Origin of the sequence: Methylovorus mays (assembly GCF_020531915.1) — a bacterium.
Lineage (GTDB): Bacteria > Pseudomonadota > Gammaproteobacteria > Burkholderiales > Methylophilaceae > Methylovorus > Methylovorus mays.
In genome coordinates this window covers 401393-459063 of sequence record NZ_JAJAVG010000004.1, presented here as the reverse complement: position 1 = coordinate 459063, position 57671 = coordinate 401393, and the positions used below count along the sequence as shown (strand labels likewise).

General features: G+C 54.0%; 41 protein-coding genes and 2 tRNA genes (1 of these 43 cut by a window edge). 21 read left to right on the top strand and 22 right to left on the bottom strand.

Annotation, left to right across the window (positions count from 1 at the left end; genetic code table 11):
* Positions 1-110: 110 nt before the first annotated feature.
* Positions 111-587 (top strand): DUF4124 domain-containing protein, encoded by a 477-nt coding sequence (locus tag LG203_RS04450; RefSeq protein WP_230344670.1) that lies wholly within the window; start codon positions 111-113, stop codon positions 585-587.
* A 56-nt stretch (positions 588-643) separates the two neighbouring features.
* Here the strand turns inward: LG203_RS04450 and LG203_RS04445 are convergent, their stop codons facing one another.
* Both LG203_RS04445 and LG203_RS04440 read right to left on the bottom strand, forming a co-directional pair.
* Entirely contained in the window at positions 644-949 is a 306-nt protein-coding gene (locus tag LG203_RS04445; protein ID WP_230344669.1) for an RnfH family protein, read from the bottom strand.
* 13 nt (positions 950-962) lie between these two features.
* Positions 963-1394, bottom strand: a complete 432-nt coding sequence (locus LG203_RS04440; protein WP_230344668.1) for a type II toxin-antitoxin system RatA family toxin — start codon at positions 1392-1394, stop codon at positions 963-965.
* Positions 1395-1510: 116 nt separating this feature from the next.
* On the opposite strand from LG203_RS04440, the gene smpB reads away from it, so the two are divergent.
* Positions 1511-1969, top strand: coding sequence for an SsrA-binding protein SmpB (gene smpB / locus LG203_RS04435; RefSeq protein ID WP_230344667.1), 459 nt, complete (start codon positions 1511-1513; stop codon positions 1967-1969).
* Between the two features lie 17 nt (positions 1970-1986).
* Here smpB and LG203_RS04430 read toward each other — a convergent pair whose 3' ends face one another.
* Positions 1987-3390 (bottom strand): phage tail sheath family protein, encoded by a 1404-nt coding sequence (locus tag LG203_RS04430; protein ID WP_230344666.1) that lies wholly within the window; start codon positions 3388-3390, stop codon positions 1987-1989.
* 78 nt (positions 3391-3468) lie between these two features.
* Positions 3469-6084, bottom strand: coding sequence for a chemotaxis protein CheW (locus LG203_RS04425; RefSeq protein WP_230344665.1), 2616 nt, complete (start codon positions 6082-6084; stop codon positions 3469-3471).
* 216 nt (positions 6085-6300) lie between these two features.
* On the opposite strand from LG203_RS04425, the gene LG203_RS04420 reads away from it, so the two are divergent.
* Together LG203_RS04420 and LG203_RS04415 are read left to right on the top strand one after the other, a co-directional pair.
* On the top strand, positions 6301-7536 hold the full coding sequence (locus LG203_RS04420; RefSeq protein ID WP_230344664.1) for a putative DNA modification/repair radical SAM protein: 1236 nt from the start codon (positions 6301-6303) through the stop codon (positions 7534-7536).
* Positions 7537-7541: 5 nt separating this feature from the next.
* Positions 7542-8402, top strand: coding sequence for a TIGR03915 family putative DNA repair protein (locus LG203_RS04415; RefSeq protein WP_268867330.1), 861 nt, complete (start codon positions 7542-7544; stop codon positions 8400-8402).
* A 92-nt stretch (positions 8403-8494) separates the two neighbouring features.
* On the opposite strand, the gene efp is transcribed toward LG203_RS04415, so the two are convergent.
* From efp to greB, 3 genes are read right to left on the bottom strand one after another with little or no spacing between them, the layout of a single operon-like run.
* Complete coding sequence (gene efp / locus LG203_RS04410) at positions 8495-9052, bottom strand: elongation factor P (protein ID WP_230344662.1); 558 nt, start codon at positions 9050-9052, stop codon at positions 8495-8497.
* A 59-nt stretch (positions 9053-9111) separates the two neighbouring features.
* On the bottom strand, positions 9112-10236 hold the full coding sequence (gene earP, locus LG203_RS04405; protein WP_230344661.1) for an elongation factor P maturation arginine rhamnosyltransferase EarP: 1125 nt from the start codon (positions 10234-10236) through the stop codon (positions 9112-9114).
* Positions 10237-10250: 14 nt separating this feature from the next.
* A complete protein-coding gene (greB, locus tag LG203_RS04400) occupies positions 10251-10745 on the bottom strand; it encodes a transcription elongation factor GreB (protein WP_407665365.1) in 495 nt (164 codons plus the stop codon).
* A 75-nt stretch (positions 10746-10820) separates the two neighbouring features.
* Between greB and LG203_RS04395 the strand changes: the two genes are divergently transcribed.
* A complete protein-coding gene (locus tag LG203_RS04395; RefSeq protein WP_230344659.1) occupies positions 10821-13550 on the top strand; it encodes a PD-(D/E)XK nuclease family protein in 2730 nt (909 codons plus the stop codon).
* A complete protein-coding gene (locus tag LG203_RS04390) occupies positions 13547-16972 on the top strand; it encodes a UvrD-helicase domain-containing protein (RefSeq protein WP_230344658.1) in 3426 nt (1141 codons plus the stop codon). The genes LG203_RS04395 and LG203_RS04390 overlap by 4 nt, the downstream gene beginning before the upstream one ends.
* An 86-nt stretch (positions 16973-17058) precedes the next feature.
* Here the strand turns inward: LG203_RS04390 and LG203_RS04385 are convergent, their stop codons facing one another.
* Complete coding sequence (locus tag LG203_RS04385) at positions 17059-17694, bottom strand: DedA family protein (protein ID WP_230344657.1); 636 nt, start codon at positions 17692-17694, stop codon at positions 17059-17061.
* Positions 17695-17858: 164 nt separating this feature from the next.
* On the opposite strand from LG203_RS04385, the gene LG203_RS04380 reads away from it, so the two are divergent.
* Together LG203_RS04380 and LG203_RS14410 are read left to right on the top strand one after the other, a co-directional pair.
* Positions 17859-18770, top strand: coding sequence for a choice-of-anchor A family protein (locus LG203_RS04380; protein WP_230344656.1), 912 nt, complete (start codon positions 17859-17861; stop codon positions 18768-18770).
* A 312-nt stretch (positions 18771-19082) separates the two neighbouring features.
* Positions 19083-21692: a beta strand repeat-containing protein gene (locus LG203_RS14410; protein ID WP_328486486.1), complete on the top strand. Its 2610-nt coding sequence runs from the start codon at positions 19083-19085 to the stop codon at positions 21690-21692.
* 143 nt (positions 21693-21835) lie between these two features.
* Here LG203_RS14410 and mfd read toward each other — a convergent pair whose 3' ends face one another.
* The 5 genes from mfd to LG203_RS04340 all read right to left on the bottom strand — a co-directional run bounded on the left by mfd (position 21836) and on the right by LG203_RS04340 (position 32413).
* Positions 21836-25261, bottom strand: a complete 3426-nt coding sequence (gene mfd, locus LG203_RS04360; RefSeq protein ID WP_230344655.1) for a transcription-repair coupling factor — start codon at positions 25259-25261, stop codon at positions 21836-21838.
* A gap of 256 nt (positions 25262-25517) precedes the next feature.
* Positions 25518-25892, bottom strand: a complete 375-nt coding sequence (locus tag LG203_RS04355) for a DUF2934 domain-containing protein (protein ID WP_230344654.1) — start codon at positions 25890-25892, stop codon at positions 25518-25520.
* A gap of 1 nt (position 25893) precedes the next feature.
* Positions 25894-27369: a metalloprotease TldD gene (gene tldD / locus LG203_RS04350; RefSeq protein ID WP_230344653.1), complete on the bottom strand. Its 1476-nt coding sequence runs from the start codon at positions 27367-27369 to the stop codon at positions 25894-25896.
* Positions 27370-27528: 159 nt separating this feature from the next.
* Positions 27529-28389 carry a carbon-nitrogen hydrolase family protein gene (locus LG203_RS04345; RefSeq protein ID WP_230344652.1) on the bottom strand — a complete coding sequence of 287 codons (861 nt, stop codon included), beginning with the start codon at positions 28387-28389 and terminating at the stop codon, positions 27529-27531.
* A 115-nt stretch (positions 28390-28504) separates the two neighbouring features.
* Positions 28505-32413, bottom strand: coding sequence for a YhdP family protein (locus LG203_RS04340; RefSeq protein ID WP_230344651.1), 3909 nt, complete (start codon positions 32411-32413; stop codon positions 28505-28507).
* 240 nt (positions 32414-32653) lie between these two features.
* On the opposite strand from LG203_RS04340, the gene LG203_RS04335 reads away from it, so the two are divergent.
* Both LG203_RS04335 and LG203_RS04330 read left to right on the top strand, forming a co-directional pair.
* Positions 32654-34555 carry an ATP-binding cassette domain-containing protein gene (locus LG203_RS04335; protein ID WP_230344650.1) on the top strand — a complete coding sequence of 634 codons (1902 nt, stop codon included), beginning with the start codon at positions 32654-32656 and terminating at the stop codon, positions 34553-34555.
* A gap of 45 nt (positions 34556-34600) precedes the next feature.
* Complete coding sequence (locus tag LG203_RS04330) at positions 34601-35152, top strand: hypothetical protein (RefSeq protein WP_230344649.1); 552 nt, start codon at positions 34601-34603, stop codon at positions 35150-35152.
* Between the two features lie 90 nt (positions 35153-35242).
* On the opposite strand, the gene LG203_RS04325 is transcribed toward LG203_RS04330, so the two are convergent.
* Both LG203_RS04325 and LG203_RS04320 read right to left on the bottom strand, forming a co-directional pair.
* The gene (locus LG203_RS04325) at positions 35243-35878 is read right to left on the bottom strand and encodes an EF-hand domain-containing protein (RefSeq protein ID WP_230344648.1); all 636 of its coding nucleotides are present in this window, start codon (positions 35876-35878) and stop codon (positions 35243-35245) included.
* A gap of 207 nt (positions 35879-36085) precedes the next feature.
* A complete protein-coding gene (locus LG203_RS04320; RefSeq protein ID WP_230344647.1) occupies positions 36086-36625 on the bottom strand; it encodes a Spy/CpxP family protein refolding chaperone in 540 nt (179 codons plus the stop codon).
* 224 nt (positions 36626-36849) lie between these two features.
* Between LG203_RS04320 and LG203_RS04315 the strand changes: the two genes are divergently transcribed.
* The 6 genes from LG203_RS04315 to LG203_RS04290 all read left to right on the top strand — a co-directional run bounded on the left by LG203_RS04315 (position 36850) and on the right by LG203_RS04290 (position 43346).
* Positions 36850-37533 (top strand): response regulator transcription factor, encoded by a 684-nt coding sequence (locus tag LG203_RS04315; protein WP_230344646.1) that lies wholly within the window; start codon positions 36850-36852, stop codon positions 37531-37533.
* Positions 37534-37535: 2 nt separating this feature from the next.
* The gene (locus LG203_RS04310; RefSeq protein WP_230344645.1) at positions 37536-38999 is read left to right on the top strand and encodes a HAMP domain-containing sensor histidine kinase; all 1464 of its coding nucleotides are present in this window, start codon (positions 37536-37538) and stop codon (positions 38997-38999) included.
* Positions 39000-39504: 505 nt separating this feature from the next.
* On the top strand, positions 39505-40188 hold the full coding sequence (locus LG203_RS04305; protein WP_230344644.1) for a Crp/Fnr family transcriptional regulator: 684 nt from the start codon (positions 39505-39507) through the stop codon (positions 40186-40188).
* A 287-nt stretch (positions 40189-40475) separates the two neighbouring features.
* The gene (locus LG203_RS04300; RefSeq protein ID WP_230344643.1) at positions 40476-40979 is read left to right on the top strand and encodes a DUF2059 domain-containing protein; all 504 of its coding nucleotides are present in this window, start codon (positions 40476-40478) and stop codon (positions 40977-40979) included.
* A 177-nt stretch (positions 40980-41156) separates the two neighbouring features.
* Complete coding sequence (locus LG203_RS04295) at positions 41157-41549, top strand: flagellar brake protein (protein ID WP_230344642.1); 393 nt, start codon at positions 41157-41159, stop codon at positions 41547-41549.
* Between the two features lie 156 nt (positions 41550-41705).
* On the top strand, positions 41706-43346 hold the full coding sequence (locus LG203_RS04290) for a phosphoethanolamine transferase (RefSeq protein ID WP_230344641.1): 1641 nt from the start codon (positions 41706-41708) through the stop codon (positions 43344-43346).
* A gap of 230 nt (positions 43347-43576) precedes the next feature.
* Here LG203_RS04290 and LG203_RS04285 read toward each other — a convergent pair.
* The 4 genes from LG203_RS04285 to LG203_RS04270 all read right to left on the bottom strand — a co-directional run bounded on the left by LG203_RS04285 (position 43577) and on the right by LG203_RS04270 (position 46269).
* Positions 43577-43652: transfer RNA gene (locus LG203_RS04285), tRNA-Asn, on the bottom strand.
* 57 nt (positions 43653-43709) lie between these two features.
* Positions 43710-43785, bottom strand: a tRNA-Asn gene (locus LG203_RS04280).
* Between the two features lie 132 nt (positions 43786-43917).
* Positions 43918-45129, bottom strand: a complete 1212-nt coding sequence (locus LG203_RS04275) for a pyridoxal phosphate-dependent aminotransferase (protein WP_230344640.1) — start codon at positions 45127-45129, stop codon at positions 43918-43920.
* A 129-nt stretch (positions 45130-45258) separates the two neighbouring features.
* Positions 45259-46269 (bottom strand): trypsin-like peptidase domain-containing protein, encoded by a 1011-nt coding sequence (locus LG203_RS04270; protein ID WP_230344639.1) that lies wholly within the window; start codon positions 46267-46269, stop codon positions 45259-45261.
* 149 nt (positions 46270-46418) lie between these two features.
* Here LG203_RS04270 and uvrB point away from each other — a divergent pair, with 149 nt between their 5' ends.
* Positions 46419-48455, top strand: coding sequence for an excinuclease ABC subunit UvrB (uvrB, locus tag LG203_RS04265; protein ID WP_230344638.1), 2037 nt, complete (start codon positions 46419-46421; stop codon positions 48453-48455).
* 140 nt (positions 48456-48595) lie between these two features.
* On the opposite strand, the gene LG203_RS04260 is transcribed toward uvrB, so the two are convergent.
* Positions 48596-51310, bottom strand: a complete 2715-nt coding sequence (locus LG203_RS04260) for an Rne/Rng family ribonuclease (RefSeq protein WP_230344637.1) — start codon at positions 51308-51310, stop codon at positions 48596-48598.
* Positions 51311-51858: 548 nt separating this feature from the next.
* Here LG203_RS04260 and LG203_RS04255 point away from each other — a divergent pair.
* From LG203_RS04255 to LG203_RS04240, 4 genes are read left to right on the top strand one after another with little or no spacing between them, the layout of a single operon-like run.
* A complete protein-coding gene (locus LG203_RS04255; protein ID WP_407665351.1) occupies positions 51859-52863 on the top strand; it encodes an RluA family pseudouridine synthase in 1005 nt (334 codons plus the stop codon).
* Between the two features lie 15 nt (positions 52864-52878).
* On the top strand, positions 52879-53538 hold the full coding sequence (locus LG203_RS04250; protein WP_230344635.1) for an HAD-IIIA family hydrolase: 660 nt from the start codon (positions 52879-52881) through the stop codon (positions 53536-53538).
* A complete protein-coding gene (locus tag LG203_RS04245; protein WP_230344634.1) occupies positions 53517-53879 on the top strand; it encodes a Rieske (2Fe-2S) protein in 363 nt (120 codons plus the stop codon). Before LG203_RS04250 ends, LG203_RS04245 begins: the two co-directional genes overlap by 22 nt.
* Complete coding sequence (locus LG203_RS04240) at positions 53872-54822, top strand: S49 family peptidase (protein ID WP_230344633.1); 951 nt, start codon at positions 53872-53874, stop codon at positions 54820-54822. Before LG203_RS04245 ends, LG203_RS04240 begins: the two co-directional genes overlap by 8 nt.
* A 104-nt stretch (positions 54823-54926) precedes the next feature.
* Here the strand turns inward: LG203_RS04240 and pgi are convergent, their stop codons facing one another.
* Complete coding sequence (gene pgi / locus LG203_RS04235) at positions 54927-56582, bottom strand: glucose-6-phosphate isomerase (protein WP_230344632.1); 1656 nt, start codon at positions 56580-56582, stop codon at positions 54927-54929.
* A gap of 173 nt (positions 56583-56755) precedes the next feature.
* Positions 56756-57671 carry the 3' end of a 1,4-alpha-glucan branching protein GlgB gene (gene glgB, locus LG203_RS04230; RefSeq protein WP_230344631.1) on the bottom strand. 1265 nt of this gene lie beyond the right edge of the window, so 916 of the gene's 2181 nt are visible here — the last part of the coding sequence; its start codon lies off the right edge, out of view — the gene reads right to left on this strand; its stop codon occupies positions 56756-56758.

Below are 57671 nucleotides of genomic sequence, written 5' to 3'. Positions count from 1 at the left end.
CTTGCACGTGCGGTCAGGCGCAGCCCGTTGCCAGCAGCATTGGTCAGGTGTGCATTGACGGGAAGCGCCACTGGTTTTACGCTAGCCTCAATCTTAGCCAAGGAATTTTCATGATGCATTCGCGCTTGTTCGCTATCGCTTTATTGCTGTTGCCACTGGTGGCGATGGCCGATGTTTATAAATGGAAAGATACCAATGGCACCACACGCTACTCTGATATTCCTCCCAAAAACCTGCCTTATGAAACTGTAGGTGGGGGCAAGATCGCCGCACCTGCTCCAACCCCTGCCAAGGCACCTGCAGAAGAAGGTGCATCTAACAAGGATCCCCGGCTGGCGAAAGAAATTGATGCCCAGCGTCGTCGAGATGATGCGGAGCGCTCAAAGAAGCAGGATCAGCTCAAACAGGCTGCGGACAAGCAGAAGCAGGAGAATTGTGCTGCGGCGCGTGGCAATCTTGCCAATTATCAGCAAGGCGGCCGTATCTACAAGATGAATGCGGATGGCGAGCGCGAGTATCTGGATGACAACGCGATTGACAAAGGGCTGGAGGAGGCCCAGAAACAGGTCGATAAATACTGCAAATAGATAAGGCTGGTCTTACAGATATGCGCAAGCGGTGGTGATGGAAACCACCGCTTTTTTTAACGCTTTTTCATGTCCCGGCCTTCGGCAGCCCGCTTTCTGCGAATCGCTTTGGGGTCTGCTATCAGTGGGCGGTAAATCTCAACTCTGTCACGGGCGCGTAAAGGCGTTTGCAAGCTAGCGGCCTTGCCGAAAATGCCAATCTTGTTCGTGGCGAGGTCAATCTGGGGGAATTCCGTCAAGATGCCGGAGCGGATAATGGCCTCCTCAGTCGTTGCGCCATTTTCTACCATGAGGGGAATAATGCGTTGCCTGTCAGGCTCGGCATAAGCAACTTCAACCAGTATATGTGGGTTGGAATCCATGATGGACGGCTGTCTAGCGGTAAACCTCGTCGGCGCGCACGACAAAGGCATCGACGAAGGTATTGGCAATGTGGCTGAATACCGGCGAAATCAGCTTTTCCAGCAAGCCATTTGAGAACTCATAGTTCAGCCGGAACTCGATCTTGCATGCTTCTTCTGCCAGCGGAATAAAGCGCCATACCCCCTCCAGATGGCGGAAAGGGCCATCTTTCAGCCGTATTTCCATGACGGTGGGGTAGGTCTTGATATTCTGGGTGGTGAAGTGCTGCTTGATGCCGTGATAATCAATGCGCAGAGTGGCGGTGGTGGATTCCTCGTCGCGCTGGATCACCTCGGTGCCGCCGCACCACGGTAAAAAGGCAGGATAGTTTTCGACGGCATCCACCAGCGCATACATGCGCTCGCAGGAGTGCGGGACCAATACTGTTTTTTCAACCTGAGCCATCGGAGCTTTGCAACTGGAGTAAAATGGCAATTTTAAGCCATATTCCCGGTGCGGCACCATAAACTTTGACCATGGTGACATGGTCTGTGGGTGATGCATCACCGGAACGGATAGACATGAGCATTGCACAGAACAAAAAAGCATTTCACGATTATTTCATCGAGGAAAAATACGAAGCGGGTATCGTACTGGAAGGCTGGGAAGTCAAGGCCATACGCGATAATCGTATCCAGTTGAAAGAGGCCTATGTGATCATCCAGCGCGGGGAGATTTACCTGATTGGCTGCCATGTCACGCCATTGGGCTCTGCGTCAACGCACGTTCGGCCGGATGCCATTCGTACCCGCAAGTTGCTGCTGCATTCTGAAGAAATTGCCAAACTGATCGGCAAGGTGGAGCGGGCTGGCTATACGCTGGTGCCGCTGGACCTGCACTACACTCGGGGACGCATCAAGCTGCAGATCGGGCTGGCCAAGGGCAAGAAGCAGTACGATAAACGCCAGACGGAGAAAGAGCGTGATTGGAAGATGGAGCAGAATTCGCTCATGAAACGTCACGTGAAATCGCAGGCCTGATTTACCTCAGGCCTATTTTAGGTATCTGCCCCCAGTATGAAGCTCAGTTGCATATGAACAAACTCTGATGGGCGTTGCGTGGCGAGGCCTATCTCAAGCCTTATGCGCCTATCTGCCACATCCTGCAGGGTCATGGTTAGCCCTTGACCCACGCGAACAAAAAAAGCCTGCTCAGGCTTATCTCCCACAAACACACTGTTGCGCCATAGCATCATCAGAAATATCTCGACGCTGGATTGCAGTTTTTGCCAGGTGGCAGCCGTGTTTTCTTCAAATGTCAGCCAGCCGGCGCTGCGCCGGATGCAGGTTTCTATCCAGGTACATAAACGTCTCGTGGGTACATAGCGCCATTCGTTATCATTGCCCGCCAACGTACGGGCACCCCATACCAGCGTGCCTTTGTGCGTGAAAAGCCGGATGGGATTGATGGACTTGCCACGCGTGACATCCACGTTCATGGTTTCGTAATCCGCCACCGGCAGCTCCACGGCAGGGGCGTTTACCAGCGCCAGTGTCATGTTGGCTGGGGCTTTCCAGATGCCGCGATTGCGATCCTGGGCCGCATAGCATCCGGCGATGGCCCCGGATGGTGGCAGCATGCGCGGTTGGGCATGAATGGCAGCAATCACGGCGGTATGCAAAGGGCGCTGATGCGCAAACAGGTTTGCAAGGGAAACGACTCTGCCATCCGCAAGGGTAACGCGGATATTGGCTTCGTCCAGTCGGCGCGGCAGGCTGACCAATAGATGGGGTGCATACACTGCGCCCCAGGCCAGATGCTGCTGGCCGATGGCTTGTTCACGATAGATTTCTACGCCCTCGTGAAAATGCTGCGCCAAGCTGATGGCATTGCCTGTGGCGGGTTTGAAGAACATATCGAGAATCACAAATCGGTCATGGCAGGTAGCGGCATGGGATAAGGCTGCATCGGCCAGAGTGCGATAGTCATCCAGGCTGAGTGCCTGCATTTCGGGGATGACGATGAGGTCTATGCCCTGCATGTTGGCCGCGACATTCAGGCCTGCCTGTAACTCCGTCAATTGCATAGATTCATCGACTGTTTTGAATCTGCCGATGGAAATTACCCAGCAATCTTGCCCGCCATTGGCAAAAAACAACTCGAGGCTGTCATGCAGCACGTGCGGGCTGGTGGATTGCACCTGGGCTGTAGCGGTGCCATCGGCCTTGATGGAGATTGCAAAGCCGCTTTCGGGATACGCACTGCCGAAAAGCTGGATGAATTCCCATTGATGACTGATGCGGCGAGGGACGAGGGTGAGCGGTTCCTGGGAAGTGCCAGCGAGTTCGGTATATCCGATAAATACCGGTACTCCACTCGCCATGGCTTCAATGGCGGGCGGAGTCGAGGATGCTTCTTCCACATACACGCCAGGCGTGAGGTATTCCTTAGGCATGCTCATGATCTCGCGCGGATTTCAAGCCGCCATCATACTCGCTTGTGCGTAGTGTCTTGCGATGTGTACCGAATGTAAGGGCAATCAAGCCGCAATCTGCACGACATTGTTTTCCAGTGCCTGCTGGTAGTTGTGTATTTTCTTCCAGAGGCTTTGCGTGGATAACACAATCAGCAGGTTGTCCTTGCCGCTGTCAGATTTAACCCGGGTGACGCCCTCGGCAGGAGTGTTGCCTATGGAGAATATCGTTGCAATCAGCTCAATGTTGGCTGGCACAATCGAGGGAATCTCGCCGAGTGCACTGACCAGTATGCCAAAGCGTGGGGACTCCTCCGTGGCTTCGATTACAATCACTTGTCGATTCTCAGGCGCGGTGTGGCACTCGGTATTGATCAGTTTTGCCAGGTTCAGCACCGGGATCACGCCGCCTCTATGCTGCATGACGCCTTCCAGGATGTGGGCACTTTCCGGCAGTTGCTTGATGTTTTCCGGTTGCACCGCTTCCAGTACCTGGCCAGCAGGCAGTGCCATCCATTCATTACCCACATAGAAGGTGGCATATTCTTCCGCTCCGGCCACCGCGCTACCGCTGGAGGTCGGCTTGAATTGAGTGTGCTGATAGGTATTATCCGAGCTGATCATGGCGTCAATATCTGCCGCGTTGCCCAATGGAATAAAGATCAGTGCCGTCACTGCATTCTGATAGGGGTCATTTGGCCCCTTGAACTCGCGATAGCCCGAGGATGCCCGGGCGCCGACGGCATAATACTGACCTTCATATAGCAGGATATCAAATGCGGCTTCACCGGCAGCCAGTTTGCAGAGGGAGGGCTGGATGGTGAAGGTGCTGCCGACGGCAAATGCAGGGAGGGTGGAAGAAATCACCTGTAGGTCACCATCCACATACAGTGTAAAGCTGCCAGCAATGGGCTCGCCTGCCGTGTCGCGCGGCAGGGCATCCGTCAGCATCGCAGCAAACTGCGGCGCACTGTCGAAGACAATGCCTATGCCACCCACAATGCTGACGTCATCTTCGGAGCGGATGGCGGCGGCGTAGATATAAGTGGGCTTGTTTTTATACAGTGGCGTGGCTTCAAAGCGCGATACCACGTAATCCTGCGAGTTGCGTATACCTCTCAGGCGTGACATCCATTCGGCTTCGATGAATGTGCCTACGCATTCGTTATAGGCGGGGTTGGAAACCGCGATAATCTCGCCCTGACGATCAAACACCACCAAATTGGCATATACCGTATACAGGCCATTGATATACGACAGCACTTTTTCAATGGCGGCGACATCGCTGCGGGAGCGGTTGCTGTGGCTCAGCAATTGACGGAAGGTCGTGGTCAATGCCCACCAACGGCAATCGTTGGCGCGCTCATAAAGGTTCCGATCCATGATGTCGACGGCGAGCGAGGCAAAGAAGCGCGAGTTTTCCAGCATGACTGACACCACGGTCTGATAGAGATCGGATACGGTAGTCTCAATGACATTTTGAGTCTTGAAGCCGGTATTGCTGATCTCCCATAGCAGGGTCTTGGAAAAGCTGGACTGGTGCGCGGTCTGGCCAGACTCGCGTTTTTGCCAGATATTGCCATTCCATACCGACTGATTGAGCCGGTTTTGAATAGTGGATGCCTGCTTGGGGATACCCAACAGTGTTTGCGAAAAGAGCAGGGGGCTACGCATGACCTTGGCGAGCAGCTTTTTGTCGATGCCGGCGACGGAAGTTGCGATGTCGCCATCAAAGGCATGCTCCAGCGGAATCATGGCGTGACCTATCCAGCCTGGGCCCATGTACCCCTGATAACCCTTGGTCTTGCAGGTGACGGCGATGTATTCACGCCCGGCAAAGCGGGTCAGCAGATAGTCTTTATCGGCAGCCACTTCAAGCGGGGCGCCAATGGGAATCTGGTACTTGTCGCTACTGGCAACGACGCACCCTTTTTGATCCAGTAACAGTCCCACGGCCCAATCCTGGTGCGCGATCAGATCACCAAATACACCTTCCATTTCATTTTCAAAGCGGAAGCACAGGCACAACACGCCAGCCACGCGCTGATTAGTGGTGGTAACGCGGTAAGCGTAGATCAGGCTGGTGTTTTGCTCGGGCAGCAGGTCGGTTTTACGGAACACCTCCACATAAGCTTCCGTGGTCTGCAGCGCCTCGGCAATCAGGGCATCCTGGCTTTGCGACACGGGGTTTTTTTCATCCATCTGTACCAGCACATGGCCATCGGTATCGAGCAGGATGATGTTGGAATACACCGAGTATTTTTTGACGTATTCACGAAAGCGATGGCGCAGTGCATCCACATCCGACGGATAGGCTGCCCCGCTGAAATGCTTGTCAAGAAACGCGCGGATATCGTCATCCGTCGCCAGGAATCCAATATCTGCCGTGCGCTCAAACAGATTGCGCACCACAATATCCACCGTCACCTGGGCCTTGGAGGTGAGGGAGGTGACTGTCTTGTCCAGGGTTTCTTCGGCCAGGCTATTCAGCACATCATTGGTGACCTGGCTGAAGGCCTGGCGGGTTTCTGTCATGTCGGTGCCCGTGCCCGAAAGTTGGCTCAGCAACGAAAGGTTGTCCCATACATTCTGCAATTGCTGCAGGCCATCCCGATAACGGTTAAGACTGACCATGCTGTCTATCATGTGACAGTGGCTGCTAGGGATTTGATCGGTAGGCATAGGGAGCTCACTTTCTTGTATGGGTACGGCGCCTAGAAATATATAGCAAAACTTGTGCCTGCTTGTTTTGAAGAGCGGGAGGTTTGCCGTTTTTATTCCGGTTTCGGCCAGTATTCTAATCAGCAATTCCACAAAAAATGATCATTTGCCCAAGTGCAAGGTGATGCAATTAATCATCTGGTATGCATGCGAACTGAACGATCGTACAATGCATATATGCAGCTAAAACAGAAGTTGGAGATACTGGCGGATGCCGCCAAATACGATGCCTCATGTGCCTCCAGCGGCACCGAGCAGCGCAACTCGCGTGATGGCAATGGCATAGGCTCTACCACGGGCATGGGCATTTGCCACAGCTATGCGCCGGATGGCCGTTGTATTTCACTACTGAAAATTCTGCTGACCAACTTTTGTCTGTATGACTGCGTGTACTGCGTTAATCGCGTGACCAGCAATGTGCCCCGTGCGCGCTTCAGTATCGATGAGGTGGTGGAGCTGACCTTGTCGTTTTATCGCCGAAACTATATCGAAGGCCTGTTCCTCAGCTCCGGCATTATTCAGAGCCCGGATTACACCATGGAACAGGTGGTGGAAGTGGCACGCGTGCTACGTGAAGAGCATGATTTTCGCGGTTACATTCATCTGAAAACCATTCCCGATGCCAGCCCCGAATTGCTGGCGCGTGCCGGGCGTTATGCCGACCGGCTCAGCATCAACATTGAGCTGCCCACGGCGGCGAGTCTGTCGTCTCTGGCGCCGGAAAAAGATGGCGTGGCGATTCGTGTTTCCATGGGCAGATTGCGTGAGCGGATTGATGCGAGCAAAGATAAAACCCATACGGGCAAACGCCCGCCGCGCTTCTCACCCGGAGGTCAAAGCACCCAGATGATCGTCGGGGCAGATGCCACGGATGACAGAACCATCCTGAATGCCAGCGCGGATCTCTATGGTCAGTATCGCTTGCGGCGCGTGTATTACTCGGCTTTCAGTCCTATCCCCGATGCCAGCCCGGTGTTGCCTTTGCAATCACCGCCGCTGGTACGCGAGCACAGGTTGTATCAGGCCGATTGGCTGATGCGGTTTTACGGGTTTGAGTCGCATGAAATCATTACCGGTGAGCAAGGCATGCTGGCGTTGGACATGGACCCGAAGACCGCGTGGGCCTTGCAGAATCGCGCCATGTTCCCGGTCGATATCAATCGCGCCCCAAAGGCTACCTTGCTGCGGGTGCCCGGCCTGGGCGTGCGCAATGTGCAACGCATTCTGTCGGCACGCCGCGTCAGGGCCGTGCGGCTGGATGATCTGGTGCGCATGCGGGCGCCCATCAACCGCATGCTGCCGTTCATTCAACTGCCTGACCATCACCCTGGTGCCACGTTGGATGCGACCAGCCTGCCTGCCCAGCTGAAAGAAACACCTGCCATGCCGCAGCAATTGGGATTATTTCTATAGTCGCTATGGAAACCGTTTATCTCCACCATGAAACGGATATGGATGGCTGGCGCGATGCGGCGCGCCGCCTGATTCTGGCAGGCGTGGCCCCGTACGATGTGCACTGGTGTGTGCGGCCGACCGAAGAGTCCATCGCCCAGGGGGAAATATTTGCCATGCCCTCCGCTGAGTCAGTACCTGACACGCAGGCGCCACCAGCCAAAGACGGCCAGCAGCTGATGGTGTCAAAGCAGTTTGTTGAGCTTGCGCGCATGGTTATTTTGCATTGTGCGACAGACCGGTTTGGCTTGCTTTACCGGGTGCTCTGGCGTTGCCAACGTGAGCGCGGATTGATGCGGCTGACGGGCGATGCCGATGTTGCCCGCCTGCATGCCATGGCAAAAGCGGTGGGGCGCGACAAGCACAAGATGAAAGCCTTTGTCCGCTTTCGCGAAACCGTTGTGGAAGGGCGGCCACGCTACTTGGCCTGGTTTGAGCCGGAACATCACATCATGGCGGCGATCGCGCCTTTCTTTATTGGCAGATTCATCAGCATGGATTGGACCATCATGAGCCCACGCATAGGCATGCATTGGGATGGCAAAGCCTTGCAATTTTTGCCTGGTGGCATGCCGGAGGCCTTGCCCGAAGAGGATGCCAGTGAGGCGCTATGGCTGAGTTATTACCGGCATATCTTCAATCCGGCGCGGCTCAAGCTCAAGGCCATGCAAAAGGAAATGCCCAAGAAATACTGGCACAACCTGCCCGAAGCCGAGCTGATTGAAGAGTTGATAGCGGAGGCGGGGGCGCGTACCCAAGCCATGTTGGAGCGGCCACCCGAAGCGCCCAGGCGGAAAATTGTCGGCTACAAACGCAAGCCTGATTGACGGGGGTGATGGATGCGCATGGGCAATAAAAAAAGGGAGCCTAGGCTCCCTTTTTGCATGGTGAATCGCACCATGATTTTCCAGCGTATCGCTTACTTGACGCGGTTCTTGTATTCCAGCGTACGGGTGTCGATTTCGATCTTGTCGCCGATGTCACAAAACAGGGGCACTGGCAGTTCAAAACCGGTGGAGATACGGGCTGGCTTCATTACCTTGCCGGAGGTGTCGCCCTTGACGGCTGGCTCGGTGTAGGTAATTTCGCGAACAACTGAGTTAGGCAGTTCAACGGAGATCGGCTTGCCGTTGTAGAACACCACTTCACATTGCATGCCGTCTTCCAGGAAGTTCAGGGCATCGGCCATGGTTTCGGCTTCGATTTCGTACTGGTTGTATTCGGTATCCATGAACACGTACATCGGGTCAGCAAAGTAGGAGTAAGTCACTTCCTTCTTTTCCAGCACGACAACATCAAACTTGTCATCGGCTTTGTAAACCGCTTCGCTCGGGGATTCGGTGAGCAGATTCTTGAATTTCATCTTGACCACGGAAGAGTTGCGGCCCGATTTGCTGTATTCGGCTTTGAGTACGACCATGGGATCGTTACCCACCATAAATACGTTGCCTACGCGAAGTTCCTGAGCTGTTTTCATGTGTTGTCCTGCGACCTTAAAAAGGGTGAAGTGTAAAAAGCCGCGAATTATACCCTAGATTATTGAAAATTTCTCACAAAAATCACCAGCTTGGCCGCCAGATCGTCTTGTGCAGCAAGGGCTTGCGATTGCTGCCTGGCATGCTGCTGAATGGCGGGCAAGGCCTGCACCAGCCGGGGCCAGCTGCCGGCTGCCAACTGCCGTTGCGCCCATTGCTGATGAAACGTGGCCCAGGCATCTGCCGCATCTCTTTCCAAAGGCGGCAGGTAGCATTGCAAAAACGCTTCCAGTTTGACCAGATGCGTGTCTTCGCTCTGGAAATATGGCTGCCATATGAACGGGCGTGCTGCCCAGATGGCGCGAATCCAGCTGTCTTCACCGCGCACAAAGTTGAGATCGCACGACCACAATAGCTGGTCATACTCCGCCTGGCTGAGAAATGGCAGGATATGGACGCTAAGTGAACCATGCGAGTAATGATCGCCAGGCTGGAGTTTGTCTGCGCCAAAAAATTGGCTGACAGGCGCCAGCAGGCTGCTTTCCGGTATCAGGCACACTACAGGTCTGTCGCCATTCGCCATGGCGGTGAGTAATGTGGGTATGCTGGCTTGCGGATACGCAAAAAGTGAAACCCGCAAGGCATCGGCGGACCTTGGTACCATGCGTAAGCGCGCAGAGGGGTCCGCTTGCGCGGCATCCCTGTCGTCCAGCAAATGGCGCTCGCGCAATAACCCACCGGTATTTTCCGTAAAGCCAGGGAAGAAAAATGTCTTTTTGAGCGCCAGTCGGGGGTGAGGGGAGGGTTGCAGGTGGAATTCTTCCACCCAAGCCTCGGCGCTGAGATATTCCAGGTTGATCCACACCGGCGGCTGCGCGGCCATGGCGTTGATATAAGACTCGGGCAGCTCGCAGGCAAAGGCCTCGATCACCACGTCGGCTATCCGGTCAAATTGAAATTCTGGCGACCAGTGCGCGATGGTGACGCCATCCAGCACTTGCTCGGCCCGCTGTGTATCCAGCGCGGGCAGCAGACGTTGTGCCACCGGCAAGGCATCAACCCACAGCCTGACATCCAGTGAATATTCATGGGCCAGTTGGCGTGCCAGGCGCCAGCAGACACCAATGTCGCCGTAATTGTCGATGATGCGGCAAAAGATATCCCAGCGTTGTCGCTTGTCTGTCATGCGTGCGTATCCGCTCAGCTTTCTGGCGGGCTGTAACGGATATCGATGATTTCGTAGATTTCCTCACCGGCGGGCGTTTGCGCGCGAACCACGTCGCCGATCTGCTTGCCCAGCATGGCGCGCGCGAGCGGCGAAATCCAGCTGATATAGCCGCGGGTGGGATCCAGCTCATTCTGGCCAACGATGCGGTAATGATGTTCGATGTCGCGCTCCAGGGAGTAAAGCGATACCCAGGCACCAAAAAAGACTTTCTCCAGCGATTGTTGATCTTTGGGGTCGACGATCACCGCGAGGTCCATGCTTTTCATCAGAAAACGCAAGCGGGAGTCGATCTGGCGCAGGCGTCGTTTGCCATAGATGTAATCGCCGTTTTCGCTGCGGTCGCCATTGCTCGCCGCCCACGAGACATCGCTCACGACCTTGGGGCGCTCAATTTTATAAAGCTGTTCGAATTCCGCCTTGAGGGTGGCGTAGCCTTCCGGCGTAATGTAATTTTTCTGGTCTGCCATATCGGTTCGCGCCATCTAAGTGGCCTATATGTTAACCTTGAGTCCGGTTAATTGCCCATCTGATTCTATCTTTACATGCACGATTCTCCCGCCCTGATCCTTTGCTCCACGGCACGCCTCGCACGCAGCTTGCGTTTGCATCATGACCGCCGTCAGCATGCCAGCGGATTGTCGGTATGGCAGCCTCTTCCCACCCTTACGCTCAAGCAATGGCTGGATGATGTCACCGAACAAGCCATACTCAGTGGCGAGGTGGATGTTGCCACGGCGCCGCAGGGTGTACTCAGTGAGCTGCAGGAACGCATGTTGTGGGAGCAGGTGATAGAAGAGGCGCTGGCGAACGACAATGCCGCCGCCTTGTTTGATGTGCCCGGCATGGCGCAAGCGGCCATGGAGGCGCATCGCCTGATGTTTGAATGGCAGCTGCAGATTCCGCCGGGTGGCCACACGGAAGAGAGTCGCCAGTTCCTGAACTGGCGCGAGCATTTTGTACAGCGTTGCCGCCAGTCCGGTTGGCTGGAGCCTGTGCGCTATATGGCATGGCAGCTGGATTGTCTGGAGCGCGGCCAACTGCCTTTGCCTGCCAGTATCGCCTTTGCCGGATTTGACCGGCTGGGCCCGCAGGAGCAGCGTTTGCAACATTTGTTGCAACAGCGCGGGGTGGCACTCAGCAATCACGCCACCTTGCTGGCGCAGCCCGGATACGCCCAGCATGCCATATTGGATACACAGGAAGCTGAATGCCGCGCCGCCGTCGCCTGGGTTGCGCAGCAGTTAAATGAACATCCGCAAGCGCGGCTGGGGCTGGTAGTGCCTGAGCTGGGTAAATTGCGTACGCGGCTTGCCGCCTTGCTGGATGAGGTGCTGCACCCCGTTACCGTGCGTCCCGGCTTGGTGGAGGCGGATCGCGCCTATGACTTTTCCCTGGGTTTGCCGCTTAACACACAGCCGGTGGTGCATGCGGCCTTGGCCTTGCTGCGCATCTTCTGGCAGCAACGCATAGAGCAACAGGATTTTTCCGTGTTGCTGCTCAATCCCTATTGGTCTGCCAGCCTGGGCGAGGCGGATGCCCGCGCCCAACTGGATAGCCGCATGCGGCAATGGCTGCCACAAACGGTCAGCATGATGCGTTTGTTACGCCTGATTGAGCGCCTGCAGGAAGGCGAAACCCCGCTGCCTATCAGTCAACTGCTGCAGGATTTACAGGCAGGCTGGGCCGTGCGTGAGGTGCAGCCGCGTCGGCAATTGCCTTCGCTGTGGGCGGCGGCATTTGAACAATTGCTGGCAGCCTTGCAATGGCCGGGCGAACGCAGTATCTCGAGCCATGAGTTCCAGGCGCAGCGCGCTTTCTCGCGCAGTTTGCAAGCTCTGGCGCGGCTGGATGTGTTTGGTGACACGCTGAATGGCATGCAAGCATTGCAGCGCTTGGGCGAGCTCTGCCGCGAGCAGATATTCCAGCCCGAAGTCAGTGGCGATCCGCCCGTACAGGTAATGGGCATGCTGGAAGGCGCTGCTGCCCCGCTGGATGCGCTGTGGGTGATGGGTATGAATGATCATGTCTGGCCACCCCCCCCCAGACCGAATCCCCTTATTCCTGCCACGGTACAGCGCGCCGCCGGTGTACCCAATGCCGATAGTGCCGTGCAAACGGCGTTTGCCCGCATTCTTCAGCAGCGTTTGTTGCATACCGCACCGTCGATCGTGTTTTCCAGCGCATTGAAAGATGGCGAGCGGCAATTGCGCGCGAGCCCGATATTGAGCGATATCTCCGTGTTCGATGGCGATTGGGCCAAAGCCCAGACGCTGGCTGAACAACTGGCGCATGGCGAACACGCCCGCCTGCAAGTGCTGGATGACCACATGGCGCCGGCGGTGGGCGAGGGCGAGCATGTGTCTGGCGGCACTGGCCTCTTGAAAGCGCAGGCCATCTGCCCGGCATGGGCGTATTACCAATATCGCCTTGGCGCGCGTGAGCTCAAAGCCCCGGTGAACGGGCTTGAGCCCGCCGAGCGCGGCACGCTGGTGCACGGCGTCTTGCAACACTTCTGGCAGGGGCATGATTTGGCTTATTTGCAGGCACTGGATGCCGAAGCCTTAAATGCGGCGCTGGCTGAAGCCGCACAACAGGCCTTGCAGGACTTTGCAGCTGAACGCGACGAAACCCTGTCGCCTGCGTTTTGCCAGCTGGAACAGGAACGCCTGATCAAGCTGGTCAGTGCCTGGCTGGCGTTTGAAAAAACGCGCGAAGTGGATTTCACTGTACTGGATTGCGAACGCGACACCAAGGTAATGATTGAGGGCGTGGAGATTCGGTTGGTACTGGACCGGATTGACCAGCTGCCGGATGGGCGCGTACTCATCATGGACTACAAAACCGGGCAAAAGCCAGATATCCGCAACTGGGCAGAGTCGCGCATTACCGAGCCGCAACTGCCGGTCTATGCCGCATTCAGCCTCGACGATGGCGAGGTGGCGGCGGTCAGCTTTGCCATGGTGCGCACCGAAGAGCATGCGTTTTCCGGGATTGCCGGTGAGGAAATCCTGCCTGCGCTGATGACGCTGGATGATCGCAAGGCACGCGATATTTTTGATGCCGAACGCTTTGCCGACTGGCATACCTTGCTCGATCACTGGCGCGAAAGCCTGCAAGCGATTGCCCGCGAGCTCAAATCCGGCGAGGCCGCGGTGCGGGTGGCCGATCCCGTCCAGCTGCGCTATTGCGAAGTGTTGCCCTTGCTGCGTTTGCCCGAGCGGCAACTGCAGTTTGAGCGCCTGCAGGCTCAGCAAGGGGAGAGCCGCGCATGAGTGACAACATGCTGAATGACGAAGTCGCTCTGCAAGAGCATTTACTCGCGCAGGATGACGAAAGCCGTCGTCGTGCCCTGGAACTGGAAAGCTTTATCGTTGAGGCTCCGGCGGGTGCCGGTAAAACCGAGCTGCTGACCCAGCGCTACCTCAAACTGCTGACCACCGTGCGCGAGCCGGAGGAAATCATCGCCATTACCTTTACCAACAAGGCGGCAGCCGAGATGCGGGCGCGTATTCTCGATAGCCTCCTGATGGCGGCCAGTGGCGAACGCCCGCCCCAGCCACACAAGCAGAAGACCTTTGCGCTGGGTCAGGATGCTTTGCAGCACGCGGCGGAGCGCGGCTGGCATCTGCTGGAAAACCCGGCGCGCCTGCGTATTTTTACCATTGATTCGCTGAGCAGCCATCTTGCGCGGCAGATGCCGCTGATGAGCCGCTTTGGCGCACAACCTGCGGTAACAGAAGATGCTTCCGCCTATTACCAGCTGGCGGCCGAGCGCACGCTGGATATGGCCGATGGCCGTAGCGATGCGGTGACGCAAGCCTTGCGCTATGTGGATAACGATAGTTTGCGGCTCACCCAGTTGCTGGCGGACATGCTGGCCAAGCGCGATCAGTGGCTGCCTTATGCCAATCGCACCGATACCCGTGAGCTGGCCGAGGCCGCCTTGCAGCACCTGATTACCCAGGACATGCAGGAAGCGCTGGCCGCTTTCCCGGTGCGACTGCAGCAGGTGCTGATGCCGATTGCGCGCTATGCCGCCACCAACCTGCCATGCGAAGCGCCGATTGCCCTGCTGCGCGATTGGGAAACCCCCATGCCCGCCACCCCGAATGCCTTGCCAATGTGGCTGGCCGCCTGCGAGCTCCTATTTACCGGGCAGGACAGCTGGCGCAAAACCGTCAACGTCAATACTGGCTTTCCGGCGGTCCCTGAATCCAAACCTTATAAGGAACAGCTGGCGGAACTGACCGCCGCCCTGCAAGCCACAGCGGGTGCCGATGCCGCGTTGTGCCGCTTGCGGTGCCTGCCTCAGTTACGTGCAGGGGAGGAAAGCTGGCAGGTAATATCTGCCCTGGCGCAATTGCTTAATCTGGCCGTGGCCCAGCTCTGGTTTGTATTCCAGGAGGCGCGGGAGGTTGATTTTGTCGAGATATCGCAACGTGCCCTGAATGCCCTGGCCGATGATGCGGACGCGCCCAGCGATCTTGCCTTGCGACTGGATTACCGTATCCAGCACCTGCTGGTCGATGAGTTCCAGGACACCAGCCCTGGTCAGGTGCATCTGCTGCAGCGTCTGACGCGAGGCTGGGAAGCCGGAGATGGCCGCACCCTGTTTGCCGTAGGTGATCCCATGCAATCCATTTACCGCTTCCGCAAGGCCAACGTCGGCCTGTTTCTGGAAGTGGCGCGTGAGGGCATAGGCGATATTCACCTGACGCCATTGCAGCTGTGCCGCAATAACCGCTCATGCCCGCCGGTGGTGGACTGGATCAACCATGCGTTTGCACAGGTATTCCCGCGAGAGGACAGCATCGCACGCGGCGCCATTCGCTATCGCCCGTTTGTCGCCACGCGTTTGGACGAGGTCGATACGGGTGTCGTCATGCATCCGCTCATTCAAGGTGTGGACGAGAGCAATGAACAGTTGCGCACGCGTGAAGCGGCACTGATGGTCAAGCTGATCCGCGAAGAGTGGGCCACCCATCCGCAGCGCCACATCGCGGTTTTAGTGCGCGCTCGCAGCCATCTGGAACACCTGGTGGCAGATATTCGCCGTCATCATCGCGATATTCGTTTTCAGGCGGTGGAAATTGAAGCGCTGGCCGGCCGCCAGATCATTCAGGATTTGCTCGCGCTCACGCATGCCTTGCATCATCGCGCGGACCGCGTGAACTGGCTGGCTATTTTGCGCGCGCCCTGGTGCGGGCTCACGCTGGCGGACATGCATGTGCTGGCCGCGAGTGATCATCGCAGCACCATCTGGCGCTTATTGCAGCAGGATGCGCGTCTTGCGGCCATGAGCGAAGATGGCCGTCAGCGCGCGTTGCATGTGCGCAGCATTTTGCAGGAAGTGCTGGCACAACAGGGAAGGCTGCCCGTAAGCCGCTGGTTGCATAGTGCCTGGCTGATGCTGGGCGGGCCTTGGTGCCTGTGGGAGCCGGGCGATGTGCAGGACGTGCAGGCGTTTTTTGCCTTGGTGGACAAGCTGGACAATCAGGGGCAATTCACGCCAACGCGCTTGGCGGAGGAAGTCGAGAAGCTCTATGCCGCTGCTGACGAGGGGGCCGATGGTCGCCTGCAACTGATGACCATCCACAAATCCAAGGGGCTGGAGTTTGATACCGTGATTTTGCCTGGCCTTGAGCGCAAGACGGGTAATCAGGATAGCCCTTTGCTGCTGTGGGAAGAAGTGGCGATTGCGGATGACGAGCAGGGCAGCAGCGTCGAACTGGTTGCCGCGCCTTTTGTACCGAAAGGTGCCAGGCTGGATGACGGCCCAACCCCTTATGATTACCTGCGGCTGCTGGAGAAAGAGCGCGCTGAGCACGAAGATGCCCGGGTGCTGTATGTCGCTGCCACGCGTACCGAACGCCGTCTGCATCTGATTGCCACCGCCACGATCAATGCCAAGGGCGAGCCACGTCCGGCGTCTGGCAGCTTTTTGCAATTGCTGTGGCCGCAAGTGGCCCTGCAGTTTGCCGAGGTCTTGGCAACAGAGGGCGTTAGCGAGACCAGCCCTCAGGCCGAAGCCACGCTTGCCGATTTTGTGCCGCCGCTGGTTCGGTTGCAACAGCCGCAGATGCCCGCCATTTTGCAAACCGCCACGCCGTTTACACCGCTATGGAATCCGGGCGAAGCCAGCGAACCGCTCAGCCTGGCTGCCAGTCTGGAGGCGGATATTGGCACACTGGCCCACCGTTACCTTGAGCTCATGGCGCGTCAAGGTCTGGCTGCCTGGCCGGAGACGCGCATACACCAGGCGAAGCCTGCCATGCAGCGCTGGTTGCAACAGCAAGGCCATGCCGAAAAACCAGCGCAAGATGCCGCCGCAGTGGTGGTGCAATTACTGCTGACGACCTTGCGCAGCGCGGATGGTCAGTGGGTATTGCAGGCACGCGAGGGCGCAGATGCCGAAGTTGCCTGGAGCTATGCCGATGCCAGCGAGCTGAAGCGCTATGTGGTGGATCGTACATTTGTGGAAAATGGCGTGCGCTGGATTATCGATTACAAATCCGTGGCACTAGCGGCTGACATCAGCGAGGAACAGTTAAGGGCGCAAGTGGCGCGCTACCGTTTGCAGCTGGATAACTACGCCAGTCTGTTCGCCGATCAGGGCATTCTGGTCCGCAAGGCTATTTTCTTCCTGGCGCTGGGGAGACTGGTGGAACTGGCTGCTGAGAATCAGCTTTTCTAAATTAAACGACTTTTACCAGACTTGAGTCGGGCACATATCAGAATGTGGTTCAAGTTCGCCCACACTCTGATCTGCAAAGTGGGATTTTAGTCATGATGTTGGTGCACACGCTGCACGGCTTTTAAGTGGCGGCGCACATACCACACCAGAAAAATAACTCCGGCGATGACCAGTACGATATGAAACTCGTGGAAATACACCTTTAGCTGATCCCAGTGCTGACCAAACTTCATGCCGGCATAGGCCAGAAGACCGCACCAAAGCACAGAGCCGGTAAAAGTGTAGAAAATGAATTTGCCCATATTCATGCGGGCAATCCCTGCTGGGAAGGCAATAAACGTCCGTACGGCCGGTAGCAGGCGGCCGATGAAAATCGTGATTTCACCGTGCTTTTCAAACCAGCGGTCAGCCAATGCCAGATCATGGTGCGAAATCAGCAGCCATTTGCCATACTTGTGCACCAGCGGGCGGCCGCCATACATGCCCAGATAATAGGCTGGGATAGAGCCAATCACACATCCCACTGCGCCTGCCAACGCCACCCCCCACAAAGTCAGCTCCCCTGTATAAACCAGATACCCCGCAAAAGGCATGATGATCTCCGAGGGGAGGGGGATACATGCGGATTCAATGGCCATCAGTAAAGCCACGCCACCATAGCCCAGTGTTGAAATGACAAGAATGATCCATGACGCCACCATGGCAATAAGTTTTTCGAACATTGTGTGAGGGCCTTAACATCGTTTTAAATTTGGAGCTTGTATCATACCGGGAACGTGTAAATGGATTATGCATAAAATTTACATATCAAACATGGTATGGTAATTGCTTTTGCTGTAATGAGTAAACGAGTGACGCCCAAAGGGTAATTGCGAAGGGGAGTGAAATGAAATTCTTAAGTATGGTTTTTATGGTAGCTGCGCTTTTTTCACAGCATGCAGTCGCCGAAACAGTTGATCTTGGTGTGGCAAGCAACTATAACGTCTTTGTGTTCGATAGTTATAAAAGCACAGGCTGGAGTTCTATCGGCGGTGCAGTTGCCGTTGGCGGGAATGCTGATATTACCTCATCGAGTATCGCCAACTCGGCTGCCAATGCTTATGGTCTGGTGGTTGGAGGCAACCTTACCAAGACCTATGGTGGCGTGAATGGCACTACCTGGGTTGGCGGGACGGTTAGCAAACCACAGTGGGACTCTTACAACAGTTATTCCATTGATACCGCCCCCATTGATTTTGTGGCGGCGAAAACATCTCTTACCAGCCTTTCCGATACCCTGGCAGCCACGACTGCGACGGGTAGCGCAGCTTACAGCTATGGTACAAATGGCACCTTGACCGGTACTGGTTCAAGTGTTGAATATTTTTCGCTGAGCGGAAGCGATCTCTCCAGCATTACCAATTGGGATTTTGCCAATGTGCTGGCGGGCGCTACCTTAATCATCAATGTTTCAGGTAGCAGCATCAGCCTTACTGGTGGATGGTCCGGTTTCAGCAACTATAACGTCCTGTTCAATTTCTACGATGCGACGACAGTGAACCTCAGCAACATTAGCTTTGCCGCCAGCATTCTGGCGGTTGATGCCACGATCACGGGCAGTGGTGGTAATGTCACGGGTACCGTGGTGGCAAATAGCTGGAACAATTCATTGACGTTGGCAAATGATACATTCAATGCATTTGAGGTGGCGACTTCCCCCGTTATCCCTAGCACCGTACCAGAGCCTCATCCGCTTATATTGTTGCTGATGGGCCTTGCCATGATTTTTGGATATCGTAGATATAAAAAGAGGCTTTAAAGTCGCTTCTTTGCGCAAGAGTTAATCAAACTCCAGCATTACTTAAAACAACAAAGGCCGCAATTGCGGCCTTTGTTGTTTTAGCAAATATCTTTCAAGCGCATTAACAAAACAGTGTGAATGAATTTTCAGGCATCTCATCAATCTCGGGAGATTTTCCCGAAGCGTGGCTAACGCAGATTTAAGGGGGTCGGCGGGGCTTCTGAATTAACGCAGGAAAGTATTGGTCCATTTGGAATATTGTGTTTGTAATAATCTGTTGGCATAGTCTCGCTTAACAAAAATTAACAATATTCTTAAGGGTGGTTTATCTTGGCTAATATTTCCTATAGCTCTTTGTCGGCATTCAGCTTTTCTGAAATTAATGCCCAGTTGGAAGCGGCTGGCACGCGTTTGGACAACCTTGGCTCTACCTTGGAGGCGCTAGACGATGAAACGGTATATATCTATAGCTATAGCAATACCAGGGTTGATGCATCCTGGGGAAGCTGGGATGCCACAATCAAAGGCAGTAACTTTGAGAGCGGGAGCGTATCCAGAATAACCATCAGCAGTGTTTCACTGGTGAATTGGGATAGCACGCGTTTTTCATTTGCCGGAAATCTGAATCTGAATACTGGCGGAACGATTACCTCGATGTCTTACACCAGTAGTGATGGTGCCACTTCGTTTAAATTCCAAGGCAGTTTCAAGCTGAATAGCGAACTTGAGTTTGCGAGCGCCAAATTAACTTCCTTCACGGTGACTTCAGGTGGCATTACCCTGACGGTAAGTGGCAATTTCACATTTGATGATACTACGTCAGAAATTACGGCTGGAACCGTGACCGGAGTGTCGTTAAGCAATGGCGTAGATACATTCTCTGCCAATGGTCTGTCGATGAGCTATAGCGAATTTGATGCTTTGACCGAAGATACCGGTAGCGTGGCGTTGCTGTTTGATGCGATAAGCAAAGTGGGCAATGACAGCATCGTTGGCGGAAGTGTTAATGACAGTATGGCCGGAGAGGCCGGCAACGACACGCTACGGGGTGGTGATGGTGCTGACACGCTGGATGGAGGCGTTGGCGCAGACAGTCTGGTGGGCGGCGCAGGTAATGATTTTTATGTTGTTGATTCCATCAAAGATAAAGTGGTGGAGGGCAAAGACCTGGGTATTGATAGCATCGAGTCCTCGGTGAGCTACACCCTGGGGTCCAACATCGAAGACCTCACTCTTACTGGTAGCCTGGATATCAATGCGACGGGCAATACCCTGGCGAATATCCTCATTGGTAATAGCGGTGCGAATATCCTGAATGGTGGTATAGGTGCCGATACCATGCAGGGCGGTGACGGTGATGATACCTACCTGGTGGATCAGATTGGGGACGTGGTAACGGAGTCCGAGAATGAAGGTACCGATACCATCCGTATTGCGATCGCCACCAAGGGCGGCAGCTACAGCCTGGGTGATCATGTCGAGAACGGGGTATTGACCAACAGCGTTGCCTTCAGCCTGATTGGCAATGATTTGAATAACACCCTGACCGGGAATGCCGCGGCTAACACGCTGGAAGGTGGCATCGGCAATGACAGCCTGCTGGGAGCTGCAGGCAATGACAGTCTTCTGGGTGGCGCTGGCGATGACATGCTGGATGGCGGGATTGGCAATGACACCATGGACGGTGGTGAAGGCAGCGACGTTTACTTTGTTAATGCCACAGGCGATGTGATTGCCGATAGCGGAACGGGGGGGGCGGACATTGATGTTGTGCAAAGCGCAGTCAATTACACCCTTAATAATTGGGTAGAAAACCTGGTATTGACCGGCAAGGGAAACCTCTCTGGTACGGGTAGCGACCAGCAAAATGTCATCACAGGCAACACCGGAGCCAACCGGCTGGATGGCGGTGCAGGGGATGACACCCTGTACGGTGGCCTTGGTGCAGACACCCTGATCGGTGGCTTGGGCGCCGATCAGCTGGAAGGAGGTGCCGGCAATGACATCTACGAAGTGGATGATATTGGCGACGACGTCATCGAGTTGGCAAACGAAGGCACCGATCTGGTTAATGCCTCTATCGATTACACCCTGGGCGACTATCTTGAAAACCTGACATTAACCGGCACAGCCCATATCGATGCGACCGGCAACAGCCTGAACAACACCCTGATTGGTAACGAAGGCAATAACGTATTAACCGGAGGGGCCGGAGTTGATGTGCTGAAGGGCGGCAAGGGTAACGACATCTACCAGGTTAACCTGATCTCCAGTGGCTCTGGCAGCAAGACGGTGGCCAAGCTGGAAGACAGCATTAGCGAAGCCACCACTGCCAGTGGCGGGGATGACACGCTAACGTTACAAGGCACAGTGAGCGGACTCAGCAAAGCCACAGTGCTGACACTGGCATCGGGTCTTGAGCATCTGGATGCGAGTGGTACGGGGGATAGCTGGCTGAACCTGACGGGCAATGCAGCCAATAATGCACTCACGGGTAATGATGCCAATAATATCCTCCGGGGTCTGGCAGGCAATGACAGCCTGAACGGCGGCGACGGTGCAGACACGCTGTATGGCGGGTTGGGGAATGATGCGCTTACTGGTGGGGAGGGTGCCGACGTGTTTGTGTTTGACAGCAAGCTGGGCGCAGCCAATGTAGATACGATTGACGACTTCGAAGTAGGCGTGGACAAGTTGCAATTAAGCAAAACTATCTTCAGCAAGTTTACGGTAGCTGGTGGTGTCAGTGATGAGAATCTGCTGATTACAAACAATAGTTCACAGGCGCTGGATGCCAATGACTATCTGATATTTGACGCCACTGACGGCAGCCTTTACTACGACAAGGATGGCAATGGTGCAGGAGTCGCGGTCAAATTTGCGACACTTGCAGATCTGAGCGGCACGCTGACAGTGGATGACTTTATTGTTGGCGCCTGAACATGGCATTAATCCGCTAATGGCTGGCAGATAGCATTTTTAAGCAAACATGCCAATGTTGATTGGCATTCCATCCTGACGTAATCGGAGTATGCAGCTTTACCAGAAAGGTTTTATGGTAAAGCTGCATACTTCTCGGATCATCATCCCGTGGTTAAAGCTCGCATAACATGAGTGATCGCAGCAGAACGATCCGAGATGGTTGCTGTGAGCACATTCACTCTCAGCTTATCAGGCCCGTTCATACGGCAGCGGCGGTCCCTTTGTAATAGGCTGACCAGTTTGGTGGGGTCAAGCTCGCTGGTCTGGCTGAACGTCAACTGGACCGCGCTATCGCTGGCATCAATCTTCGTAATGCCAAGTGGTTTGGCGGCGATACGCAGGCGATGGCAGGCGATCAAAGCTTCGCCTTGTTCGGGGAGTATGCCAAAACGGTCGATCAGTTCTTCCTGCATGGTGTCGAGGTCGTCGTCGTTGTCGCAGTTGGCGAGGCGTTTATAGAGGACCAGTCGCTCGTGCACATCGGGACAGTAATCATTCGGTAGCAGGGCGGGGGTATGCAGGTTGATTTCGGTGGTGACGCCCAGCGGGGCATTGATGTCCGGTTCCTTGCCAGCCTTTAATTGCTTTACCGCGTGGTTCAGCATGTCGGAGTAGAGGGAAAATCCGATCTCCTGCATTTCGCCGCTTTGTGAGTCACCCAGCAGTTCCCCAGCGCCGCGGATTTCCAGGTCATGCATGGCCAGGTGGAAACCAGCGCCAAGATCTTCCAGTAACTGAATCGCATCCAGACGCTTTTGCGCCTGTGGTGTGATGTTGCGGTCGGGGTCGGTCAGCAGATACGCATAGGCCTGATGATGTGAGCGGCCGACGCGGCCACGCAACTGATGCAGCTGCGCCAGGCCGAACATATCGGCCCGGTTCATGATGATGGTGTTGGCGGTGGGCACATCAATGCCGGTTTCAATAATGGTGGTGCAGAGCAGCAGGTTGAACCGTTGCTGGTAGAAGTCGCGCATGACATGCTCGAGTTCACGTTCGCGCAGCTGACCATGGGCAATGCCAATGCGGGCTTCTGGCAGGATGCGCTCCAGCTTTTCTTTCATCACGAAAATGGTATCGACTTCGTTATGCAGGAAGTACACCTGGCCGCCGCGCTTGAATTCGCGCATGGCGGCTTCGCGGATAATGCCTTCGGAATAGTGCGTGGCAAAGGTTTTGATCGCCAGGCGCTTTTGCGGCGGCGTGGTGATAACTGAAAACTCGCGCAGCCCCTCCATCGCCATGGATAGCGTGCGGGGAATAGGGGTGGCCGTCAGCGTTAGTACATCCACTTCGGCGCGCATGGCTTTCAGCTGTTCTTTTTGGCGCACGCCAAAACGATGCTCTTCATCAAGGATGACGAGGCCAAGGTTCTTGAACTTCACATCTTTCTGGATCAGGCGGTGCGTGCCGATGATGATGTCGATATTGCCGTCTTCCAACCCCTTGATCGCTTCTGCTTGCTCTTTCGCCGTGCGGAAACGCGAGATTTCGGCGATCTTGATCGGCCAGTCGGCAAAGCGGTCGGCAAAGTTGTTGTAATGCTGCTCGGCCAACAGGGTGGTCGGCACCAGCACGGCGACCTGGCGCCCGCCCATGACGGCGACAAACGCGGCGCGCAGGGCGACCTCGGTCTTGCCAAAGCCCACATCGCCGCATACCAGGCGATCCATCGGCCTGCCGGATTGCATGTCGCTGATGACTGCCTCAATGGCGGAGAGTTGATCCGGTGTTTCTTCAAACGGGAAGCCTTCAGCAAAAGCTTCGTAATCCTGCAGGGTGAGGGTAAACGCATGGCCCTTGCGTGCGGCGCGCTGGGCATACAGGTTAAGCAGCTCAGCCGCCGTATCACGGATTTGCTTGAGGGCTTTTTTCTTGGCTTTTTCCCATTGACCGCTGCCCAGTCTGTGCAGGGGCGCTGATTCCGGTGGCCCGCCCGAGTAGCGCGAGATCAGGAATAACTGGGAAACCGGCACGTAAAGCTTGTCATCCCCTGCATATTCCAGCAGCAGGAATTCGGTTTCGCCCTCGCCAAAGTCGAGATTGACCAGGCCTTTGTAGCGGCCCACGCCGTGCTGTTCGTGTACCACGGGGTCTTGTTCGCGCAGCTCGGATAAATCCTTGAGCATGCCTTCGGTGTTGCGTGATTTTTCTTTTTCGCGGCGACGCTGCTGGCGCACGGTGGCCGCATAAAGCTCAGCTTCAGTGATGATGCAGAAATTATCGGCGACGAAGCCGCCGTGCAATGCCGCAACGCCCAGCATGACACGTGCATCGCCCTGCTGAAACTCTTCCCAGGAGTTGCCATGGCCATCGCCACAGGCGGAAAACGGCACTTGATGATCGCTGAATAGCTGGGCCATGGTCTCGCGGCGACCCAGGCTTTCAGCGGCAATCAGAACGCGGCCTTTATATTTCTTGATGAATTCCTGCAGCTTGTGCAGCGGATGATCGGCGCGGCGCTCGATTTCCAGCGCCGGCAAACCGCTGGCGGTTTCTGTGGTGAGCTGAATTCGGCCCCAGGCATGGGTGCGGGCAAAAAAATCTTCGGTTTTGAGCAGCAATACCTCCGGCTGGAGGATAGGCCGCTCAGGATCATGCGCCAGCTGGCGGTAGCGTGACTGTGCATCGCGCCAGAAGCCCTGGGCAGCATGGTCGATATTGCCGTGCATGCAGAGAATCGCGCTGGCTGGCAGGTAGTCCAACACCGTCGCCGTCTCCTCAAAAAACAGTGGCAGATACCACTCAATGCCACCGCTGGCGATGCCTTTGCTCACATCCTTGTAAATGCGGCTACGTGATGGATCGCCTTCAAAGGTTTCGCGGAAATTCTGTCTGAAGCGGCTGATGCCAGCTTCATCCAATGGAAATTCGCGTGCCGGCAGCAGCCGAATCTCGCTAACCGGATAAACACTGCGCTGGGTATCGACATCGAAGGTGCGGATGGTCTCGATTTCATCATCGAATAAATCAAGACGGTAGGGCAGGCTGCTCCCCATGGGGAACAGATCCACCAGCCCGCCCCGCACGCTGAATTCGCCCGGGCTCATCACCTGGCTGACATGGTGATAGCCCGCTTCTGCACACTGGGTGCGCAAGGCTTCCAGGTCCAGGCGCTGGTTTTTCTTCAGCATGAAGGTATGTGCAGCCAGATAGGCATTTGGCGGCACCCGGATCAGGGCCGTAGATACCGGCACGATAATGACATCGCAGGTGTTCTGGCTGATCTGGTACAAGGTGGCCAGGCGCTCTGAAATCAGGTCAGGATGCGGTGAGAAATGATCATACGGCAGGGTTTCCCAGTCCGGCATCATATGCACGCTGAGGTCGGCTGCGAACCAGGGCATCTCTTCCAGCAGACACTGCGCCTCAAATGCGCTCGCACAGAGGATCACCAGCGGCGTGCGCTCAGGCTTTTGCTTAAGCTGGCGCGCGAGCTGTGCCAGAGCCAGGCTGTCGAGACCGGTTGGCAAAGGTTTGATACGTTCGGAGGAGCCAGACGCCGGGATGGGCAGGGAAAACTGCATGAAAAAACCGCAAATGAATGAATAACAAATGCATTATAGCCGCTTGCGGCAAGCTGCGGCTATGCAAGCGGCACTATACAAAGGCTCCGATACGGAATAGCAAGACCAGAACACAGTCACGATGCGTATGTGTTGGATGGAAAGTTAAGCATAGGGAAATGCTGCGGCGAACGGTGACGCAGCAATCCCAGTGCATCTATCCTTAATGCAACCTGCTCTAAACCAGACTGCTCGGCTTGACCCGGCCAGGGGGCTACTAGCCTAGCAGTTGGCTGATCTGTGCTTCTGCCTGCTCCCAGTATTCGACAGGGTTACCCTTGAAGCCATTGCGTTCCGCCAGGAAATAGGCGGCAACTTCGGTCATTTTGTAGCGCTCTTCTGCGCTGATTTTGCGGGGTGAGGATTTGGTTTTTGCCGAAGCAGCCTTGGCTGTGGCAGTTTTTTTAGGGGTGGTTTTTTTGACCGCCGTTTCTGCTGCTTTGGCAGCAGTCGCTTTTTTTACGGCAGGTTTCTTTTCTTCGCTTGATTTCGATACAGCCATTTCCGTTCCTTTCGTTAAGAGGGACTTCCATGATGCATGCAGCGTTTGCGCTGCGTTGGAGGCAAGGCGGGTAAGCCTTGCCTCCATCATATTAAAGCGTTCCGCCTACCGTCAAGCCGTCGATGCGCAGGGTGGGTTGGCCTACGCCTACCGGTACGCTCTGGCCTTCCTTGCCGCAGGTACCCACGCCGCTGTCGAGCGCCATATCGTTACCTATCATGGAAACGCGCTTCAGCACCTCAGGGCCATTGCCGATGAGCGTTGCGCCCTTGACGGGGTAGGTAAGCTTGCCGTCTTCAATCATCCAGGCTTCTGCGGCTGAGAACACGAATTTGCCGCTGGTAATGTCGACCTGACCGCCGCCAAAGTTGGCAGCATACAAGCCCTTTTTCACGGACTTGATGATGTCCTCCGGTGCCATATTGCCATTCAGCATGTAGGTGTTGGTCATGCGCGGCATGGGGATGTGCGCGTAGGACTCCCGGCGCGCATTGCCCGTCATCGGCATGCCCATCAGGCGGGCATTCAGGCTGTCCTGAATATAGCCGCGCAAAAAGCCGTCTTCAATCAGTACGGTGCGTTGGGTTGGGTTGCCTTCATCATCAATGTTGAGCGAGCCACGACGATTGGCGATGGTGCCATCATCCACCACCGTTACACCACGGGCTGCTACTTGCTGGCCAATGGCGTTGCTGAAGGCGGAGCTGCCCTTGCGGTTGAAGTCACCCTCCAGGCCATGTCCAATCGCCTCGTGCAGCAAGATGCCAGGCCAGCCTGAACCCAGCACCACGGTCATGCTGCCAGCGGGAGCCGGGCGTGCTTCCAGATTAACCAGGGCTTGATGCACGGCTTTCTGGGCGTAATCCTGCAACACCTCATCGGTGAAATAGGCATAGTCAAAACGACCGCCGCCGCCAGCCGAGCCTTGCTCGCGCCGGCCGTTAGCTTCTGCGATGACCTGAATCGACAGGCGCACCAGCGGACGTACATCGGCGGCCATCATGCCATCGTGACGGGCGATCATGATCACTTCATATTCGCCAGCGATGGAGGCCATGACCTGTGTGATCCGAGGGTCGGCTTTGCGTGCATAGCCTTCCAGGCGTTCAAGTAGTTTTACTTTTGCTTCGGCGCTCAATGAGGCAATCGGATCTTGCGGAATATAGAGCTGCGGTGCGTCAATCCGCTGGATCGCGCTAGTTGATTGCTCGGCGCCTATCGCAGCAATGGCCTTGGTGGCGTTGGCGGCTTGCTGCAGGGCGGGCAGATTGATGTCATCCGAGTAGGCAAAGGCGGTTTTTTCACCACTGACGGCGCGTACGCCTACGCCTTGGTCTATGCTGAAATTGCCGGATTTTACCTGGCCTTCTTCCAGACCCCAGCTTTCAGCCCGACTGTACTGGAAGTAGAGGTCGGCATAATCCACCTTGTGCGACATCATATTGCCCAGTACGCCTTGCAGGGCGGCCACATCAAGTCCGCTCGGCTGCAATAGCGTTTCGGTGGCGGTATCAAAATGGCTACCCGCTAAGGGGCTGGAACTGCTGGGTATCTGGTCAGGCTTCATGGCCGTTACTCTCTAAGGGACTATAGGTCAGAATATAACAGGGGAGCAGAGTTCCCCTGTTACGTATTTTCTGCAATTGTGACTCATTAAAGCCTGTGCTCAGGCGATAAGTTGTAGCGGTAAGTCTTTAAAGCGCAGTCTGTGGTGGGACCGACTGTTTTACAGGGTGCGATGCTTTAGCGCTGGCAGGCTGCCGCGCAGGCTGGCCTGATACCCTGCGTTCACCGAGGCAATCACGACGCCGGAACCACGTGGCAAGCGGTCGAGCACGACGCCCCATGGGTCTACGATCATGCTGTTGCCATGCGTCTCGCGGCCGGAGGCATGGTAACCGCCTTGCGCCGGAGCAATGACGTAACTCAGGTTTTCAATGGCGCGTGCCCGTACCAGGCTTTCCCAGTGGGCTTTGCCGGTGGTTTCGGTAAACGCCGATGGAACCACGATGATATCGACATCTTTCATTGCCCGGTAAAGCTCAGGGAAGCGCAGGTCATAGCAGATGGAAAGGCCGATTTTTCCGAATGGGGAGTCCAGCACCACGACTTTGTCGCCGGCTTCTATGGTGGTTTCTTCCCGATAATGCTCATTACCAAGATCAAGGCCGAACAGGTGAATCTTGTCGTAGCGAGCGACTTGCTTGCCTTTATCGTCAAACACCAGGCAGGCGTTGCGGACTTTATCCTCAGTGGAGGACTCCAGTGGAATAGAGCCGCCGATCAGCCAGATTTCGTGTTTCTTGGCGATTTTGGATAAAAAGCGCTGTATCGGGCCGCTGCCTTCTTTTTCACGAGCGGCCACCTTGTCAGTGTCGCGAATACCCATGATGGCAAAGTATTCCGGCAAGGCCACCAGTTTGGCGCCCTGGCCGACGGCGATTTCAATCAGCCGTTCTGCTTCGCTGAGGTTGGCGGAGACATTGGGCCCCGAGGCCATCTGAATGGCTGCCACCCGGACGATGCCAGGAGTAGGCGCTGCAGGTTTGCTGGATTTCACTACTTTTGCGCGAGATTTGATAGCCATCTTGATTCCGAACAATATTATCGTTTTTTATGGATGATACTTTATAGGTGCTGCTTTTTCATGGGTGATACATAGGATACGCCCATCCAGGATAGACGTAAGCCAGGCTGCCAGGTTATTTGCCGAGCGGACTCACCGCCGGAGTGGCAGGGGCACGTGTCCGGCTATCTCCTTTGAGCTCTTGCGGGTTATCCCATGTACCGCCGATTTCATACTCGTCAGCCGCCAATTGGTTGAGCGGATCTTTCAGCAGTTTTTGTGCAACATAGGCAGCAGCGCCAACTACCGGGCCACCGGCCAGTGCGGCAATGGAGAGACTGTCGCTCAGGTAAGGCGTCACCTTGATGTAAAGGTGCTGCGTTTCTTTTTGCAGATCCGTTTCTCCACGCATATCTACGCGCGCTGTCGGACCTTCCATGCGGAAATCATCGCTGCGCATCACGCCCTTGTCGATCTTGACGCTGCCGCCAATTTTATCGAATGTAAAGCCGCTACTGAAGACATCGCGGAAATCAAACGTCAGGCGGCGCGGCAGGTTTTGCAGACTCAGCATGCTGAACAAACGCCCAACGCCAGGCTGAATTTTCAGAATCTGTCCATGGCGCGCATCCAGTTGCAAGTTGCCGCTCAAGCCGGCAGAGTTGAACTCATGTGGACTGCCTGGCCATTTCAGCTGACCAGTCAGGTCGGCTTCGCCACCCTTGACGGTGCCGGGGTAGCCAAAGCGTTCCAGGGTCTTGCCCAAGTCCTTGATATCCCAGCTTAGCGTGATGCGTGTGTTGGGGCTGCGCTTCCAGTTGTGCCATTCGCCCTCGGCAGTCAAGGTGCTATCCGGGTTGATGATTTTGAGCTTTTCTATGCTCCAGTCGTCATTTTGCTCGCTGGCCTGTAGTTCCAGGCGCCCAAGTTTTTTGTTACCCATTTCGTAATTTTCCGCCACGATGTCCAGTGCTGGATATTGCTGCGCCTGTTGCTTGAAATCGCCCTGGGTGCGCAGTTCAGCGGTATTAGGAGTAGAGCTGGGGGAAATCAGATTTTTCAGTCGCGCAATGACCTTGCCATTGCCTGCGCTCAGCCACTGGATGTCGCCATTCATCTCATGGCTCTGTACATTGAGCTGCCAGCCACCGCTAATGGGACGCGCATTCAGTTTGAGACTGTTGATGCGTTTGTCAAAAATATCCAGGCGGTTAACTGTCAAATCCACCTTGGCAATCGGTGGTATGGCCGTACTGCTGCTTACGGTGGCCGCGGGTGCTGCTGTACCGTTGAGGCTAAGAGTGTTGCTGGTGCCTGTGCCGGCGGAGGTTTTGTCGGCCAGATTGCGCCATTCGTCGGCATCCAGCTGTTCCAGTACGGCGCGTATCGTAATGCCCGGTTGCGCGCTCTGGCTAGGCGACTCTGCTGGTGCATTTACTGCTATGTCGCCATGGTCTATCTTCATTTTTCCATTCAGCTCGGAGCGCAGGATTTTAGCGGTGATGAAATTTCCCAGCGCAACATTGAAGCTATCCTGAGCTGGCGTAGTTTGCCGTTTTTCAACATGCAAAGGCATGATGTCCGCCGGTGACTTGCTCAGTGGTGGTGGCAACGAGGAAGTAATGCCTACCAGGCTGGAATCTACCGTCACATTCAGTAATTTGTTCTGGATATGAATATCCCCATTCCAGTCGGTGCTTCCGGAAATGCGATCTGCCATGCCCGGCCCAAAGGCTTGGCGCAGACCAGCATCGTTGATGCGTCCGCGGGCGGTGATATGAACGGAATGGTCTTTGTTGGTCACCAGGTTGAGCACGGCTGGACCGCCATAAATCCAGTGGCTGACATTCTGCGCATGCAGTCCATTTTCTGTGAAGTCCAGCTTGCCATTGATGCGGGTGATCTCGGGAATCTCTTTGTCGCTCATGCTGCCATTTTTGATGGCGTAGCTGCCCTTTACCTTGGTGCTATTGGGGTCATGCAAGGGAATGGTCAGTTGCAGATTGAGCTTGCCATCACCCGATGTCACCAGGGTAGGTGTGAAGCCTTCCGCCAGATGCAGCAAGGGGCTGTTGTTGATGAATCGTATACCGTCACTCACCAGGCCGCTGGCTTCCCCCGTGATGTTGAGGATGGGCTCAGGGACATGCAAGCCAGGAATGGCAATATTGGCTTTGGTAATGCGGGTTCCCAGGATCGTGCCGTCGGAGGCATTCAATTCCATGCGATTACCTTCAAACAACATATCCAGCTTGATACCCAGGATTTTGGGCCAGCCCGGGGCGTAGTCCAGTTCACCGTCATTGATCTTGGCTGTCACACGGAACAGGCCGGTTTTATTATTCGGGTAAGGGAAGTCATGTAGATTGCCCTTGACCGTCACATTGATATCCTGGCCACGTCCTTTCAGGATCGCGCTATCCAGCCAGGCCAGCGTGTGTTCGCCCAGTATCTTGGGGTAGTAGAAGCGGGCATATTGCGCATCAGCCTGACCAAACTTCGCATTCAGGTCCAGATAGCCACCCTTGATGCCATTCATCAGGTAGTTGGCATTGATGGTTCCTGCCAGATGCGGATTGGCAATGGCGAAGTTCTTTACGCGAATGTCCAGGCCGTTTTTGCGATGGATCCATTTCACTTCGCCGCTCAGGCGGTCTGCAGGAATGGGCCAACGCATGACTTTTTCCAGCTCAATCGCTGCATTGCGCGCATTCAGCGTCAGCGTGCCGTTTTCCTCATCTGCATCCACACTGCCACTGAGGTTGCTGAAGCCGGGGAATTGCCGGAATGGCCGCATGCCCAGGTTACTGAACTTGCTGCGCAAGCTGTATTCCTGCGGAATGGTTTCGCTACCACGCCAGCTGATATCGACATTTTCCAGTTTGCCAGTGGGACTGATGTCCTGCAGATTTTGCTGCACGTTGTTTGGCAGTGGGATATAGCCCGCGAAGGTATTCAGCGTATCGAGTAAAATCTCATCCAGCCGAACGCGTCCTTCAGTCCATTGCTTGTCCTTGATCCAGCGCTCGCGGAGGCTGATATTGCCGTTTTGCATATCCAGGCCATCGGGCGTGTTGAGTTTGATCTTTTCGGCAGTGAATTCCTGCCCGTCTTTATGCTTGTCCCAGCTCAGGCGCCCAGACAAATGGTTGAGCGTGGCTTGTGGGCTGGTTGGCGACAAGCGCGTTTTAACATCGCTCAGGATGACGTCACTGACAATATTGCTGGGCTTGCCTTCGTCCAGGTGCAGCCAGAAACGGGCTGCACCGTAGCCTTCATAAAGATCAAACGGATACGAAATCCACTTCCGCCAGGCCGAGATGTCCGTGCCTTCCAGCTTGGCGTACACGGTGCCATTCCAGTCTTCAGGCTGGCTAATGTCTTTGCCATACAGATTGCCGCGAATATCGATAGGGGCCGATGAGCCTGCAGAAGGCAATGCACGCAGGCCAAACATGTGATGGCCGATCAGGCCTTTCCAGGCCGGGCTTACCACGCGCAGATTAAGCTGGGTCAGGCTGAGAGGAGGGGCTTTGCGCAACTCATCTTCCCATATGACGCTGGCATCCAGCACATCAATGCGCGACTGGCGCAATGCCCAGTTGGCAAATTGTGGGCGCGAAGGGCCGCCCATTGCGATGCCGGCGACATACAGGGTGCCTTGCGCGTCGCGGCGTATGGTCAGCGCTGGTTGGTATATCTCGATGCTGGAAAGCCTGGGCTCCAAAAGAGGAATGCTGAGCCAGGACAAGCTCGCTTCCACATGTCCAAGACTAAGGGCGGGGCGCTCTTCCGCATCATGAATATCCACGTTATACAGGCTAAGGTGGGGGTTGAGGCCATCCCAGCTGGCCTTGATTTCACCGATGCTGACTTTCTGGCCCATCGCGGCGGTGGCACGTGCTTCGATATCCGCCCGGTATTTGTCTATGTTGGGCAACACCAGATAACGCATGCTCAGAACCGCAGCCGCAAATACAAAGATGGCGAGCCACAAGGTGAGCAGGGTAAATCGGTAAACCCAAAACAGAGACTTTTTGACCATAATCTTTCAAAGCCGTACCTGTTAGCCGGTACGTATAGAGGGAGCGGTGCGCCGCAGTGCTAACAACCTGTGAGTATTTCATTTTCAATGCAGATTGGTCAACGCTTTAGACGATTAAATTGGCCATTGGCAGCGGGTTTCCGCCACTTTTGTTGGATAAGGCGGAAGCGTGAATACCCCGATTCATTTAAAATGACGCCTTTGGCCTTTTGACAAGGCACAGCAGATAAAGAGACCAGATTGATTCAATTCAAGAATCTCCACCTTACACGTGGCGTAAAAGTGCTGATTGAAGATGCCAGCTTCCAGTTGCATCCCGGCCATAAAGTCGGTTTGACTGGCGCCAATGGTGCGGGCAAGTCCAGTGTGTTTGCCATGTTGCGGGGTGAGTTGCACCCCGAGTCGGGTGACCTTGATATTCCTCCTCACTGGGTGATCGCGCATGTGGCGCAGGAAACCCCTGCGCTGCCGGATGCGGCCATCGAGTTTGTACTTGATGGGGATGCGGAATTGCGTCGCCTGGAGCATGAGGTGAAAGCAGCGGAAGAGGCACAAGACGGTGTGCGGCTGGGCGAATTGCATGCGCGCCTGGGTGAAATTGGTGCTTATGCGGCGCGGGCCCGTGCTGCCGAGCTGATGGATGGCCTGGGCTTTACTTCGGCGGACCTTGAGCGTCCGGTATCGGACTTTTCGGGCGGCTGGCGCGTGCGGCTGAATGTGGCGCGTGCATTGATGTGTCGCTCTGATTTGCTCTTGCTGGATGAGCCCACCAACCATTTGGACCTGGATGCGGTTATCTGGCTGGAGAGCTGGCTGAAAAGTTACCCGGGCACCTTATTGCTGATCTCGCATGATCGCGATTTTCTGGATGCGATTGTCAATCACATCGCGCATATTGAGCAGCAGAAATTCACGCTCTATCGTGGCGGTTATTCGGATTTTGAGCGGCAGCGTGCCGAGCGTCTGGCACAACAGCAATCTGTGTATGAGCGCCAGCAACGCGAAGTCGCCCACCTGCAAAGCTATATTGACCGTTTTCGCGCCAAGGCTACCAAAGCCCGGCAGGCCCAGAGTCGAATCAAGGCACTTGAGCGCATGGAGCTGATCAGTGCGGCGCATGCGGACAGTCCGTTTGGCTTCGAATTTCGTGCACCGTTGGCGACCCCAGATCCGTTGCTGGTACTGGACGACATGGCGGCTGGTTACGCAGGCAAGACCGTGCTGGATGATATAGCCCTGACCATACGGCCCGGTGAGCGTATTGGCCTGCTGGGTCGCAACGGAGCGGGTAAATCCACCCTGATCAAACTCCTTTCCAGCAGCATGCCTGCCCTGGGTGGCAAGCGGGTGGAAGGCAAAGAGCTCAGCATAGGCTATTTTGCCCAGCATCAGCTTGAGCAGCTCCGGGCCGATGAGTCTCCACTGCAGCATATGCTGAGACTTGACCCCCAAACGCGCGAGCAAGAGCATCGCAATTACCTGGGTGGCTTTGACTTTCGCGGCGACATGGCCAGTGCTCCTTGCGGGATGTTCTCTGGCGGTGAAAAGTCACGGCTGGCGCTGGCGCTTTTGATCTGGACTCGCCCGAATCTTTTGCTGCTGGATGAGCCGACCAATCATCTTGATCTCGAAATGCGCCATGCCTTGACGGTGGCCTTGCAGGCTTATGAGGGCGGCGTGGTGCTGGTTTCTCATGATCGAGCGTTGTTGCGTGCAAGCTGTGATCGCTTTGTCCTGGTCGCCGATGGCAAGGCGCAAGTATTCGATGGCGATCTGGAGGATTACCGAATCTGGCTCGCTGAGCAAAAAGCGCAGGACAAATTGCGCGCGCAGCCGCTACAAAACGAACTTGCGAAAAAGAACGATAAGGCCCAGAACAAGGCAGAGCGTCAGGCCAGGCTGGCTGAGCGCCGTCCACTGACCAAAGAAGCCGAGCAGCTGGAAAGTCGGATGGCGGAATGGCAAGAGCAAAAAGTGGCACTGGAGGCGCGCTTGGCCGATGGCGAGCTTTATAGTGCCAGCGACAAGAGCGAGCTGCAGCAGTTATTGAAAAAGCAGGCCGAGCTGGCCCAACAGATAGAGGCTGCCGAAGAACGCTGGCTGGAGGTCATGGCACAGTTGGAAAGCATGCCTGCGGCATAAAGCCTGGGCTGACTCATTACATAATTGAAATAACGGAAAAACACCATGCAATATTCTCAACGATTGAATCTGCTCTACGGCATTGCGCTCCATGAAATGGGCGGCGATGCCGCGTCCATCAGCGTGGACGACGGTGATGTGCAGGATGCCGCGCATTTTCTGGCCTGTTATCTGACTGTCAGGGCAATCCAGCTGGCAGAGCGCTCCCCGGCGGACGAGCGCGTTGAAAATTTTGACATGCTGAGTGTCTATCAGGCTTATGCCATGCTGGTATATACCTATCTCGTATTGCCGCTAGGCGATGAAGGCGTGCAGCCGGACTTCCAGAAAACGGCTGTAACCATTGCCAAATCATTGTTTGTCGAGCTGGGCGAAGATGAGTGGTTGGAGATTATCGAGTCCGGTCAGCATAAATATCAACTGATCGGGGATGCAGAGGCCGAGCACTGGATGAACTATAGGCAGGATCTGGACAAAGCCGTGGTGGCGTTTGTCGTGGCGGGGACGGATGAAAATGCACCATTCAGTCCAGATGACATAATGCCGATATTCGGTACCATGCTCAGCATGCTATGTGAGGCGTTTGAAAGTCTTTGAGCCAGAGGTTTTAAAGCAGGACGCCTTTGTAAAGGTATCCAAACTGTAAAAGGCGCACCCAGTGAGTGCGCCTTTTTTCTGACTTTATGATCAGGCGGTGTAAGACAGGCTGGAAGAACTGCTGGAATCCAAGCCATAGGCCGTGATCAACTGTTGGATCTGTTGGGCAATCTGGCTCAAGCTGCTACTGGAGGCGGAAGTGCTAGTGCTACTGCTACTGCTTGTTGTTGAACTGCTGCTTTCGCTACTGGACTCCTTATAAGCCATGGCCTCTTGTCCAGTTACCTTTCCATCCTGATTGGTATCAGCTTCCTCAAAATTCTCCGCGACTTCCGTCATCAGGCTGGCGAGCTGGCTGTCATCGGTGCTCGATGCAATGCTGGTCAGCTCATCCTGTGTATAACCTTCATCCTGACCTTCAGACGGAGGTGGGGGCGGTGGCATGCCTTGACCACCGCCCTGCATGCGCATGCTGTCGAATTGGCTGTTAAGCTGGCTCATCAGGGTATCAAGGCCTGAGGACATTTCATCTTCAGTGACCTTGCCATCACTGTCACTGTCTAGTGCGGTGAACAACTCATCGACGCTACTGGAGTCGGAATCAGAGCTGATTGAAGAAAATGCTGTTTCGAGGTCAGCTTTTTCAATGTAGCCCTGGCTTTTGGTGTCCAGCTTGGAAAACAGGCTGCTGGCAATTTGTGACGTGGAAATGCTGGATATCATCATTTTTCTCCTTTATTTTGCTGCTCCCCCCGGAACAATGTGGTCGCATCGAGTATAGAACGAGCAATACCGAGCCCACATGAACTAGTATCGGTCAAATTACTGTGTTTTTTGTGGGCGGAAAGTGTTAAGTTGGGTAAAACAATGTTAAGGAGAAAAGCCCGCTAAATCAGCATGATAAAGCGGGTATTTGAAAAATGTAACGGTAATTTAAATCAGGGTTAATGCTGACTTTTGGCTTTTCTGAGGTGTGAATTTTACGGGCTCTTGCGCTTTATGTTTACCGAATTGCGCTTTTGTTTCCTCTAATTGCTTGCGCTGATCGGCGGTCAATATGCCATTGATCTTGAAATCATTGCGCGCGCGTGACAGTACGAACTGCTTTTCGATCTCACTCAACTTTTCCGCCAGTTGTTGAGCCTTGCGCTCATCAAAGCTGCCAGCCTTGGATAAGGCTTCCAGATCGTCCAGCGCATGACGACGTTGCTTTTGCTGCTCGCGCAAGGCGGGAATCTGATCGTGCATCAATGCGAATATTTGATCCTCCTGCGCCTCACTCAAATCCAGTCCGCGCAAGTAAGGGGGGAGTCCTGGCGTCATTTTGATGTCGGGCATGGGTGGGCTGATAGGACGCTCCAGCGCAGGGCCTGGGCGCTCCTGCAACAATGGTTGTGCTTGAAGTAACAATGGCAGGCTAAGGCCAATCAGGCCAGCGGCTAATGTTAGCTTGTATAATGTGCTAGTGTTCATGATCTCTCCTGGGCTGATAGTCATGCCGGTCATCATGGCCGGCAAGTGCACTGACATTCTGCCGAATGTGCCTGTAAACCTCTGTTAAATAAAGGTTAAGTTAGGTAAACCAATACCGGGTTTTGTATGTAAAAATAGGTAAAACACCGGGTGTAGCGTTGTCTCATGCCCGTGTCGCTCGTTATCATCACCGAATGATCAAAAATAGGAATGATGTTTACGCCATGAATAAAGTCTTGCTGATTGACGACGACGTTGAATTGGTAGGAATGCTGAAGGAATACCTTGAGCAGGAAGGCTTTGAGCCAACAGTCGCTTATGATGGCGAATCAGGTTCGCAACAAGCCCTGCGCGATACCTATGATCTGATCCTGCTGGATGTGATGATGCCCAAGATGAATGGCATTGATGCCTTGCGTGCCATCCGGGCTGAAAAAAATACGCCGGTACTCATGCTGACGGCCAAGGGCGAGGATGCTGATCGTATCGTCGGGCTTGAATTGGGAGCTGATGATTATGTGCCCAAGCCATGTACCCCTAGAGAGATTGTTGCGCGCGTTCGCGCTATTTTGCGTCGAACCCAGCCTGCGGATAACACTCAGCCCGTGCAGATCACGGTCGGGGCATTAACATTGTGGCCGGAACAGCGGCGCGCCGAATGGTCCGGGAATGTACTGGAGCTTACCAGTACCGAATTCAACCTGTTGGAAGTGCTGGTGCGCCATGCGGGCCGCGTCGTCAGCAAAAGTGACCTTTCCCTGCAAGGTCTTGGCCGCCCACTGGCCAGATTTGATCGCAGCATTGATGTTCACCTCAGTAGTATCCGCCAGAAGATTGACGCCTATGCCAATGGGCGCCACTACATACAAACGGTTTATCGTATGGGTTATCAGCTCGTCCGCGAATAATTATGGGGCGGCTTTACTGGAAGTTCTTTTTCTTTTTCCTGTTCGCGCAGCTGACATCGGTATTCGGTGTCGGGCTGGCTGTGTGGGCGCACAACCGCAGCCAGGAAAACTCTCAATCCCTCATTGAAGCAAGCCCTCCTGCCATGTCGGTACTGGTGGCAGTATCTGCCACGCTGGAGCATGGCGGTGTCGAAGCGACACGCAAAATGCTGGAGGGCTGGCCGCAACGTCGCATGCCGCAGGTTTTTGTGGTTAACGAAGCGGGTGAGGATCTGTTGCAGCGCAGGGTGGCTCCCGAGCTGCTGCAGCATGCGATCTCGGAACTTGATAAAGACGAGGCGGTACGCAGTATTCATGCGAATGATGGTCATCAGTATCTTCTGTTTGTGCCGGCGCGTACGCGTGGGGGGCAGCCCTCGTTCAATGATGGAATGGAAGGGCCGCAGGGACCGCCCCCCGACATGCATGATCCATCCGGCATGCGCCAGCCACCTCCGGGTGAGCTATCTGATGACAGGCCGCCCCCACCTCCGCAAAATAGTGGTATGCGTTCGCGCTTCTGGCGTGTATTTCCCTTGGTGCCTCTATCAGCCGGGGTGATCGCCAGTCTGGTGTTTGCAGCCTTGTTGGCGTGGTATTTCTCAAAACCCATACGCAGTTTGCGGCAGGCTTTCATTACCGCGACTGACGGGGATCTCGAAGTGCGCGTGGCTGGCACCATGGGGCATCGCCGTGATGAGCTTAGCGACCTTGGGCGTGATTTTGATACGATGGCATCGCGCCTCGGGGCTCTGCTACAGGGACAATCAAGGCTTCTGCATCATGTCTCCCATGAATTGCGTTCACCGCTGGCACGCATGCAGATGGCGATTGGCTTGGCCCGGCAAAGTCCTGAAAAAGTCAGTAGTTCGCTGGAGCGTATTGAGCGTGAGTCCATGCGAATGGATAAGCTGGTAGGCGAGCTGTTGGCATTTTCACGACTGGAATCTGGTGTTACCAATATTCACAAAGAGCGCCTGGAGCTTAGTGATCTGCTGTTCACTCTGGCGGAAGACGCCCAGTTTGAAGCCAAGGATCGTAAGATAGAAGTACGATTATTGCCCCACGATGACTTTGTACTTGAAGCTCAGCCAGACCTTCTGCATCGTGCTCTGGAAAATATCATACGTAACGCCCTCAAATATGGCCCAGATGGTAGTGATGTGGATATTGATGTCACGAGTGACCCTGATGCACACCTTGTGTTCATTCGCATACGCGACCAAGGCATGGGGGTTGCTCCCCACGAATTGGAAACGATCTTCCAGCCATTTTACCGTGCAAACTCCGGGCTAGGGTCTGATGGCCATGGCATCGGACTTGCATTGGCCAAGCAAGTGGTCGAGATGCATGGTGGCAAAATATCCGCCCGTAATATTTCCCCTGTTGGCTTTGAAATCTCTGTCCAGCTGCCTTATCTGGATTAGATAGTACTCATCCCTTAGTGCTTTCGGCACTAATCAACGCCCCTCAATTACCTGCAATATTTTCAATACAGCCAGATTTTTCCACGTTGTGGATATCTCAGGTTGCTAGTCCATTGCACATTGCAAACCACATTGAATTTTGACGATGACTTTCGATTAGTCAAATAAAATCATGTGGTTAATTTGTTTTGTTTGCGACCGTGTTAAGTCTTTCAATCATGCCGGTGCTGCATAAATATGCTGATAAAGCCTAGCTTGCACCATCCTCATATAGCACCTTGAGCCAATAGCTGAGGTGAAAATCTGCTGCTAGCCTTGCATTTGCTGATAGCAATGCTGCCGGGCGCCTTCATGCCCAGACCTGCTTAGGCAAATGTATGGCAAAGCCAAAATAAAAAATTGATGAAGGAATGTTTTACCGGGTTGTGCATTCACCAGCAGCCATCTGCTGGCAGGATACGCAAATAACTATAAGCAGATTTACCAAGCATCCATAGGGGTTCATATGAGTATTACACAAGTTAAAGCGCTGCCTTTACTTCAGGGGCTGCCCCAGCCATTGCTGGAAGAGTATTACCGATATTTCAGAATGTTCCGGATTGAGAAAAAGAATTTCGTCTGTCACAAGGGTGATGAGGCTGGCGAACTATTCTTTTTGTTGAGCGGACGCCTGATGGTCGTGGACATCTCGGCAGAGGGGCGGCAGACAGGGCTCAGTTTTATTTCTCCGGGCGATTACTTTGGTGAGCTTTCAGTGCTTGATGACTTGCCGCGAGCGGCTTCCATTGTCGCTGTTTCTGAATCGCTGATTGCTGCTCTACCCAAAAGCAAAGTCAATAGTCTGGTCAGTCACGTACCCAAGATCGCGGAGCGCATGTTGAAGGACATGTGCCATCGCATGCGCATGGTAACGGATCTTCGTTGCCTGCTAGGCATACCTAACGCTTACAGCCGGGTTTTCTTATTGATCTCGCGCATGGCAAGTAATCAGGCGTATGTCGAACACTTTCCCTCCCACCAGCAAGTCGCCATCATGGTCAACACCAGCCGTGAAACTGTATCGCGTGCGCTAGGCTTGCTGGTAAGCGAAGGGATAGTCGCAAAGGAAAACATGCGTCTGATCGTAAAAAATCCGGAGGCGCTGAGCCGTATGGCGAGTGACTTCATGATTTCCGGGGCAAGGCATTAAGAAAACATTTCTTGATCAATATCAAGGGGTCGTTAGCTCTTAGGGAGCGCTGGGCGATTCTGTCGTCTGGCGCTCCGATGTATGCGAGAGTGAGGTTGTCAACATGAAGAGCAGGCTTGAAGCCGTGCATGGTCGATAATGATGGGGAGAAGTGCGTACGGTTCTGATAAAGATGACTTCTTAACTAAGTGCATACCTCAGTGAGGCGCATTAGAGTATGATTTATGTTCAATTGTGGCCTCTAGCGGGCTTTTTGCTATTAAACGACATACTCTACAGGAGGTCACGTGACACGTATTATCGTATGTATCTTTGCTTTGTTTATCTCTCTGCATGCGCTGGCAGCAGATAGTGCACCCACCGACGAGTCCATTAAAAATCTGCTCGACGCCATGAATGCCAAGCAGATGCTGGAAAAGATCCGAGCCCAGAACGCCACCTCGGTAAAGGCCTCAATTCTGGGGCAATTAGGCGGCCGACAACTCAACCCTCAGCAGGAGAAGGTATTGAATGCCACGTCGGAAAAAATCTCCAATATCATGGCGGAAGTCATGACTTGGGACAACTTCCAGAGCATATATACCAGTCTCTACAAAAAGAATTTTACTCAGGATGAAGTCAACGCACTGACCGCATTTTACAAAACGCCTGCTGGCAAATCATCCATGAATAAAATGCCAGCTGTTACCCAGCAAATCATTATGGAAAGCCAGAAATTGCTGGTCCCCGTGCAAGAGCGTATTCAGCAAGCGGCACAAGAGGGGGCCGCTGAGTTTCGTAAGGCTCAATAACAATAGAAGTTGAAATGTAAAAGAGATGCCACGCAGGATATTCGCGTGGCATTTTTCATTCAGGTACGAAAAATACCTGCTAGAATCCTATTCAAGGGTTATCGTTTTGGGCGGCAGTTCATGTTGCACAAACGACTTTCGGTTTGGCAATAACTTTAAAATTAATGATAAAAAACCATGATTCATCCAGAACACAATCAGCGTGAATTTTTCCGTATCCCGCCGCCGGGGCTGCTCTGTACCATCCCCATGACGGAAAGTGCCCCATCTTTTCCGGTGCTTGACATCAGCATCGCAGGCTTGGCTTTGGTGTTACCTAAAAGCAAGCACAGCACGCTCGAAGTTGGGGCAACGTACCACGACTGTAATTTTGTCGTCCCCGAGTTCGGCGAGATCAATGTCACCATGCTGGTGCGAAATGTACTTGAAATGAATGAAGGCACTTCCTTACGCCATTTCAGGGCCGGCTTTTCGTATGTGGACGTCAAGCCGCAAACGCAAGCCCGCCTGATGCGTTATATTGCATATCTTGAGCGATTGATGCACAAGCAACAAATTGCCGCTGAGTAAAACAAATTTAATTACTCATAACATGTAAGAAAGCCTGCATATTGCAGGCTTTTTGTTTAGTTCTGAATTAAAGCTATGGCCTGGACATATAGTAGTGGTAGACGTGGATAAGCCACGCGTGTCGTTCGTTTTTGCAGCTTCAGGATAACAACTAAGGTGATCCCCATTTTTACCCGCCAAACCCGATTTCTCGCGACTGCTTCGCTCTTCTTGTTGCTTGCTGCCAATCTTTCCCTGTGGGCGAATTTGCTTGCACTATATCCGCTGGATATTGCGTTCGGTATCAACTTGCTGCATTTAGTCAGTATCGGATTGTTTTTTGCCTTAAGTACTGTGCTTTTCATGCTATGGGTGTGTCATGGCAAGGCTGGCAAATGGATATTGGCTGCCCTGGTATTCGTCTCGTCACTTGTTGCGTATTACATGGATCATTACGGTGTGGTGATTGATGTCGTCATGATCAACAACTTGTTTGAAACTGACCCCCAGGAAATAGCAGGCCTGATCAACACCAGCATGCTGTTGCGTCTATTCTTCCTTGGCTTACTGCCAGTTGTGCTCATCATTCGCTGTTGGCCGTTATCTGAAGGTCGTAGGCCCGAGTTGGCTTCCAGGATCAAACTTTCAGTATGGCTATTGCTTGGCATAACGCTCGCTATTGCTGTAGCCCCCGCCAACTTCAGTAATTTTGTCAAAGAGCACAAAATTACGCGCCTGTATGTCAACCCAACTGGTTGGGCTTACTCGACAATTTCCTATGTCCATCAGTATGCGAAAGCGGTAACCCTGAGTACTGTGCTGCATGAAGCCGCGGCAGACGCTCAGGAGGTGGGCAAACATCGCGAGAGTGAGCTTATCATTCTGGTCGTGGGCGAAACCGCCAGAGCTGACCGTTTTTCGCTCAATGGCTATCATCGACCGACCAATCCTGAACTGGAAAAACGCGATGTTATCAGCCTTAAGCATGTGAGTTCGTGCGGAACATCCACTGGTGAATCCGTACCCTGCATGTTCTCCGCGTTAGGTCGTGAGCATTTCACCAGGCAGAAAGCCGCGCAATACAAAAATGCCCTGGATATATTGTCAGAAGAGGGGGTTCAGGTTCTATGGCGGGATAACAACTCTGACTCCAAGGGCGTGGCCACCCGGGTCCAGTATGAAGACTTCAAAAGTCCCAGCTTTAACCCTGAATGCGACACGGAATGCCGCGATATTGGCATGCTTTCAGGCCTGGATAAATATATCGAAGGGCATAAAGGTAAAGACATACTGATTGTTCTGCATCAGATGGGTAACCATGGACCGGAATACTACCGGCGCTACCCCAAGGATTTTGAGTACTTCAAACCTGTATGCAAAACAGGTGAACTGCGGAGTTGCACACCCGAAGAAATCAACAACGGTTATGACAATGCCGTTCGGTATACCGACTACTTTCTGGCCAGCATCATCGACTTTTTAAAGAATTACGATAATACGCATGCCACCGCCATGTTTTATGTAAGTGATCATGGCGAATCGTTAGGAGAGAAGGGGGTATACCTACATGCAGCACCTTATGCCACGGCACCGATAGAGCAAACCCACGTTCCCGCCGTATTTTGGGCCGGTAAGCACTTTGATTACCCGGTCAGCATGATCAAGCCCTACGAAGACTCGCCCCTAAGTCATGATGATTTGTTCTGCGCCTTGCTGATTGCCTTTGAAATAAAAACGAAAACTTGCGAGACGAAAGATCAATGGCTGTTTAAGAATCCGGATGTAAGGGCGGTAGTGCCAGTAGTAAACGGCTCATAATGGCATCTCAGCAAAAAGGCCACGCATTGGTGGGCTTTTTTACTCTTGAATATATCCTGAGTTTTATGATCTGAAAGAAAGCTTCTGCGGCATTTCACATTGATTGCCAGATAATCAAGCCAAATGTTACATGGCGTGCTTGTGTTAATCCTTTTGTGGAAAGTGGGGCAGATTGAGCGCTGTATACATGAAACAAAAAGGCCAGTGCTTATGCACTGGCCTTTTTCATCTGGCTCCCCGACCTGGGCTCGAACCAGGGACACACGGATTAACAGTCCGTTGCTCTACCGACTGAGCTATCGGGGAATATTCGGTTAAGTTCATCGGAAAAAAAGCCCACATTCCTGTGGGCTTTTTCATATTTGGCTCCCCGACCTGGGCTCGAACCAGGGACACACGGATTAACAGTCCGTTGCTCTACCGACTGAGCTATCGGGGAATCGATGAAGGCGCTACTATAAAGACTCGGCGGGCTTCGGTCAACATTTTTGTGCAAAAAACAGCGTGTAAAACGGACTGTTTTTTTGCTGAAAAATATGGCTAAAAACCGCCTGATCTTATGCTTTTAGAATCAAACAGTAAGTGCTTTTTCAATCCGGTCGAGGGCGTTTCTGAGGTTTTCCATGGAAGTGGCAAACGAGATGCGGAAATAGCCTTCTGCACCGAATGCCGAGCCAGGAACCACGGCAACGCCGACGTTTTCAAGCAGGTATTCTGACAATGCCATATCGGTGGTATCGCTAATTACGCCTGCCTTGTGCAGGTTGGCGATAGCGACGCGGGCATCGGGGAAAGCGTAAAACGCGCCGCCCGCCTTGATGCACTTGAGGCCTGGCATCTGGTTAAAGCGGTTTACCACATACTCGTGACGCTCGCGGAACGCTTCTACCATGGGGGTGATGCATTCCTGGGGGCCTTCAAGCGCGGCTTGCGCAGCCACTTGCGAGATGGATGTCGGGTTGGAGGTGGATTGCGATTGCAGAATTTCCATGGCCTTGATGATATGAGCAGGCCCTGCGGCATAGCCGATGCGCCAGCCCGTCATGGAGTAGGCTTTGGATACGCCGTTCAGCACTACGCAACGGCTCTTCAGCTCAGGAGTGGCATTCAGGATGTTATGGAATTTGTCGCCGGTGAGGTTGACGTGTTCGTACATATCATCGGTGGCCACGAGAATCTGCGGATGCTTCTTGAGCACTTCGCCCAGCGCCTGCAACTCGGCCAGGGTGTAAACCGACCCTGTAGGGTTGGAGGGTGAGTTGATCATGAACATGCGGGTTTGTGGCGTGATGGCAGCTTCCAGCTGAGCAGGAGTCAGCTTGAAGCCTTGCTCAATGCCGCACTCAATAATCACTGGCTTGGCGCCTGCCACCATGGCGATGTCGGCGTACGATACCCAGTAAGGTGCAGGCACAATGACTTCGTCGCCTGGGTTAAGCACAGCCAGCGCCAGGTTGAAAATACATTGCTTGCCGCCCACGCCGACAATCACTTCCTTTTCGGTGTAGTCAAAGCCGTTTTCATTTTTGAACTTGGCGACGATGGCTTTTTTCAGGCCAGGAATGCCACTGACCGGGGTGTACTTGGTGAAGCCGCTATCGATGGCTTTTTTGGCGGCATCCTTGATGTGTTGTGGCGTATCGAAATCGGGTTCGCCAGCGCCCAGACCAATAATGTCGCGGCCTTCAGCCTTTAGCTTGGCTGCACGTGCTGTCACAGCCAGAGTGGGGGATTCTTTGATGGTTTGAACGCGCTGCGAGAGCGGTAAAGCTAAGGGCTCCAAAGTAACTTCCTTGAATGGGGGTGAGTGATAAAGCGCTAATTTTACTCACAAAACCCATCCTGCGGAACTGGCAGCGCGTTTTTTTGATTGTTCTTTCATGCGCCTGTCATGAAATTCGTGCTTGGCGTTTCAGCATTCCAGCTTGCAGCCCACGGTATCGCCGAATTCCTCTGCGATATTTTTATCCAGATTGAGCAACGCCACGCTGATTTTATGCACTTCCTGCTTGTCACCTTTGTCGTTAGCGATCACACCTATTCGGAATAAGGCATCGGTATTGCTGGCATCCAGCGCCAGCGATTTGCGATAGTGTTTTTCGGCTTCTTCCGTGCGTGCAAGTTTTTCCTGAGCCCATCCCAATTCGTACCACGCCTCGGTATTGTTGGGTTCGGCCTGAGTCCAGCCCTGGGCGATCTGCTCCAGTTTTAGCCAGTCCTCCTGCAGCTCTGGCACAGCGATACGCAGGAAGTAGGGTTTGGTATCTTCATCCTCTTCCCAGAAAGCTTTACCCGTAATTTGCATGACGCTTTCGGCGGGTTGTTGAGCTACTTTGTCCAGCCACTCAATCGGTACGGCATAGAAATAAGCCACTCGACCTATGGTTTTAAAGGTGTTGATGCCCACGAGCTGACCTTCTTGGTTAAACAAGCCACTGCCGCTGGCGCCAAGGGCAAAGCGGGCAGTGCTACGCAGGATGATGCCATCATCCAGTGGGTATGCTGATTTGACGGTGCCCAGTGACGTGACGGGAGCAGGGGAGCCGCTGGAGTGACCAATGGCAATCACCTCTTCGCCTTTTTTCATGTCGGAGGCTCTGCCTATCTTGGCGGGCTTGAATGGCAAATTGTCTGTCGTTATCAGGCACAGGTCATGCCAGCGGTCCGCCTGTATCGAGGCAATGGTGTAAGTATCTTCGCCGCGCGATATCCATGGTTCTTTGGTCTGGCGAAAAATATGGCAGTTGGTCAGCACCTTGTTGGGCGCCACAATGACACCGGAACCATAGGCCAGGCTGCCATTCTGGTTATAGCCACGGATCATGACGATCGAGAAAAAGGAATCCATCAGCTTGGCACGGTCAAACGCATGCGCAGCGGGGATAAAGGTAAATGCCGTGAGCAGGGTCAGCAGGTAGCGCATGTGTCATTCTCCATAATGTCATTATTGTTGCGGCCTAAGGCCGTCTTGTTTGTAAGTGAGCCTGCCAGAAAGACATTTAATTAATAATCGAGTTCGGCGTAATAGATTTGAACTGCTAGAATACCTATTCGCTTTTATAGGTGTTTGATGTGATTGTTACTTTCCCCAATAGTCGATACCAGCTTCATCAGCCTTTCCCTCCCGCCGGCGACCAGCCTGCCGCCATAGAAAAACTCATTACCGGTATAGAGCAGGGCATGCGCTATCAGACCCTGCTGGGGGTGACCGGCTCGGGTAAAACCTACACCATGGCCAATGTCATTGCCCGTACCGGGCGGCCGGCTATGGTGATGGCGCCAAACAAGACGCTGGCTGCGCAACTGTATTCGGAATTCCGCGAATTCTTCCCCAACAATGCGGTGGAGTATTTCGTCTCGTATTACGATTATTACCAGCCTGAGGCATATGTGCCCTCGCGCGATCTGTTTATCGAAAAAGACTCCAGCATCAATGATCACATTGAGCAGATGCGACTCTCAGCGACAAAATCACTGCTGGAGCGCGAAGACAGCATTATTGTGGCCACCGTATCGGCCATTTACGGCATTGGGGATCCGGGCGAATACCATGGCATGGTGCTGCATATTCATCAGGGCATGAAGGTAAGTCAGCGAGATATCGTGAACAAGCTGATTACGATGCAATACGATCGTAATGACTTCGACTTCTCGCGCGGTGCTTTTCGCGTGCGCGGCGATGTAGTCGATGTGTTCCCATCGGAAAATAGCGAGACCGCGGTGCGTATCAGCCTGTTTGACGATGAAATCGAAACCATACAGCTGTTTGATCCCTTGACTGGGCAGGTATTCAACAAGATCCACAATTTCCGCATCTTCCCCTCAAGTCACTATGTGACGGCGCGGGAAGCGACGGTGCGGGCGATGGAAACCATCAAGCAGGAACTGCGCGATCGCGTGGATTTCTTTATCAAGAACAACAAGCTGGTTGAGGCGCAACGCATAGAGCAGCGTACGCGCTTTGACCTGGAAATGCTCAATGAAATCGGTTTCTGCAAGGGGATTGAAAACTACAGCCGCCATCTTACCGGTCGCTCACCAGGCGATGCGCCGCCGACACTGATTGATTACCTGCCTGACAATGCCTTGATGATCATTGATGAAAGTCACGTGACCATTCCGCAGATTGGCGGCATGTACAAAGGTGACCGCGCGCGCAAGGAAAACCTGGTGGATTATGGATTCCGTTTGCCATCGGCGCTGGATAACCGTCCGCTACGATTTGAAGAGTTTGAGCGCATCATGCGGCAATGCGTGTTCGTCAGCGCGACGCCTGCCGACTATGAGGCCACACATCAGGAGCAGGTAGTCGAGCAGGTAGCACGCCCCACTGGCCTGATTGATCCGGAAATCACGGTGAAACCGGCAGATACCCAGGTCGATGACCTGCTATCCGAAATCAAGCTGCGGGTGGCCGTGGGCGAGCGCGTGCTGGCAACGACCCTGACCAAGCGCATGGCAGAGGATTTGACGGATTACCTCTCTGAACATGGTGTTAAGGTGCGCTATCTGCACTCGGACATTGATACCGTGGAGCGGGTGGAAATCATTCGTGACTTGCGGCTTGGCGAGTTTGATGTGCTGGTGGGTATCAATCTGCTGCGAGAGGGGCTGGATATTCCCGAGGTGTCCCTCGTCGCCGTGCTGGATGCGGACAAGGAAGGTTTCCTGCGGTCGGAACGCTCGCTGATTCAAACGGCAGGGCGCGCTGCGCGTAATCTCAATGGCAAGGTAATCTTTTACGCCAATAACATTACCCGTTCCATGAAGCTGGCGATGGATGAAACATTGCGTCGTCGCGCCAAGCAAATGGCGTTCAACGAAGCCAATGGCATTGTCCCCAAGGGCGTGACCAAGCGCATCAAGGATATTATTGACGGCGTATACGACAAGGATGACGCGAAACGCGAGCGACAGGCTGCGCAGGATCAGGCTAGCTATGAAGCCTTGAGCGAGAAACAGATCATCAAGGAAATGAAGCGCCTGGAAAAATCCATGCATGACAGCGCGCAAAATCTGGAGTTTGAGAAAGCAGCAGAATTCCGTGACCAGCTGAAAAAACTCAAGGCCAAATTCTACGGAACAGATGTTCCCGATATTCTGCCTTGAAGCATCAAAGCCACTGCCCAAGAGGTGGCTTGGGATGATGTAGCTTAACCACATTGCAGTGCCAGGCATAAAAAAGCCCGTTCCAACTCGGAACGGGCTTTTTATTTGGCAACCGTTGATGGTTGCCAATAGTTACATGTTTACTTCTGTGTTTCGATCAATACCAGTGGCGCCTCAGCGCTGTCATCGCTGGTCGCTTTTTGCTGCCATGCGGCTGGCTTACGGCTGCGTGGTGCTGCAGGTTCTGCTTCCACTGACGCAGTTGCTACCGGCGCATCGGCTTTGGTTTCCACCAGTTGCAAGCCGCTTGCTGCGAGATCCAGAGGCTTGGTTTCTGCCTCAGCCTTGCGCCGGCGTGGTGCGCGAGGTTTTTTCTCTGGCTTGTCAGTGGCTTCTGGCTTTTCTGCCACCACAACAGGTTCAGCATCGGCTACAGGCTCTGACGCCACGGCTACAGGCTCTGCTGCCACTACTGGAGCTGGGGTATCACTGACCAGCGCCAGATCCGCTTGTTGAGGTTCCACTACCTTGGCAGCAGATTCGACTGCGGGGCTGGTCTCAACGACAGCTGTCGCTGCAACCGTTTCCACCACAGCAGGGGCTTCACTCACACTGGTATTTTGTGTAACGGTTTCAACTGGTGCTGCGACTTGCTGAGCCACTTCCTCTGCTACCGGAGCACCAATAGCGGCATCATCTGCTGCCTTGCGTGCCTGGTTTTCACGAGGCTCGCGCGCTGGGCGTTCACGACGACCATTACGGCCACGACGGCTACGTGGCTCATTGCCAGCTTCGCCATTGGCTTGTTGTGCTGCTGGCGCTGGCGACGCAATGGCGGGTTTTTCACGTGGCTCGCCACGCTCGGCTCGTGGTTGGTTTTGCTGCTGACGTGGTTCACGACCTTCCTGTTGACGTGGCTCCTGACGGTTGCCACGTTCCTGACGTTCGCTGCGCTCATTGCCTGGGCGTTCACCGCGTTCGGCACGCTCATTATTGCGCTCGCCACCACGTTCGGCATTGCGTTCTGTGGCTGGGCGTTCACCACGCTCACCATTACGACCATTGCGGTTGTTACGCGCATTACGTGGCTGATTGCGATTGTTACGGTTGCTATCATTGCGCTGCTTGGTGGTTTCAGGCGCAACAACTTCTTCCTTGGTTTCGGTGATCTTGCTGAGCCAGTTCTTGAATCGGCCAAACAGTGACGGGGCTGCTGCTACTTCAACGGCTTTTTCAGTCGCGATAGGGGCTGGGGATGCGGGGGTAATGCCCTTGACCGCGGCCTCGACGCGTACTGCTTTGACTTCTTGCTGCGCAGCCGGGTTGTATTCACCTTCGGTTGGCATTTCCACCATCTGGTAGCTGGCGCGGCTGGTTTCCTCGTTGACATCATCACTGCGGATACGCGAGATGTTGTAGTTTGGGGTTTCCATGTGAATGTTGGGGATCAGTACGACCTGCACGCCTGAGCGTTGCTCAATCTTGTGAATTTCCGCCCGTTTTTCATTCAACAGGAAAGTCGCTGCTTCAACTGGCAGTTGTACCTGAATAATGGCACTGTTTTCCTTCATGGCTTCTTCCTGCGTAATACGCAGGATATGCAGCGCAGTGGATTCAATGCCACGGATATGGCCTGTGCCATGGCAACGTGGACATGGGATATGGTTGGATTCGCCCAGGCTTGGACGCAGGCGCTGGCGTGACAGCTCGAGCAGGCCGAAGCGGGAAATCTTACCGGTTTGTACGCGTGCACGGTCATGATGCAGGGCGTCGCGCAGGCGGTTTTCAACTTCGCGCTGATTGCGCTGGTTTTCCATATCGATAAAGTCGATCACCACCAAGCCACCCAAGTCGCGCAGACGCAATTGGCGCGCTACTTCATCGGCGGCTTCCAGGTTGGTATTGAACGCAGTGTGCTCAATATCGCTGCCTTTGGTGGAGCGGCCGGAGTTGACGTCGACCGATACCAGGGCTTCCGTGTGGTCAATCACGATGGCACCGCCGGAGGGCAGGCGCACTTCACGCGAAAACGCGGTTTCAATTTGGTGCTCGATCTGGAAGCGGGAGAACAAGGGGATCTCGTCGCGATACAGCTTCACGCGCGACACATTGCCCGGCATGACGTGGTTCATGAACTGTACGGCCTGTTCGTGAATATCGGCAGTGTCGATCAGGATTTCGCCAATGTCCGGCTGGAAATAATCACGGATGGCGCGAATGACCAAGCTGCCTTCCTGATAGATCAGGAAAGGGCCGCTTTGCATGGTGGAGGCGCCCTCAATGGCAGTCCACAATTGCAAGAGGTAATTCATGTCCCATTGCAGCTCTTCAAGATTGCGGCCGATACCTGCGGTACGGGCAATAATGCTCATGCCGCTGGGCACTTCCAACTGGGCCATCAGGTCGCGCAGTTCGTTGCGGTCTTCACCTTCGATACGGCGCGATACGCCGCCACCACGAGGGTTGTTCGGCATCAGGACCAGATAGCGGCCTGCCAGGGAAATAAAGGTGGTGAGGGCGGCGCCCTTGTTGCCACGTTCATCCTTGTCGACCTGAACAATGAGTTCTTGGCCTTCCTTCAGCACATCCTGAATGCGGGCGCGGCCATCGCTATCGTTCTGGAAATAACTGCGGGCGACTTCCTTGAATGGCAGGAAACCGTGACGGTCCGTGCCGTAATTGACAAATGCTGCCTCAAGAGAAGGCTCGATGCGGGTGATGATACCCTTGTAGATATTGCTCTTGCGTTGTTCCTTGCCAGCGGATTCGATGTCGAGATCGATCAGTTTTTGACCGTCGACGATGGCGACACGTAGTTCTTCCGACTGTGTCGCATTGAAAAGCATGCGTTTCATTGTAAGGCTCCCGCGCTCTAAGCGGTCTGGCAGACCTTGTCGCTTCAACGACAAGCAGGATTGCTGATGTCCGGCAGGGAGTGCTCCTGTGAATCACAGTGTATATGAGTGCACTTTTACTGCGTGAGCAGAGTTTGCTGCAGGAGGTAAAACCAGGCGGTTAGGCCGCTTTTTTCATCGCACGGGTTGCGATTCTTGTCGCATGGCGGAAAAAAGAATTCTGATCGTTTTAATGTATCAGACTGATTTAGTTCACGAAAAATCTCGTTAACGGGTTACTTTAAACCTCGGTGCTTTAATTCTGTCTCTGGTTAGCCGTCATATCGGCTAAAATTCTTTAGTTCCAGCAATTCCTGGCCGCGCATTTATTAGCGATTTTGGTTTGCAGCGGCTTGAGCGCAATTAGTAATGTTGCAGAAAATCGCTACGATATTTTATTTGGCGAGCGAGTTAACCAAGGTATTTTTCAAGGTGTTTTTTCAAACATCAATTCATTCCCGAATAAGCGCTTAGCGCATCTATTTCGAGATTTTCGTAGTATAGGTGAGATGACTAATTTAAGCAAAGCAAGTAATGCAAATGGCGCGACCATCGGACCCAACAGTGCAGCCATGCTGACTGTCGATGAAGGTTCGGCTGGTCAGCGCATTGATAATTTCCTCACCAAAACGCTCAAGGGCGTTCCCAAGAGCCATGTGTATCGCATATTGCGCAGTGGCGAAGTGCGGGTAAACAGCAAGCGCATAGACGCGACGTACCGCCTGCAATTGGGTGATCTGGTTCGCGTACCGCCGATCAGGGTGCAGCCGCAACCCGTGGCAGACGATTCCCGGCCGGTCACCGCCAAATTTGAACAATCCGTGATATTTGAAGATGACGCGATGCTGGTTATCGACAAGCCCGCTGGCTTTGCCGTGCATGGCGGAAGTGGCGTTAGTCGAGGGGTGATCGAGCAATTGCGCCTTGAGCGGCCTCACGCCAAGTTTCTGGAGCTGGTGCACCGGCTGGATAGGGAAACCTCAGGTGTGCTGATGGTGGCGAAAAAACGCAGTGCGCTGGTCGGCCTGCACGAAGCCATGCGCGCGAATCATATGGACAAGCGTTATCTCATGCTGGTCAGTGGTGATTGGAAAGAAAAGAAAAAACGCGTCGTGCTGGCCTTGCAGAAGCATGTGACGGCCAATGGCGAGCGCAAGGTCACGGTGGAAGATGAGGGGCAGAACTCGGAAACCATTTTTCATCTGAAAAAGTCCTACGGCGAATTCACCCTGCTGGAGGCGCAACTCATTACCGGTCGCACGCATCAGCTCCGTGTTCAGCTGGCGCATTTGGGTTTCCCCATTGCTGGAGACGACAAATATGGCGATTTCGCGCTGAATAAAGCCCTGCAGAAACGTGGGTTGAAGCGCATGTTTCTGCATTCGGCGGAAACTGGTATCCGCCATCCGCTATCGGGCGACAAGCTGAAATTGATCGCACCGTTACCTGCGGCGTTGCAAGCCTTCCTTGCCACCCTCGAGAAAAAGCCGCTACCCACCAAGAATCCTGAATAGAAGCAAGAGTCCATCATGCGTAGTAATCAATTTGATCTTATTATTTTTGACTGGGATGGCACGCTGGCCAACTCTACCCAGCTTATTGTCGACGCCATTTGCAAGGGCAGTGTGGACGTTGGTTTGCCTTTGCCCACGCATGAAGCCGCCAGCGGAATTATTGGCTTGGGTCTGCGTGAAGCCTTGATTGAGCTGTTTGGCTCGGTGCAGGAGTTGCAGATTCAGCAACTGATGGCGCGATATGCCCTCTATTACAATAGTGGTGAAAACGAGATTCCTTTGTTTGATGGTGCTGCGGAAGCGGTTGCAGAGTTGCACGGTCGAGGTATTGCATTGGCGGTGGCGACTGGCAAGGGTCGAGCCGGGTTGAATCGCGCCCTGAAAAACAGCGGCATAGGCCATTACTTTCACGCGACACGTTGCGTGGATGAGTGTCACTCGAAGCCGCATCCGCAGATGATTCATGAGCTGATGGACGAGGTGGGGGCCAGCCCCGAGCGTACATTGATGATCGGAGATACCAGTTTTGATCTGCAAATGGCAAGCAATGCAGGCGTTTCCAGCTTGGGCGTCAGCTATGGTGCGCACCCGCTCGAGCGCTTGCTGCCACACGCTCCGCTCGCCCATTTCGATGATTTTACTAAACTAAATCAATGGCTGATAATGAACGCCTGATCTGTGAAAGTGCCTTACTGCTTGAAAAAGGGCAGGGTGTGCGCTTTGATCTACCCGAACTCGGGCCTCACGTGACCGGATTCGTGGTGCGATATCGGGGTAAGCTCTGTGCTTTTATTAATCAGTGCGCCCATGTGCCGGTGGAGTTGGACTGGAACCCGGGAGATTTTTTCGATCTGACGCAGCAATATATTATCTGCGCCACACACGGCGCCCATTTCATCCCTGATAATGGGTATTGTGTCATGGGGCCGTGCAAAGGGCGCAGCCTCAAGCAGCTCCCCGTGTTTGAACGGGATTCCTTTGTTTTCATTAACCTTGAAAGTCTGAAGCATGTCTGACATTAATCAAAACGATCCGAACTGGGAGCGTCAAACGCTGGAAAAGCTGGCATTTTCCGCCATTCGCGAGCAACGCCGTAACCGCTTCTGGGGCGTGCTGTTCAAATCGCTCACCTTTATCTATCTCTTCATGCTGCTGTTCTATGCACTGGACTGGGTGGGGGGGGATGGCAGCGCCAATAGCGACCATACCGCGCTTATCGATATTTATGGCGTGATTGGCAGTGATGATCAGGTGAGTGCGGATGATGTCATAGGCAGTCTTGAATCTGCCTATGAGAACAAGCATACCAAAGGCATTATTCTGCGTATCAATAGCCCAGGCGGAAGCCCGGTTCAGGCAGGCATTATCAATGATGAAATTCATCGCCAGCGCAAACTGCACCCGAGTATCCCTGTATATGCCGTGGTGGAAGACATTTGCGCATCCGGGGGGTATTACATCGCCGTGGCTGCGGACAAGATTTTTGTCGATAAGGCCAGCATTGTAGGTTCGATTGGTGTGCTGATGGATGGCTTTGGTTTTACTGGCATCATGGACAAGGTTGGGGTAGAGCGTCGGTTGCTGACTGCAGGTGTAAACAAGGCGATTCTGGATCCATTCTCCCCTGTGAATCCCAAGCATAAAGAATATGCGCAAAGCATGCTTGACCAGATTCACCAGCAATTCATCGCGGTAGTGCGTGAAGGGCGTGGCAAGCGCCTGAAAGAAACAGACGACACCTTCAGTGGTTTGTTCTGGAGTGGCGAGACTAGCGTGCAAATGGGCCTGGCAGATGGTTTTGGCAGCTCCGATTACGTTGCACGTGAAATCATCAAGCAGGAGAAAATCGTCGACTTCACTGCACGCGAAGGCCTGGCAGACAAGTTTGCCAAGCGTATTGGCGCCTCTATGGGAAATGCCGTGCTGGGTAGTGCATTCAGCGGCATGAAGTTGCACTAATGGTTTTGATGCGAACGGCCCAGCCGTTTGCAACTTAACAGCAAATAAAAAAGCCCCGATATTCGTCGGGGCTTTTTTATTTGCTTGGTCAGCAGGTTCTTGCGCTAGATGTTTTGCGATTTGATGTAATCAATCAGCTTGTTGGTGGATTCATCATAATCGCAGGTCAGCTTGCCATCGGTGAGTTGTGGCAGAATTTTCTGGGCAATCTGTTTGCCGTATTCCACGCCCCATTGGTCGAAGGAGTTGATGTTCCAGACAATGCCCTGCACGAATATCTTGTGCTCATACAGCGCGATCAGCTTGCCCAGGGTTTTCGGGTCAAGCTTGTCGAACAGCATGGTGCTGGTAGGGCGATTGCCGCCGAACACGCGATGAGGCAGCAGGTTCATGATGGTGTGATGATCCAGGCCTTGCTCTTCCAGCTCGATCTTGGCTTCCTTGGCGGATTTGCCTTGCATCAGGGCGCGCGTTTGCGCGAGCAGGTTGGCAATCAGAATATGGTGATGTTCATCGCCATCCTTGCCAATCGAGTAATGGCTGTGCAGCGGCATCAGGAAGTCACAAGGAATGAGCTTGTTGCCCTGGTGAATCAGCTGATAAAACGCATGCTGACCGTTAGTGCCGGACTCACCCCAGATAATCGGGCCTGTGGTGTAATTGATGCGCTCGCCCGCGCGGTTGACGAATTTGCCGTTGCTTTCCATATCCGCTTGCTGCAGATAGGCAGTAAAGCGCGAGAGGCCTTGGTCGTAAGGCAGGATGGCATGGGTTTCCGCTTCAAAGAAGTTGTTGTACCAGATGCCCAGCATGGCCATGATCACTGGCAGGTTTTCTTCCAGCGGTGCGCTGCGGAAGTGCTGATCCATTTCATGGCCACCTTCCAGCAGTTGCTCGAAGTTATCCATGCCAATGTAGATGGCGATAGGCAGGCCGATGGCAGACCACAGCGAATAGCGGCCGCCTACCCAGTCCCAGAACTCGAACATATTGGCGGTATCGATACCGAAATCACTGACGGCCTTGGCATTGGTGGAGAGGGCAACGAAATGCTTGGCCACATGGGCTTCATCGCCAGCTGCCTGCAGTAACCAGGTGCGAGCAGAGCGCGCATTGGTCATGGTTTCCTGGGTGGTGAATGTCTTGGACGCCACGATGAAGAGGGTGGTATCAGGATTACATTTCTCCAGAACCTGGGCCAGGTGCGCGCCATCAATATTGGAAACGAAATGGGCATTCAATTCCGGACTGGCGTACGCCTTGAGGGCGGTACAGACCATGACAGGCCCCAGGTCGGAGCCGCCGATGCCGATATTGACGATATCGGTAATGCGCTTGCCGCTATAGCCTTTCCATTCGCCAGAACGCACTTGCTCGCTGAAGCTGCGCATTTGCGCGAGCACACGATTTACATCCGGCATGACATCCTTGCCATCTACCAGCACCGGCGTATTGCTGCGGTTGCGCAACGCGGTATGCAGCACGGCGCGATTTTCGGTGAAGTTGATCTTCTCGCCGCTGAACATGCGCTCGCGCCATTGTTCAACATCCGTTTCGCGTGCCAGTGTAAACAGCAGCGACATGGTGTCAGCATTGATTCGATGCTTGGAATAATCCAGCAACAGATCGCCCAGTTGCAGCGAGAATTTCTCAAATCGCTGGTCGTCCTGCGCAAACATGTCGCGCATTTGCAGAGGGAATATGTCTTGGAAGTGTCGTTGCAGCTGTTGCCATACAGGCAAATTGGTTGGATTACTCATGCAGTTTTTAGTTTATTCGGTATTGGAAGGTTGTGTTGTTAGCGGGATGCGCACTTGCTACGTGGCATTTGGCTACTAGTCTAACTATTTTTACGATATTTCGATACTGCCACCCCAGTCTAGACTGGCTTAATTAACATTTTATTAATAAATCATCTATTGTTATGCAGGCCTTATGCAGATTCCGGCTGCAATATGAGTCCGGCCAGCGGAGGCAGGGTAAGTTCAATGGAGTGCTGACATCCCATCCACGGCACAGGTTCACTATGCAAGAGGCCACCATTGCCCATATTGCTGCCACCGTAGCATTCGGCATCGCTATTGATCAGCTCGCGATATGCCCCGGCATGCGGAACACCAATACGATAGTGGGGGCGTGGCACGGGCGTGAAGTTAAGCAATACGACCAGAATCTCGCCTTTTTGGCCGACCCGGACAAAGCTGATGGTGGATTGTTCAGCGTCGTTACAATCTATCCAGCGGAATCCAGTCTGCTCAAAATCCAAGGTATGTAATGCTGGATGGTTCTTATAGGTATGGTTAAGGTCACGACACAAGCGCTGAGCGCCCTGATTTAATGGGTTACCAAGCAAGTGCCAATCCAATGAGGCATTGACATTCCATTCCCGATTCTGGGCAATTTCATTGCCCATGAAGCTGAGTTTTTTGCCTGATATCGTGGCCTGATAGGTCATCAGCAAACGTAAGTTGGCGAATTTTTGCCACGCATCGCCCGGCATTTTTTCCAGCAATGATCGTTTCCCATGCACCACTTCATCGTGGGAGAAGGGTAGCAGGAAGTTTTCGGTATAGGCATAAAGCTGACCAAACGTCAGTTTTTGCTGGTGATAGCGGCGGTGGATCGGATCGTTTGCCATGTAAGACAGCGTGTCGTTCATCCAGCCCATGTTCCATTTCATGGAAAAACCGAGTCCGCCAAGATAAACCGGGCGCGATACCATGGGGAAGGAGGTGGACTCTTCTGCAATGGTGAGGGCACCTGGAAAATCCTCATGCACCATCATGTTGAGTTGCCGCAAAAAGTCGATCACCTCCAGATTCTCGCGACCGCCAAACTTGTTGGGGAGC

What these genes read in the sequence shown, in the direction of transcription:
- LG203_RS04450 (WP_230344670.1), top strand. Translation starts at nt 111, where the DNA reads ATGATGCATTCGCGCTTGTTCGCTATCGCTTTATTGCTGTTGCCACTG.
- LG203_RS04445 (WP_230344669.1), bottom strand. Translation starts at nt 949, where the DNA reads ATGGATTCCAACCCACATATACTGGTTGAAGTTGCTTATGCCGAGCCT.
- LG203_RS04440 (WP_230344668.1), bottom strand. Translation starts at nt 1,394, where the DNA reads ATGGCTCAGGTTGAAAAAACAGTATTGGTCCCGCACTCCTGCGAGCGC.
- smpB (WP_230344667.1), top strand. Translation starts at nt 1,511, where the DNA reads ATGAGCATTGCACAGAACAAAAAAGCATTTCACGATTATTTCATCGAG.
- LG203_RS04430 (WP_230344666.1), bottom strand. Translation starts at nt 3,390, where the DNA reads ATGAGCATGCCTAAGGAATACCTCACGCCTGGCGTGTATGTGGAAGAA.
- LG203_RS04425 (WP_230344665.1), bottom strand. Translation starts at nt 6,084, where the DNA reads ATGCCTACCGATCAAATCCCTAGCAGCCACTGTCACATGATAGACAGC.
- LG203_RS04420 (WP_230344664.1), top strand. Translation starts at nt 6,301, where the DNA reads ATGCAGCTAAAACAGAAGTTGGAGATACTGGCGGATGCCGCCAAATAC.
- LG203_RS04415 (WP_268867330.1), top strand. Translation starts at nt 7,542, where the DNA reads ATGGAAACCGTTTATCTCCACCATGAAACGGATATGGATGGCTGGCGC.
- efp (WP_230344662.1), bottom strand. Translation starts at nt 9,052, where the DNA reads ATGAAAACAGCTCAGGAACTTCGCGTAGGCAACGTATTTATGGTGGGT.
- earP (WP_230344661.1), bottom strand. Translation starts at nt 10,236, where the DNA reads ATGACAGACAAGCGACAACGCTGGGATATCTTTTGCCGCATCATCGAC.
- greB (WP_407665365.1), bottom strand. Translation starts at nt 10,745, where the DNA reads ATGGCAGACCAGAAAAATTACATTACGCCGGAAGGCTACGCCACCCTC.
- LG203_RS04395 (WP_230344659.1), top strand. Translation starts at nt 10,821, where the DNA reads ATGCACGATTCTCCCGCCCTGATCCTTTGCTCCACGGCACGCCTCGCA.
- LG203_RS04390 (WP_230344658.1), top strand. Translation starts at nt 13,547, where the DNA reads ATGAGTGACAACATGCTGAATGACGAAGTCGCTCTGCAAGAGCATTTA.
- LG203_RS04385 (WP_230344657.1), bottom strand. Translation starts at nt 17,694, where the DNA reads ATGTTCGAAAAACTTATTGCCATGGTGGCGTCATGGATCATTCTTGTC.
- LG203_RS04380 (WP_230344656.1), top strand. Translation starts at nt 17,859, where the DNA reads ATGAAATTCTTAAGTATGGTTTTTATGGTAGCTGCGCTTTTTTCACAG.
- mfd (WP_230344655.1), bottom strand. Translation starts at nt 25,261, where the DNA reads ATGCAGTTTTCCCTGCCCATCCCGGCGTCTGGCTCCTCCGAACGTATC.
- LG203_RS04355 (WP_230344654.1), bottom strand. Translation starts at nt 25,892, where the DNA reads ATGATGGAGGCAAGGCTTACCCGCCTTGCCTCCAACGCAGCGCAAACG.
- tldD (WP_230344653.1), bottom strand. Translation starts at nt 27,369, where the DNA reads ATGAAGCCTGACCAGATACCCAGCAGTTCCAGCCCCTTAGCGGGTAGC.
- LG203_RS04345 (WP_230344652.1), bottom strand. Translation starts at nt 28,389, where the DNA reads ATGGCTATCAAATCTCGCGCAAAAGTAGTGAAATCCAGCAAACCTGCA.
- LG203_RS04340 (WP_230344651.1), bottom strand. Translation starts at nt 32,413, where the DNA reads ATGGTCAAAAAGTCTCTGTTTTGGGTTTACCGATTTACCCTGCTCACC.
- LG203_RS04330 (WP_230344649.1), top strand. Translation starts at nt 34,601, where the DNA reads ATGCAATATTCTCAACGATTGAATCTGCTCTACGGCATTGCGCTCCAT.
- LG203_RS04325 (WP_230344648.1), bottom strand. Translation starts at nt 35,878, where the DNA reads ATGATGATATCCAGCATTTCCACGTCACAAATTGCCAGCAGCCTGTTT.
- LG203_RS04320 (WP_230344647.1), bottom strand. Translation starts at nt 36,625, where the DNA reads ATGAACACTAGCACATTATACAAGCTAACATTAGCCGCTGGCCTGATT.
- LG203_RS04315 (WP_230344646.1), top strand. Translation starts at nt 36,850, where the DNA reads ATGAATAAAGTCTTGCTGATTGACGACGACGTTGAATTGGTAGGAATG.
- LG203_RS04310 (WP_230344645.1), top strand. Translation starts at nt 37,536, where the DNA reads ATGGGGCGGCTTTACTGGAAGTTCTTTTTCTTTTTCCTGTTCGCGCAG.
- LG203_RS04305 (WP_230344644.1), top strand. Translation starts at nt 39,505, where the DNA reads ATGAGTATTACACAAGTTAAAGCGCTGCCTTTACTTCAGGGGCTGCCC.
- LG203_RS04295 (WP_230344642.1), top strand. Translation starts at nt 41,157, where the DNA reads ATGATTCATCCAGAACACAATCAGCGTGAATTTTTCCGTATCCCGCCG.
- LG203_RS04270 (WP_230344639.1), bottom strand. Translation starts at nt 46,269, where the DNA reads ATGCGCTACCTGCTGACCCTGCTCACGGCATTTACCTTTATCCCCGCT.
- LG203_RS04260 (WP_230344637.1), bottom strand. Translation starts at nt 51,310, where the DNA reads ATGAAACGCATGCTTTTCAATGCGACACAGTCGGAAGAACTACGTGTC.
- LG203_RS04255 (WP_407665351.1), top strand. Translation starts at nt 51,859, where the DNA reads ATGACTAATTTAAGCAAAGCAAGTAATGCAAATGGCGCGACCATCGGA.
- LG203_RS04250 (WP_230344635.1), top strand. Translation starts at nt 52,879, where the DNA reads ATGCGTAGTAATCAATTTGATCTTATTATTTTTGACTGGGATGGCACG.
- LG203_RS04245 (WP_230344634.1), top strand. Translation starts at nt 53,517, where the DNA reads ATGGCTGATAATGAACGCCTGATCTGTGAAAGTGCCTTACTGCTTGAA.
- LG203_RS04240 (WP_230344633.1), top strand. Translation starts at nt 53,872, where the DNA reads ATGTCTGACATTAATCAAAACGATCCGAACTGGGAGCGTCAAACGCTG.
- pgi (WP_230344632.1), bottom strand. Translation starts at nt 56,582, where the DNA reads ATGAGTAATCCAACCAATTTGCCTGTATGGCAACAGCTGCAACGACAC.